Genomic DNA, 54,605 nt, shown 5'->3' on the forward strand with positions numbered 1-54,605 from the left:
GAGCGGATCGCCCGAGGGCTGGGCCTGGCGGCGCTGCACGTGACGGTCCGCGACGGGCTGGGGCTGGACCGCTTCTACAAGCGCCTCGGCTACCGCGAGATCGGCCGCCTCCCCGCCGCGCTGCGCTGCACCTGGCCCGGGAGCATCCGGACGCCGGTGGCGGTCGCGCGGTTGCCGTACACGTCGGTGACCCGGATCGTGTACGGGCCGGGGCCGGCGCCGGAATCGATCAGCCAGTAGTTGTAGTCCTGCCGCTGGGCCGCCCGCCACGATCCGTTCTGCCGGACCTCGACCGAGCGCAGCGGGTTGCCGTGGTCACCGACCAGGACGGCGAACCACCACTGCGACGAGCCCTCCTTCATGCGGAAGGTGAGCGGCCCGGGCAGCGGCGGGTTCACCACGGCCCGGTAGCTGACCTTCACCACGCCCTGCACCGGGTCGGCGATCCGGGCGAACGCTTCCGCGGACAGGTCGAGGTGGCCGGGGGCGCACTCCGGGCACTGGTCCATGACGAGCACCCGGACCGTGCCGCGCGGACCGGTGACGTCGAGGAACCCGCCGCAGGAGGCGCCGGCCGCGTACTCGCCCGGGCCGAGCGCGACGTACATCCGGTTGGCCGGGGCGGCGGGGCGGGAGCAGTTGCCGCCGGCGCCCGCGGAGTCGTAGAAGGTGGCCTTGCCGCTGCGGGTCGTCCCACCGACGGGCGGAGCGGCGCCGAGTGGACCCGTCGCCAGGACCGGGACGCCGGCGGGTGGAGGCGGGGCCGCGCAGGCGGGGGCGGCGCCGCCGCGTACCGCGAGGGCGACAGCGACCGCCGCCGCGACGGTGACCAGACCGGCGGCGGCGAGCCGGCGACGGCGCGTGGCGGCACGGCTGGCGGGCGCGTGGTCGTCGGTCGGCGGGTGGGGTACGGTGCCGTCGGTCACGCCGGTCGATGCTGCCGGACCGGCGTGCCGCCGGACAAGCGCGCTAAGCGAAAGCTAAACCGGCGCGGCGGCTAGTACGGCCGGACCGCGCCGGCGGTGGCGACGATGCCGGCCAGCTCGTCGGCGAGGTCGGGGCGTCCGCGCAGCGAGTCCTCCAGGCGGACGCGCCACACTCCGGTCTCGACCGGGATCCGTTCGTCGCCGGACCAACGGACCCGGTCGCGGGTCTCGTCGAGGGCCGCCCATGTGGCGGGGCCGAGCAGGTCGCCGAGTACACGGTAGAGCCAGCGGAACAGTTCCTCGTCGTGGATCGACGCGCCGATGACGCGGGCCGCGTCCCACGCCACCCGGGGCTGGTGGATAACCTGCATCTCGACTCCTCGGTCGACCTGGCTGCCCCACCATCATCGATCCGTGACGCTCCTCACGGCAAGGCCCGGCACGCCGGTCGTGCGGCTCGCCGACCGGTGCCGAGGCCCACCGCCTGCCGTCCGAGGGTCCCCCCGCGGCGCAGCGCGAATCAGTAGCATCGCAGCATGTCAGATCGCCATCAGCTCGCCGATTCCGACGCCCGCTCCGGGGTCTCCGATGTGGAGGCGGGCGAGCCGGTGCGGGAGAAGGCGCCGCGCCGTCGCCGGGGCCGCCGGATCGCCCTGATCGTGCTGCTCGTGATGGTGCTGCTCGCCGGCGGGGGCGCGCTGGCCGGCGGCCTGTACTACCGCTCCGTCGACAAGTCGATCGAACGGGTCGACGCCTTCGAGGGCGTACCGGAGGAGTCGCGCCCGCAGGTCGAGGTCAAGGGCGCCATGAACATCATGATCCTGGGCAGCGACTCCCGCGACCCGGAGAGCACCGGCGGTTCGCGCAGCGACACGATCATCCTGGCCCACCTGCCGAAGGACCGGTCGAGCGCCCAGCTCATCTCGATCCCGCGGGACACCTGGACGGCCGTCCCGAAGTCGAAGGAGGGTCGCGGCGGTCGCGACGCGAAGATCAATGCCGCGTACGCCTGGGGCGGTGTGCCGCTGATGGTGCAGACGGTGGAGAAGTTCAGCGGCGTACGGGTGGACAACGTGGCGATGGTGGACTTCGCCGGCTTCAAGGAGATCATCGACGCGCTGGGCGGTGTCGAGATCGACGTGGAGAAGGGGTTCACCACGAACTACTCGCTGATCGGCACGCGGACGTTCAAGAAGGGCCGCCAGACCATGGACGGCGCCGCCGCGCTCGACTACGCGCGGGAACGGCACGCCTTCCCCGACGGCGACTTCGCCCGCATCCGGCACCAGCAGCAGGTGATCAAGGCCATTCTGGACAAGGCCGCCTCGGGCGGGGTGATGACCAACCCGGCGAAGCTGAACTCGTTCGTCCGCGCCACGTCGAACTCGGTGGCCGTCGACAAATCACTGTCTCTGGTGGACCTCGCGATGGAGATGCGTGGCCTGCGCAGCGGCAATCTGACGTTCTTCACCTGCCCGGTGAAGGGGACCGGCCGGGTCGGCAGCGAGAGCGTCGTGTTCCCGGATCCGGCGCGCGCGAAGACGCTGTTCGACGCGGTCCGCCGCGACTCGGTCCCGGAGATTCTCGCCGTCAGCGGAAAGTAGGACGTCGATCTGCCATGCCGGTGGTGGCGGCGCGGCGGGGCCGCTCGTATCCTGCGATCGTCGTCGGTCTCCGCATCCGGGCCGGCGGCGTCACGGGGGAGGATCGACAATGCCACGCCTTCCGGCGTTCGAGCATCCGGCCGCGCCGTCGAACGATCCGCCGATGAACAGCGGCCTGGACACGACAACGGTCCTGCCCTACGCCGGGTCGCGGGCGTCGACGCGTACCCGATGGGTGCGCGCGTGGATGGTGACCGCGCCCATCGACGTGGCGGCGCTGCTCGCGCCGCTGCTGCTGACCCAGAACTACTGGCGCGGCACGCTGGCCAACGCGGCCCTGACGGTGGGCTTCTTCGCGGCGGGCGGACTGTACCGGCCGCGCCGGCACATCAGCATCCTGGACGAGCTGCCGAGCCTCGGCGGGCGGCTGCTGGCCTCCGGCGCGGTGGTGGCGATCATCGCGGCGCTGCGGCACGACTCGGTGCCGCACGTGAGCGGCTTCGTCCAGGGCGTCGCGTTCTCCGCCGGCCTGGTGATCGTCGGGCGCGCGCTGAACAGCCGGCTCGTCCTGCTGGCCCGTAAGCGCCGGTGGGTGGAGCGCAACACCATCGTCATCGGCGGCGGTCCGATCGGCGGGGAGCTGGCCCGGCTGCTGCGCCGCCACCCGCAGTACGGGCTGCGGTTCGTCGGCGCGGTGGACGCCCCGTCGAGGCCCCGCATGGGGGCGTTGCCGCTGATCGGCACGATCGACGACCTGGAGAAGCTCACCGACATGCTGGAGTGCGAGGTCCTGGTCATCGCCGACCCGGACTGCTCCGAGTCGGAGCTGATGGAGTCGCTGCTGCGTCCGGCCAGCTCGCGGTGTGACCTGTGGGCGGTGCCCCGGCTGTGGGGCTCGCGGTCGCAGGGCGGCTACCCCGACCACATCGGCGCCATTCCGATCGTCAAGATCGGCGACACCACGCTCACCGGCCCCCGGTGGCGGCTCAAGCGGGCCTCGGACGTGGTCTTCGCGGTGACCGCGCTGGTGGTGCTGAGCCCGCTGCTGCTGCTCTGCGCCCTCGCCACGTTCCTCGACGGCGGCCGGGGCGTGTTCTTCCGGCAGGAGCGCATCGGCCGGTTCGGCAAGCCGTTCCACGTCATCAAGTTCCGGTCGATGCGCCCGGAGGACGAACACGAGTCGCAGACGACCTGGTCCATCGCCCACGATCAGCGGGTCGGGCCGATCGGGCGGTTCATGCGGCGCACCTCGCTGGACGAGCTGCCGCAACTGTGGAACATCCTGCGCGGTGAGATGAGCGTGGTGGGGCCCCGCCCGGAGCGGCCGTACTTCGTGGAGAAGTTCTCGGTGGAGTACCCGACCTACGCGATGCGGCACCGCGTACCGGTCGGGCTCACCGGGCTGGCGCAGGTCAGCGGCCTGCGCGGGGACACGCCGATCTCGGACCGGGCGCGGTTCGACAACTACTACGTCGAGAACTGGTCGCTCTGGCTCGACATCAAGATCGTGCTGCGTACCGTCAGCGAGGTGTTCCGGGGCGGTGGAGGCTGAGCGCCTCGGCCAGGTCGGCGTACCAGTCCCCCGGCGGCGGCAGCTTCGCCGCGGCCCACCGGCCGTGCGCGAGCACGCTGTAGCGGGGACGCCGCGCCGGGCGCGGGAAACTGTCGCTCGTGGTGGGCCGGATCCGGTCCGGGTCCAGGCCGCGCAGGGCGAACACGGCGCGGGCCAGGCCGTACCAGGTGGTCTCGCCGGCGGCGGTGCCGTGGTACGTCCCGGGCGCCGCGTCGCCGGCCAGCGCCGCGTCGGCGAGCGCCACGAGCCGCTCCGCGAGACGGTACGACCAGGTGGGCTGCCCGCGCTGGTCGTCCACCACGTCGAGCCGGTCGCGTTCGGCGGCCAGCCGCAGCATCGTGGTGACGAAGTTGCGGCCGTGGGTGGCGTAGAGCCAGGCGGTACGCACCACGTACCCGGTCTCGGGCAGCAGCCGGGCCACCGCAAGCTCCCCGGCGAGCTTGCCGCGCCCGTACGCGTTGACCGGGCCGGTCGGGGCGTCCTCCGGGTACGGCTCGACCGCGTCCCCGGCGAACACGTAGTCGGTGGAGACGTGCACCAGGCGCGCGCCGGACCCGGCGCAGGCGTGGGCCAGGTGGGCGACCGCGTCGCCGTTGACAGCCGTGGCGTCCGCCTCGCGGGTCTCCGCGCCGTCCACGTCGGTCCACGCTGCGGCGTTGAGCACCACGTCGTGCCCGCTCACCGCGTCCCGGACGGCGTGGGCGTCGGTGACGTCGAGGCCGGCGCGGGTGGCGGCGGTGACCGACAGGTCCGGCCGGGTCCGCAGCACGGCGAGCAGGTCCCGCCCCAGCATGCCGCCCGCGCCGGTGACGAGCACCCGGGTCACCGGCGGCCGGCCGTCTTCAGCGGTTCCCACCAGGCCCGGTTGTCCCGGTACCAGCGCACGGTCTCGGCCAGCCCCCGGTCGAGGTCGATGGTCGGGGCGTACCCCAGCTCGTCGCTGATCTTGCTGATGTCCAGCGAGTAGCGGCGGTCGTGGCCCTTGCGGTCGGTGACCGGGACGACCCGGTCCCAGCCGGCGTCGCAGGCGGCCAGGAGCCGCTCGGTGAGCTGCCTGTTGGTCAGCTCGGTGCCGCCGCCGATGTGGTAGACCTCGCCGGTCCGCCCCTTCTCCTGGACCATCGCCACGCCCCGGCAGTGGTCGTGCACGTGCAGCCAGTCCCGCACGTTGCCGCCGTCGCCGTAGAGCGGCACGGTGCCGCCGTCGAGCAGGTTCGTCACGAACAGCGGGACGACCTTCTCCGGGTACTGGTACGGCCCGTAGTTGTTGGAGCAGCGCGTGACCACCACGTCCAGGCCGTGGGTGCGGTGGTAGGCCAGCGCCAGCAGGTCGGACCCGGCCTTCGAGGCGGAGTACGGCGAGTTCGGCGACAGCGGCCAGTCCTCCGTCCAGGAGCCGGAGTCGATCGAGCCGTACACCTCGTCGGTGGAGACGTGCACGAACCGGCCGGCGCCGTGGCGCAGCGCGGCGTCCAGCAGCGTCTGGGTGCCGAGCACGTTCGTGGTGACGAACGGCGCCGCGCCGGTGATCGAGCGGTCCACGTGCGACTCGGCGGCGAAGTGGACGATCACGTCGTGGCCGGGCACCACCTCGTCGACGAGCGCCGCGTCGCAGATGTCGCCGTGCACGAAGCGCAGGCGCGGGTCGTCGCGTACCGGGGCCAGGTTCGCCGGGTTGCCGGAGTAGGTGAGCTTGTCCAGCACGGTGAGCGCCGTGGGCGCCGTCGTGGGCACCCCGGCCGCGTCGCCGCCGGGCACGCCCAGCAGCATCCGCACGTACTCCGACCCGATGAAGCCGGCGCCGCCGGTGACGAGGATCCTCACGGGTGGAGGAGTCTACGCCGTACCCGCAGCGCAGGCGGGACGTCGACGGGCCACGGTGGTGACGGCGTCACGGGTAGTCTCCGCGAGTGCGTGGAATCCTTCTCGCCGGCGGCACCGGGTCCCGGTTGTGGCCGATCACCCGGGCCGTCTCCAAGCAGCTGATGCCGGTGTTCGACAAGCCGATGGTCTACTACCCGCTCTCCACTCTGGTGATGGCCGGCGTGCGGGAGATCCTGGTGGTGACCACTCCGGAGGACCGCGCCCAGTTCGAGCGGCTGCTCGGCGACGGCAGCCAGTGGGGGCTGCGGCTGGCGTACGCCGAACAGCCCCGTCCGGAGGGCATCGCGCAGGCGCTGGTGCTCGGCGCGGACTTCATCGGCGACGAGTCGGTGGCGCTGATCCTCGGCGACAACATCTTCCACGGCGTCGGGCTCGGCCGGCAGCTCGCCCAGCACGGCGAACCGGCGGGCGGCCGGGTCTTCGCGTACCCGGTGGCGAACCCGCAGGCGTACGGCGTGGTCGAGTTCGACGCCGACGGCCGGGTGCTCTCGATCGAGGAGAAGCCGGCCCGTCCCCGGTCCCGGTACGCGGTGCCCGGCCTCTACTTCTACGACAACCGGGCGGTCGACATCGCCCGCAAGCTGACGCCGAGCGCGCGCGGCGAGCTGGAGATCACGGCGGTCAACGAGACGTACCGGGCGTGGGGCGAGCTGACCGTGACGGTCCTCGACCGGGGCACGGCGTGGCTGGACACCGGCACGTTCACCTCGATGATGCAGGCCGCGGAGTTCGTCCGGGTGATCGAGGAGCGCCAGGGCATGAAGATCGGCTGCGTCGAGGAGGTGGTCTGGCGGTCCGGGCTGATCGACGACGAGCGGCTGCGCGTGCTCGCCCATCCGCTGACCCGCAGCGGCTACGGCGAATACCTGCTGGGCCTGCTGGCCGAGCGGAGCGGGACCGAAGGATGAAGATCCGGCCGCTGAGCATCGAGGGGGCGTGGGAGATCACGCCCCGGCAGCACGGCGACTCCCGCGGGTTGTTCATGGAGTGGTACCGGTTCGACCGGCTCGCCGAGGTGGTCGGGCGTCCGCTGCGGCTGGCCCAGGGCAACCTGTCCGTCTCCGCGCGGGGCGTGGTCCGCGGCATCCACTTCGCCGACGTCCCGCCCGGCCAGGCCAAGTACGTGACCTGCGTACGCGGGGCCGTGGTCGACCTGGTGGTGGACATCCGGGTGGGCTCGCCGACGTTCGGCCGGTGGGAGGCGGTGCGGCTGGACGACGTCGACCGGCGAGCCGTCTATCTCAGCGAGGGTCTGGGGCACGGTTTCTGCGCGCTGACCGACGACGCCACACTCAGCTATCTCTGCTCCACCACCTACAACCCGGGCGCCGAGCACACGGTGCACCCTCTCGACCCGGACCTGGCGATCGACTGGCCGGCCGAGGCGCCGGTGCTGTCGGCCCGCGACGCCGCCGCGCCGAGCCTGGCCCACGCGCGTACGGCCGGGCTCCTGCCCGACTACCGCAGTACCCGCACCTGTGCCGCACCGTTCGGGGGCGACGAGTGACAGGCGGTTCGCTGGTCGACGCCGCGCAGTCCTCGTCGGACCCCGGCACGACGCCTCCGTCCGGGCACCGGGCGGCCGGTCTGCTGCGGCGGCTCGTCGCGCCCGAGCGCCTCTATCTCGGCGCGCTGGGACTGACCGGCCTGGCGGCGGTCATGTCGGTGGCGCTGCCCGCGGCGGAGCGCGGCGAACTGTCGGCAAACATGGTGAGCGCGACGCTCGGCGCGGCCGTCGGCGGGCTGTCGCTCGACACCTTCCTCATCTCGCGTCCGGCCGGCTGGGTGCAGTCCCGGGGACGGACGTACGTGATCGCGATCCTCGGCGTCGCCGTACTCCTCTCCGGTGTCGCCGCCGCGCTGCTCACCGCGGCGGCGGGCGTCGGCGCCTATCTGGTCGGCGTCGGGTCCGCGGTGGGTCTGACCGTGTTCAACACGGTCTCGTCGCTCGCCCTGCGGCAGCGCAGCTTCCGGCTGGTCTACGCGATGCGCGCGGCGAGCGGCGCGGTCCTGGTCGCCGGGTACGCCGCCCTCTACGCCGCCGGCCGGCTCGACGGCGGCGTGTGGAGCATGGTGTGGCTCGCGGTGCAGTGGCTCAGCGCCTTCGCCGTGTGCGGCCTGGTCCTGGTCCGGCTGCGGCGGGCCGGCGCGGCCCCGGCGCCCACCTCGACCGGCGCGGACCTCCGGGCCGACCTGCTCGCGGCCGGGAGCCTGCACCTGGGCATCTTCGCGCAGATGATGACGCTGCGGTTCAACCAGGTCCTGGTGGCCCGGTTCGCCGGGGCCGGTCCGCTCGGCGTCTACGCGCTGGCGGTCGCCGCCCTGGAGTTCGCGCAGGCCGGCGCCGTGGTGCGGGCACAGCGCATCCTCGCCGACCGGGACGGTGGGAACGGCCCGGACCCGACGCGGGCGGTGGTGACGGCGGCCCTGCCGATCGCCCTGGCCGCGATCGTCGGGCTCGGCGTGCTGGGTTTCCTGGCGCCGGAGTACCGGCACGCCTGGCTCCTCGGGCTGCTGCTCCTGCCGGGCTCGCTGGCCACGGCGGCCGGAAAGAGCTGGAGCGCCCTGCTGCTGAAGCGGCGGGGTGAGAAGGCGACCACTGTGGTCGCCGTGGTCACGTCGGCGGTCGCGGTTCCGGCATACCTCGGCGTCATCCCGTGGGCCGGTGTGGTCGGGGCGGCGGTCGCCTCCTCGCTCGCCTACGCCGTGCACGCGTTCGCGTCGAGAGCGAGCCTGCGCCGGGCGCAGCCGCCGAATCCTGGGATGGTGTGAGATGGACGTCTCGATCGTGGTTCTCGCCTGGGAGGACTTCCACCGCACCCGCGACTGCGTGCTGTCCCTGCCCGCCGAGGCCGAGATCGTCGTGGTGGACAACGGCAGCTCGGCGGAGATCCGCGAGGCGCTGAGCGGGTTCTGCGCCCAGCAGGGCGTCACCTACGTCCAGTCCGGCTCGAACCTGGGGTACGCCCGCGGCATGAACCTCGGCGTACGGCACACCAGCAGGGCGAACGTCATCCTCTCCAACAACGACATCGTCGTGCACGGTGACGCGGTGGCCCGGCTGCTGACGGCTCTGGAGGACCCGGAGGTGGGCGCCGCCTTCCCCGCTGTGGTGACGCCGGAGGGCGTGCCGCAGACCGAGGGCGGCCGGTTCCTGACCATGGGGGTCGGGCTGGGCCACGCCACCGGGCTGAGCCTCGTGGTGCCGCGCCTGCGGATCGTCGCGCCCCCGGAGCAGGCGGACTGGCTGACCGGGCCGTTCGTCGCGCTGCGGCGCAGCACCTTCGACGCCATCGGCGGAGTCGACGAGACGTCGTTCTTCTACTCCGAGGACATGCGGCTGTGCTGGGCGGTACGCCGGCAGGGCAAACGGCTGGCGTACGTGGCGGACGCCGTGATCATGCACGAGGACGACGCGACCGCCAAGCGGCGCTGGTCGGCGGAGGAGATCTCCGAGCGGCGTACCCGGGAGTTCATCCGGGCCAGCCGGGACCTGGGCGGCCGCCGTGGTCGCGTGGCGGCCACCGCGTACGTCTGCGGCATCCTGCTGCGGGCGGCGGTGGGCCGCGACTCCGTGCGCCGCGCGATCGCGCGCGGGGCCGTCGCGGGGCTGCGTGCGTCGTGAAGGTGCTCTTCGTCTGCACGACCGGTGGCTCCGGGCGGCGGCAGCTGGGCGGCGCGGAACGGATGCTCGCCGAGCTGGTGCCGGCGCACGCCCGTACCGGCGTCGACGTGGTGGCCGCCACCTCGGACGACGAGGTGGGCAGGTCGCTGCGCGAGGCCGGGGTGCCGTGGGTCGGGCTGGGCGGGGCCAGCCGGATCGACCTCGGCTACGCGCGTCAGATCCGCCGTCTCGTCCGCGAGGTGAAGCCGGACGTGGTCTGCGCCCACCTGCTGTCCGCGGCGATGCACGCGCGGGCCGCGCTCAGCCTGGACCGCACCCCGCTCGTGGTCACCCTGCACAACAGCCTCTGGCAGTACCGGGACACCGCCGGGTCGTGGCAGCAGAAGGCCGCCACCCAGTCCAACATCACGCTGGACCTGGCGATGCGCCGCCTCCGGCCGCACGCGACGGTGGCGGTGTCCGAGTTCGAAGCCACCGAGCTGCGTGAGCGGGGCCGCGTCCGGAACGTCCACCTGATCCCCAACCCGCTGCCGGCCGACTGGCCCGCCCCGAAACCCGCCGACGCGCCGGCACCCGGCCGGCGTCCAGTGGTCGGCTACCTGGGCCGGCTGGAACGGGAGAAGGGCGCGGACCTGCTGGCCGAGACCGCCGCGCACCTGCCGGAGATGGACGTCCGGGTCGCCGGGGCCGGCTCGCTGCCGATCGCGGCCCGGCCGAACCTGGAACTCGTCGGCCGGGTCGTCGCGGCGGACTTCCTCCGAGGGATCGACTGCCTCCTGGTGCCGTCCCGGGTCGAGTCGTTCGGGCTCAGCGCGTTGGAGGCGCTGTCCCTGGGCGTACCGGTGGTGCACACCGGGGCCGGCGGGCTGGCCGAGGTCACCCGGCACGCCACCGACGATCTCGCCGTCCGGGCCGACCCCAGCCCCGCCGCGCTGGCCGGCGCCGTCCGCCGGGCGCTGGCCCAGGCCGGGCCCGCCGAGGAGCGGCGGGGCGTGGCCGAGTGGTACGCCCAGGAGTACGCCTTCGACCGGTGCGTGACGCGCTGGCAGAGCCTGTACCGGTCGCTGCGGTGACCGCCGTGGAACTGACTGTCGTCACGGTGCTCTACCGGTCCGCCGGCATGCTCGCCGAGACGCTGCCCACCTGGGTACGCAGCGCCGAAGGGCTGCCGGTGCGGTTCGTCTTCGCCGACAACTGGCCCGAGGACGGCTGCGCGGAGATCATCGCCGGTTGCCTCGACCAGGACCGGTACCGGTACCTTCCCGACTCGTCCAACCCGGGCTTCGCGGCCGGCTGCAACCGGGCCGTCGCGGCCACCACCACCGGCCACGTGCTGCTGCTGAATCCGGACGTCTGGCTGCCCGACGGCGCGCTGGCCCGCATCTGCGCCGCCGTCGCGGAGGACCCCGGCACCCCGGTCGCGGTCGGCCTGGCCATGCACGGCGGCGAGTACGTGGGCATCGACCTGAACCCGGTCTCGCTGTTCATCGACCGGTCCGCCACGACGGCACGGGCGCCACTGGGCCCGTCCGGCGGCGCGGCGGTCTTCCCCACCGAGCTGTACCGCAGGTTCGGCGGGTTCTACGAGCACCTGTTCGCCTGGGGTGAGGACGCCGACCTCGCCCTGCGGCTCCACGCCTCGGGGGTTCGTACCCGGGCGCTGGATCTGATGCTCCCGCACGCCGGTGGGCACAGCGTCGACGGCGACGACCGGCTCCAGGGCTTCCGGGCGTTCCTCCTGGCCCGCAACCGGCTCCTGGTCGCGGCGCGCACCCTCACCTGGCCGCTGCTGCTCGTCGCGCTGCCGGTCCTCGCGCTGGCGCACGTCGCGCTCGCCGCCCGGCGGGCCCGCCAGGGCCTGCTGCGGCCGTTCCTGCGCGGCGTGGGACACGGCCTGCGGCAGGGGCCGGCCGCCCGCCGGCAGTGGACCGGCAAGCGGTTCGGCTTCGCGACCCTGCTCAGCTATCTGACAGTTCGGAGAGCGTGATGACGGGACACCCGTGGAGTGTCGTGACTGTCACCTACAACTCGGCCGACACGCTGCGCCGCTGCTGGCGCGGCGAGAAGCCGTACGAGTGGATCGTGGTGGACAACGCGTCGTCCGACGACTCGGCGGCGGTGGCCCGGGAGCTGGGCGCGCGGGTCGTCCGGCTGCCGGAGAACGTGGGCTTCTCCCGGGCCAACAACGTCGCGCTGCACGAGGCCGCCGGCAGGTACGTCCTCTTCGCGAACCCGGACCTGGAGGTCCGCCCGGACGGGCTGGAGGCGCTCGCGCGGCACCTGGACGCGCACGGCGGACTGGTGGCGCCCCAACTGCTCTCCACCGACGGGACCCCGCAACCAAACGGGCGTGGCTTCCCGTACGCCACCGCGAAGCTCGGCAACCGGAAGCTGTGGCCGCTGTCCCGCCTGCACGAGTCGTACCGGATGGTGGCCGAGCCGGGCGAGGTCCGCTACGTCGCCTGGCTGATGGGGGCGGCGGTCGCCGGACGCACCGGGGACCTCGTCGAGCTGGGCGGATGGAACGAGCGTTTCTTCCTCTACTACGAGGACCACGAGCTGGGCCTGCGGGCGTGGCAGCGCGGTTTCCCGGTCGCCCTGCTCGGTGACGTGCGGTGGACCCACCACTGGGCGCGGGCGACGAACTCGGTGCGGTGGTCACCGGCGCACACGCTGGAGTTGCGCAGCGCCCGGATCTTCTTCGGCATGTTCCCCGAGTTCCTGGTCGGCCTGCCGCCGGCTGCCCGCCGGCACCACCGGGCGGCCGGGCTGATCGGTTCACGGGTGCCCGCGCCCCGCCCGCCGGTGGCCGGCTGAGCCGGGTCGGTCCGCGTGTCTCCCCTCCTGAAGGCCGCCGTCCGGCGTGCGCTCGTGTCGCAGCCGCTGGCGAGCGCGTACCACGGGCGGGCCAACGGTTTCGGCGCGCTGCGGCTCGTCTTCGCGCTGGCCGTGGTGCTGTCCCACACCGCCGCCCTCGGGTTCGGGCGTCCGCTGATGCACCGGGTCGACCTGGGCGCCCTGGCGGTGGCGGGCTTCTTCACGATCTCCGGCTTCCTCGTCGTCGGCTCGGCGCGACGCAACTCGGTGCCCCGCTTCCTGTGGCACCGGGCGCTGCGGATCTGGCCCGGGCTGTGGGTCTGCCTGCTGTTCACCGGCCTGGTCGTGGCGCCCCTGCTGTACCTCGACCGGCACGGCACGCTCGACGGGCTGTGGCGCAGCCCGGGCGGCGTGCTCGACTACCTGCGGCTGAACTGGTGGGGCGGGCTGCGGCAGTTCGGCATCGCCGACCTGCTGCGCGGTGACACGCCGTACTGGCACTGGCAGGGCGGGAACACGATCAACGGGTCGTTGTGGACGCTCGCCTACGAGATCTACTGCTATCTGGCGGTGGCCGTCCTGGCCGCGCTGACCGTCCTGCGCCGGCAGCTCCGCTGGGTCACGCTGCTCGCCGTGGTCGCGGTGTTCGGCGTCCTCTGCTGGAACCACCTCCAGCCCGGTGCGGCGCTCTGGACCAGCGGGGCGGTCGGTCCGCTGCCGATGCTCGGCGCGCTGCAGAAGACCTACCTGCTCTGGTTCGGGTTCATGTTCCTGGCCGGCGGGGCCGCCGAGCTGTACCGCGACCGGCTGCCGATGAACGACCTGCTCGGCGTGCTCGCGCTCGGGACGGTCGGCTGGCTCGCCGTGCGGGGCGACTTCGTCGGCCCGGGGGTGTACGCCGTCGACGGCTCGTTCTTCGCACCGGCGCTGCTCGCCTACGCGTACGCCGTCCTCTGGCTCGCCGTACGGCTGCCGCGCGTGCTGCACCGCGTCGGCCGCGACAACGACTACTCGTACGGTGTCTACATCTACTCGTTCGTGGTGCAGCAGGTGCTCGCCAAGTTCGGCCTGCCGGCTCTCGGCGTGGCCGGGTTCTTCCTGGTCAGCGCCGTGCTCAGCCTCGGGCTGGCGATGCTCTCCTGGCATCTGGTGGAGAAGCCGGCGCTGCGGGGAAAGGACTGGACGCCGCCCGCGCTGCGCGAGCCGCCGGACGGTCCGCCGGGTCAGGACGGTCCCGACGTGCCTGCGCTGCCCGGGCGCGCGGCGGGCGCCGAGCCGGATCCGGCCGCCGCGCCGGCCGCTGGCTGACGGGGGCCGGCGGCGGCTTGCGCGCCAGGTTGCCGGCGACGCGGCACCGGCAGCGGCCGCGCCGACAGGGACGGGTTGTCGGCGGCGCCCAGCGCGACCGCCAGGAGCAGCACGGCCACCGCGCCCAGCCACAGCCATACGTCGAAGAAGAAGATCTGGGCCGCGAACCCGACCAGCAGGAGGCGGGCCGGCAGCGACCGGAGGTGCCGGTAGAGCAGCACCAGGAGCGTCAGCAGGCAGGCCAGTCCGATCAGGCCGAAGTTGTACCAGAACGTCAGGTAGGTGTTGTCGAAGACCTGGGCCTGGCCGTCGCCGATGCCGACGTTCTCCAGGAACCGCACGTTTGCCTCCGGCCCGTTGCCGAAGACGACTGTGGACCAGTCGCGGGTGATGCCGTCCCAGACGACGCTCATGCGCGTGAAGCGGGCGTCGGCGCTGGCCGGGTCGGAGATCCGTGATCCCGCCACGTCGACGGAGTCCACTGCGCTCGCGGTGGGCGCGGCCGGGACCGGCGCGACGGGCTCCGGCGGCAGGGAACTCGCCGCCGGAGGCGCCGGAGCGGCCGGACTCGGCGCGGCCGGGCTCGGCGTGGCCGGGCTCGGCGTGGCAGCGGGCGACTCGGGGGCCGGCGCCGCCGAACTCGCCGCCGGAGCGGCCGGGCTCGGCGTGGGTGCGGCGGTGGTGGTGTCGGGCCGCTGGGCCGGCGGGTTGACCGCCACGAGCGTGAAGGTGACCGCGCCGACGGCGGCAGTGGCGCCCAGGCCGCGCCAGCTGACCTTCCGCCACTGGAGGAACAGCCAGACCCCGAGCGCGAGAACCGTGCCCACCCAGGCGCTGCGGGTGCCGGAGAGCACCAGGCCGACGAGGTTGGCGGTGACCGGCACGTACCAGAACCGGCCCCGGAGCGTCAGCGCGACGAGCACCATGGCCATGGCGAACGTGCCGTAGATGATGGGGTGCCCGGACAGGCCCACCGCCCGGGTCGCGTCGAACGCCGAGGTGTAGGTCCAGTCGTACGCGAACTGGTCGAAGATCGGCCAGCTCCGGGAAGCGGTCTGGTACTTGGCGAACACTGCCACGGCGACGCTGACCCAGGTGAGCGCCTCCGCGATCCGCCGGACGGTCCGCCGGTCGTGCCGTGCCTCCTCGGCGAGGTGCCAGGCCAGCACGCCGAAGCACAGCAGGGGCGCGACGCCGACCGCGATCGGCTTCACCCCGTGCCAGTGGACGAGCCCCGCGAGCACCGCGCACGCCGGGAGCAGGAGCGCCGCCGCGAGCGCCTTCGGCGGCCACCCGTCGCGTTCGGCGCGCAGCACCCGCCCCCACGCGGCGAGGAGGAACAGGACCAGCAGCAGCGCGTACGAGGGATTCGTCGGATAGCCGACGTCGATGGTCACCGGGACGGCGAACGCGATGACGAAGACCGCCCAGGTGATCCGGACCGGGTCCGTCAGCACCCAGCCGAGCAGGGCGCCGACGGCGACCCCGAGCGCGAGCTGCCACCTGCCCGTCAGCAGGAACCCGGCCGCCAGAACGACGAGGCCGAGGCCGAGGTAGCGGACCCTGCGCTCCACGCCCCTGATCCGGTCAGCCAACACGCGCACCGCACGATCGTACGGATCAGCAGTGGCCGATCGGCACCAGCCCCGGGGACGGGGACGCGGACCCGCAGTTCCGGGCCTGTCGACGCACCTGAGTGGTGGGTTAGGGTGACGGCCGGTCGGCAGGCGGGGATAGGGATCTACGTGGTGACACGGGTGGAACCAGCCGATGTGGACAGAACCGGCGCGGCGGTGGGCCGAGCGCCGGGGCCCCGCCCGATCCTGTGGGACAGCACCGCCGTCCTCGCGCTGCTGTGCCTGCTGCCGATCCTGCACGACGTCAAGACCATGCTCGGCGCGCCGTACTGGCTCGACGAGGCGTGGGTCGCGCTGTCCGTCCGGTTCCCGCTGGGCGACCTGCCGGTCACCACGTCGTCCAGCCCGCTCGGCTGGAGCTTCCTGCTGCGGCTGGTGCCGGACCCGGACGACCTGCGGCTGGTCACCCTGGCGTTCCAGGGGCTCGCGGTCGTGGCGGCGTACGGGCTCGGCAGGTCGCTGCGGTGGTCGACGCCCGGCCGGGGCGTGGTGGCCGGCGCGGCCTGCGCGGCGGCGGTCCTGCTGCTCCCCGCCCAGCAGGTGCGCCACGACCTCAAGCAGTACACCGCCGACGCCGCCGTGGCCGTGGGCGTGCTCGCCCTGGTCGCCTGGGTCGAGCAACGGTGGTCGCGGCGGCGGCTCAACGTGCTGACCGCCGCCGTCGCCGCGGGCATGCTGGTCAGCCACGTCACCGCGATCGTGGCGCCGTGCGCGTTCGGCGGGCTGCTGCTGGTCACCACGGTCCGGCGGCAGTGGCTACGCCTGGTCGAGGTGGCGGTGGCCGGGCTCAACGCCGGGCTGGTGCTCACCGGCGTCTACTTCGGCATCTCGATGCAGGGCCGCAACGTACCCATGCAGCAGTTCTGGGCCGGCAACTTCCCCGGCGTCACCGAACTGCCCGGCTACCTGGCACGGCAGGTCGACACGCTGATGCCGGTGGTCGGCGCGCCCGGGCTGGTGGTGGCCGCGCTGCTCGTGGCCGGCACGCTGACGCTCCGCCGACACGGCCGGCCCGCCGCCGCGGTCGCCGTGATGCTCCTGCCGGTGGTCGCGACGATCGTCGGCGTCGCGAAGGTCTATCCGCTGCTGGAACTGCGTACCTCGCACTTCCTGCTCGTCACCGCCGCCGCGGTGGCCGGGCTCGGGGTCGCCGGGTCGGCGAGCCGCGCGGCCGACCTGGCCTGCCGCCGGCTCCCCCGGGTGCGGCCCGCCGTCCTGGCCGCGGCCGCCTGCGCGGTAGTGCTCGGGGGGTACGCGGCCGGCAACAGCCACTGGTACCGGTTCGACGGGAACGAGCCGGGGCTCTACTACACGGCGATCGCCGTCACCGACGTGCGTTCGGCGACCGAGTACGTGGCCCGGCACCGGCTCCCGAACGACGTCGTGGTCATGAACAACGCGGCCTGGTACGGGTTCGCGTTCTACTCCCGGCACGAGCGGCTGCGACTGGTGGTGCCGCACGGCAACACGGTGGGCTGGTGGGTCGACATGCCCGACCGGCCCGACGTCGTGGTGGTGCCCGGCCACGACACCACTGCCGTGCAGGCCGGTCTCCGGCACGCAGTCGAGCTGGCGGCCGAACGCGGCGACGGGGCGCGCGTCTGGCTGATCCGCTCGCACGTCGTCGGCGACGAGGTGGACGCCTGGCGGCAGGCGCTCGCCGCCTACCGCGTCGAGCAGGTCACCGGCGGGGTCGAGCCGGTCGTGCGGATCAGCGCCGCATGACGCGGCGCGGCGGTCAGCTGCCGCGCTGCCACAGGTCGCGCAGGGCGTCCCAGTCGCCGTCCACACCGTCCTTGCAGAGCGTCTCGATGTAGAAGGCCCCCTGCATGTCGTCGGGGTCCCACCAGACGCCGCAGATCGCCCGGCCGTCCTCGCCCTCGAAGGCGTACTCGACGTAGCTGCCGGGCTTGCCGGTCACCCCGCCCTTCGTGGTGCTCGCCTCGCGCAGCCCCGGCGCCAGCGAGCCGCCGGCCAGGTTGAGCTGCTGGCGGTACGCCCGCGCGGTGTCCTTTTGCTTCTGTCCCGGGTAGAGCGTGAAGTGCAGCCACGCGCCGCCGTAGTGGCAGAACACGTGCCCCTTCTCGTCCGCCGGCAGCTTCGGTGCGCCGGGCTGGTCGTAGACGGTGCAGCCGCCGATCCGGGTCAGCCAGGGCTCGACCAGCGGGGCCAGCTCACCCTCGAACTTGGCCTTGTTGATGGCGAGCTGCGTGGCCTCGTAGGGCGGCAGCGACGGGCTGGCCGACGGCGTGGGCGTCGCGGCCTCCTTCTCGCGCCCTGCGCCGAGGAAGAACCCGGCGGTGCCGGCGACCAGGGTGAGCACCAGGGCGCCGACGATCGAGATCCAGTCGCGCCGCTTCGGCGCCGGCTGCACCGGGGCGATCCGGCGTCCGCCGGACGGGTCCAGCGGGTCGGTGGCCACCGGCGCCGAGCCGACGGCGGGTGGCGCGGAGACGGCGGACGTGGCGGGGACCCCGGAGGCCGCGGCGACGGCGGCCGGGGACATCGGCGCGCCGGAGATCGGCTGAGCCGCCATCGCCCAGGGTTGCGGAACCCACGGCAACTGGGACGGCGGGGAGACCGGGGCGGCGGCCGGTGGCGGCGGGAGCATCTCGGCCGTCGGGGTGCGCTGGTAGTCCATGCCGAGGCTGCGGAACAGCCGCTCGGCCGCACCCTCCTCTTCGGACGGGTACGCGATCCAGGGCTCGGCGGCGGCGAAGTCGGCGTTGACGTACCGGTGGCCGCCGGGGGTCTGGGCCAGCACGTTCGCCGCGTTGGCGAACGCCTCCCGCCAGCGCTGGTCAGCGGCGGCGGCGCCTTCGAGGACGGCGACGGTGACCGGGCGGTCCTGCCCGTCGAGAGCCGCCCACGCCCGGCCGACCTGGCACTCGCCCAACGTCTCGGTGAACCTGTACGGCCCCTCCGGCTGCATGCCCCACTCCTCTGTTCACCCGCCGTGCGGATAGTACAGAGAGCACGCTCATCGGACCTCCCTGCGGTCGCGCGACGCTTGCGCTCTGAAAGTTTTCATGCATAGAGTCGGCTCGTGAATGAAAGCGGTGCGGCCTCCCCTGACCGCCTGCTCGACCTCTTCCACGGCGTACGGCTCACCCCGACGCAGCGCCGCATCGCGCACTGCCTGGTGCGGCACGCGGGCGCGGCGGCGTACCTGTCCGCCGCCGAGGTGGCCGAGCTCGCAGGCGTCAGCCAGCCGTCGGTGACCCGGTTCGCCATGGCGCTCGGCCACGACGGCTACCCCGCGCTGCGCCGCCGCCTGCGCGAGCTGGGCGCGCGCGACGCCGCCGACCAGGACCGCGCCGGGAACGCCCTGCAACGGGCGGTGCACGCCGAACGGGACAACCTCGACCGGCTCGCCGCGCAGCTCGCCGACGCCGACCGGGTCGCCGAGGTGGGCCGCCTGCTCGCCGCCAGCCGCCCGCTGCCGGTGCTCGGGCTGCGGGCCGCCGCGCCGCTGGCCGCCTACTTCGCCTACTTCGCGGCGAAGGTGCACCCGGACGTACGGGTGTTCGACGACGGCGGCAGCATGCTCGTGGACCGCCTGGACCAGGCGGTGGCGGCCGGCGCGACGGCGATGCTCGCGTTCGTGCTGCCCCGCTACCCCCGGGAGACCCTGGAGGCGCTGCGCGAGGCCCGGGACGCCGGCCTGACCGTCGTGGCGATCACCGACTCGCCGGTCAGCCCGGCCACCGAGCACGCCCAGGTGGTGCTGCCCGCCGCCGTCGGCGCCGACCTCGTCTTCGACCTGCACACCGCACCGATGACCCTGGCCATGGTGGTGCTCCAGGCGATCTGCGACGCCGCACCGGCCGAGACCCAGGACCGGCTCGAGGCGTTCGAGTCGTCCGCCGCCCGCCGCCAGTTGTTCCTCGGCTGAGAGGAGTACGAGATGCACCAGCCCGTCCGCGCCGCCCGCGGCGTCACCCGCACCGCGAAGGGGTGGCCGCAGGAGGCCGCCCTGCGGATGCTGATGAACAATCTCGACCCGGAGGTGGCCGAGCGCCCCGACGACCTGGTGGTCTACGGCGGCACCGGCAAGGCGGCCCGGGACTGGCCGTCGTACCACGCGCTCGTGCGCACGCTCACCGAGCTGCGCGACGACGAGACGATGCTGGTGCAGTCCGGCCGGCCGGTCGGCGTGATGCGGACCCACGAGTGGGCGCCGCGTGTGCTGCTGGCCAACTCGAACCTGGTCGGCGACTGGGCCACCTGGCCGGAGTTCCGCCGCCTGGAGTCGCTGGGCCTGACCATGTACGGGCAGATGACCGCCGGTTCGTGGATCTACATCGGCACCCAGGGCATCCTCCAGGGCACGTACGAGACGTTCGCCGCCGTCGCCGCCAAGCGCTTCGGGGGCACGCTCGCCGGCACGCTGACGCTCACCGCCGGCTGCGGCGGGATGGGCGGGGCGCAGCCGCTCGCCGTCACCATGAACGGCGGCGCCTGCCTGATCGTGGACGTGGACCGGTCGCGGCTGGACCGCCGGGTGCACGACCGCTACCTCGACGAGGTGGCCGACTCGCTGGACGACGCCATCGAGCGGGCGCTCGCGGCCAGGCGGGACCGGCGGGCGCTCGGCGTCGGCGTGGTCGGCAACGCCGCCGCCGTCTTCCCCGAGCTGCTGCGCCGGGGCGTAGCGATCGACATCGTGACCGACCAGACCAGCGCGCACGACCCGCTGTCGTACGTGCCGGAGGGCGTGGACCCGGGCGACGCGCGGGACTACGCGGCGGCCAAGCCGGCCGAGTTCACCGACCGGGCCCGCGCGTCGATGGCGAAGCACGTGGAGGCGATGGTCGGCTTCCTGGACGCGGGCGCGGAGGTCTTCGACTACGGCAACTCGATCCGGGGCGAGGCCAAGCTCGGCGGATACGAGCGGGCGTTCGACTTCCCCGGGTTCGTGCCCGCGTACATCAGGCCGTTGTTCTGCGAGGGCAAGGGCCCGTTCCGCTGGGCCGCGCTCTCCGGCGACCCGAAGGACATCGCCGCCACCGACCGGGCGATCCTCGACCTGTTCCCGGAGAACGAGTCCCTCGCCCGGTGGATCCGGATGGCCGGCGAGCGGGTCGCGTTCCAGGGTCTGCCGGCGCGGATCTGCTGGCTCGGCTACGGCGAGCGGGACCGGGCCGGGGTGCGGTTCAACGAGATGGTCGCGTCCGGCGAGCTGAGCGCGCCGGTGGTGATCGGCCGGGACCACCTGGACTGCGGCAGCGTGGCCAGCCCCTACCGGGAGACCGAGGCGATGGCCGACGGCTCCGACGCGATCGCCGACTGGCCGCTGCTGAACGCGCTGGTGAACACCGCCAGCGGCGCGTCGTGGGTGTCGATCCACCACGGCGGCGGCGTCGGCATCGGCCGGTCCATCCACGCCGGGCAGGTCTGCGTGGCCGACGGCAGCGAGCTGGCCGGCCAGAAGATCGAGCGGGTGCTCACGAACGACCCGGCGATGGGCGTCATCCGGCACGTCGACGCCGGTTACGACGACGCCCGCGCGGTGGCCGAGCGCACCGGCGTCCGCATCCCGATGGCCGAGTAAGGAAGGGCCCCTTGTCAACGCATTCTGCATGGGAAGGGTCCCTTCCTAACCGGTTCCGGGAGCTGTGGGACGAGATCGCGCCGATCGGGCGCGACGAGGGCAGCGGCGGCTACCTGCGCTACGCGCTGACCGAGCCGGAGCTGCGGCTGCGGGAGTGGTTCCACAACCAGGCCGACGCCCGCGGGATGCCGGTTCAGCAGGACGGCAACGGCAACCTGTTCGCCTGGTGGGGCGACCCGGAGGCCGGCGACGCGGTGCTCACCGGCAGCCACTTCGACTCGGTGCCGCACGGCGGCGCGTACGACGGTCCGCTCGGCATCGTCAGCGCGTTCCTCGCCGTGGACGAGCTGCGGGCCGCGGGCATCACCCCGGAACGGCCGGTGGTGGTGGCCGCGTTCGTGGAGGAGGAGGGCGCGCGGTTCGGCGTACCCTGCCTGGGGTCGAGGCTGCTCACCGGCGAGATCGACGTCGACCGCGCGGCCGGGCTGCGCGACCAGGCCGGGACGACCTTCGCGCAGGCGCTCGGCGAGCGGCCGGCGGGCGCCGACCCGGCGCTGCTCGGCCGCTTCGCGGCCTTCGTGGAGCTGCACGTCGAGCAGGGCCGCGCGCTGGTCGACCAGGACGCGCCGGTCGCGGTGGCCTCCGCGATCTGGCCGCACGGCCGGTGGCGGTTCGACTTCACCGGCGAGGGCAACCACGCGGGTACGACAGGGATGGCCGACCGCCGTGACCCGATGCTCACCTACGCGTTCACCGTGCTGGCGGCGAACAAGGAGGCCCGGCTGCGCGACGCGCACGCCACAGTGGGCCGGGTGTCGGTCGAGCCGAACGCCACGAACGCGATCCCGTCCCGGGTCACCGGCTGGCTGGACGCGCGGGCGGCCGAGGCGGAGACGCTGTACGGTCTGGTCGAGGCGGTACGCGCCAAGGCCGCCGACCGGGCCGGCCGCGACGGCACCGCGCTGACCTGCACCCAGGAGTCGGCGACCCCGCTCGTCGCGTTCGACCGCGGGCTGGCCGACCGGCTGGTCACGCTGCTCGGCGCGCCGGTGCTGCCCACCGGCGCCGGGCACGACGCGGGGGTGCTGGCGGCGCACCTGCCCACCGCGATGCTGTTCGTGCGCAACCCGACCGGGGTGTCGCACTCCCCCGCCGAGGCGGCCACCGACGCCGACTGCGCCGCCGGGGTGACCGCCCTGGCCCGGGTCCTGGAGGAGCTGGCATGCCGCTGACCCGCTGGCTGGCCGAGTACGCCTGGCTGCCCGACCGCGCCGAGCCCACCCGGGACGTGCTGATCGAGGCGACCGACGGGCGGCTCACCGCTGTCACCCCGCTGACCGGGGACGGTCCGCCGACCGCCGGGGTGGAGGTGCTCGACGACGCGGTACGGCTGCCTGGGCTGACGGTGCCCGGCCTGGCCAACGCCCACTCGCACGCCTTCCACCGGGCGCTGCGCGGGCGCACCCACGACGGGCGCGGCGACTTCTGGTCCTGGCGCAGCCTGATGTACGCGATCGCGACCCGGCTCGACCCGGACACCTACCTGGCGCTGGCCCGCGCCGTGTACGCGGAGATGGCGCTGTCCGGGATCACCTGCGTGGGCGAGTTCCACTATCTGCACCACGGTCCCGGCGGCACCCCGTACGACGACCCGAACGCGATGTCCGCAGCGCTGGTGGAGGCCGCCGCGCACGCCGGGATCCGGCTCACGCTGCTGGACACCGCGTACCTGGCCGGGGGCGTGGACGGCGCGCCGCTGACCGGGCCGCAACGCCGGTTCGGTGACGGCGACGCGCTGCGCTGGGCGGCGCGGGTGGACGCGTTCGGGCCGGCCGACGACCACGTCCGGCTCGTCGCGGCCATCCACTCGGTGCGCGCGGTCCCGGCCGAGCAGCTCGCCACCGTAGCGGGCTGGGCCGACCGCAACGGGCTGCCGCTGCACGTGCACCTGTCCGAGCAGCCGGCCGAGAACGACGCCTGCCGGGCGGTGCACGGCTGCACCCCGACGCGGCTGCTGGCCGACCACGGCGTGCTCGGCCCGCACACCACAGCGGTGCACGCCACCCACCCGACCGCCGCCGACGTGGCGCTGCTCGGCGACAGCCGTACCCGGGTCTGCGTCTGCCCCACCACCGAGCGCGACCTGGCCGACGGGGTCGGCCCGGTGCGCCGGATGGCCGACGCGGGCAGCCCGCTGAGCCTGGGCAGCGACAGTCACGCCGTGGTGGACCTGTTCGAGGAGGCCCGCGCGCTGGAGATGGACGAGCGGCTGCGTACCCGCCGGCGGGGGCACTTCACGCCGGCCGAGCTGCTCGGCGCCGCCACCGTCGGCGGGCACGCCGCGCTGGGCTGGGGCGACGCCGGCCGGTTCGCCGTCGGGCAGCGGGCCGACCTGGTCACGGTACGGCTGGACAGCGCCCGCACCGCCGGGGTGCCGCCGGCCGGCGCGTTCTTCGCCGCCACCGCCGCCGACGTGACGAGCGTGATCGTGGACGGGAGGCCGGTGGTGGACGGCGGCCGGCACCTGACCGTGGACGTGCCCACCGAGCTGCGGGACGCGATCGCGGCGGTGACCGCGAAGGAGGACTCGTGACGCGCGGCAGCCTGGTCGTCGACCACATCGGCGAGCTGGTCACGAACGACGGCCGCGACGGCGACCCGCTGGGCATCAGGCGCGACGCCGCGCTGCTGGTCGAGGACGGCCAGGTGGCCTGGATCGGGTCGGCCCGCTATGCGCCGGCCGCCGACCGGCGGATCGACGCCGGTGGCGCGGCGGTGCTGCCCGGCTTCGTGGACAGCCACGCCCACCTGGTCTTCGCCGGGGACCGGGCCGCCGAGCTCGCCGCCCGGATGGCCGGCGAGCCCTACACCGGCGGCGGCATCCGCACCACTGTGGGCGCCACCCGCGCGGCCTCCGACGACGACCTGCGCGCCACTGTGGGCCGGCTGCGCGCGGAGATGCTGCGGCAGGGCACCACCACCGTCGAGATCAAGAGCGGGTACGGCCTCACCGTCGCCGACGAGGCCCGCTCGCTGCGCATCGCCGCCGAGTTCACCGAGGACACCACGTTCCTCGGCGCGCACGTGGTCCCCGCCGAGTACGCCGACCGCCCGGACGACTACGTGGGCATGGTCTGCGGGCCGATGCTCGCCGCCGCCGCGCCGTACGCCCGCTGGATCGACGTGTTCTGCGAGCGGGGCGCGTTCGACGCCGACCACGCGCGGGCGATCCTCGCCTGCGGGCAGGCCGCCGGTCTGGGCGTACGGCTGCACGCCAACCAGCTCGGCCCGGGGCCGGGCGTACGGCTCGGCGTGGAGCTGGGCGCGGCCAGCGTCGACCACTGCACCCACCTGACCGACGCCGACGTCGACGCGCTGGCCGGCTCGGAGACGGTCGCCACGCTGCTACCGGGCGCGGAGTTCTCCACCCGGTCGCCGTACCCGGACGCCCGGCGGCTGCTCGACGCGGGCGTGACAGTCGCGCTCGCGACCGACTGCAACCCCGGCTCGTCGTACACGTCGTCGATGCCGTTCTGCGTCGCGCTCGCCGTACGCGAGATGCGGATGACCCCGGCGGAGGCGGTGTGGGCCGCTACCGCCGGCGGGGCGGCGGCGCTGCGCCGCACCGACGTGGGGCGGCTGACCCCCGGGGCACGGGCCGACCTGATCATCCTCGACGCCCCGTCCCACCTGCACCTGGCCTACCGGCCGGGGGTGCCACTGATCCGCCAGGTTCTGCACAACGGAGTGCCGCGATGACCACAGTGACCATCCTGTCCACCGGGGTCACCCCCGCCGACGTGCTCGCGGTGGCCCGCGGCACCGCCAAGGTCGTGCTCGACCCGGCCGCCACCGAGGCGATGGCGACCTCCCGATCCATCGTGGACCGGATCGAGGCGGCCGGGCGGCCGGTGTACGGCGTCTCCACCGGGTTCGGCGCGCTCGCCAACACGTTCGTCGCACCGGAGCGCCGGGCCGAGCTGCAGCACGCGCTGATCCGCTCGCACGCCGCCGGGGTGGGCGCGCCGATGCCGCGCGAGGTGGTACGCGCCATGATGCTGCTGCGGGTCCGCTCGCTGGCGCTCGGCCGCTCCGGCGTACGCCCGCTGGTCGCCGAGGCGCTCGTGGACCTGCTCAACCACGACGTCACCCCGTGGGTGCCGGAGCACGGCTCGCTCGGCGCGTCCGGCGACCTGGCGCCGCTGGCGCACTGCGCGCTGGTGCTGCTCGGTGAGGGCTGGGTGCTCGGCCCGTCCGGGGAGCGCGTCCCGGCCGCCGACGCGCTGCACCAGGTCGGGCTGAAGCCGGTGTCGCTGGCCGCCAAGGAGGGGCTGGCGCTGATCAACGGCACCGACGGCATGCTCGGCATGCTGCTGCTGGCCGTCTCCGACGCCCTGCTCCTGTTCGCCATGGCGGACGTGACAGCGGCGCTCGCCATCGAGGCGATGCTCGGCTCGGAGCGGCCCTTCCTGCCCGAGCTGCACGCGATCCGCCCGCATCCCGGCCAGGCCGCCTCGGCGGCGAACATCCACCGGCTGCTGCAGGGCTCGGCGGTGATGGACTCGCACCGCGACGACCTGGCGCACGCGGTGCAGGACGCGTACTCCATGCGCTGTGCCCCGCAGGTCGCCGGCGCGGCCCGGGACACGCTCGACTTCGTCGAGGTGGTCGCGGGCCGGGAACTGCTGTCCGTGGTGGACAACCCGGTGGTGCTGCCGGACGGGCGGGTCGAGTCGACCGGCAACTTCCACGGCGCGCCGCTCGGCTTCGCCGCCGACTACCTGGCCATCGCCGCCGCCGAGGTGGGCGCGATCGCCGAACGCCGGGTGGACCGGCTGCTGGACGTCACCCGCTCCCGGGAGCTGCCCGCGTTCCTGTCCCCCGACGCCGGGGTGAACTCCGGGCTGATGATCGCCCAGTACACCGCCGCCGGGATCGTGGCGGAGAACCGCCGGCTCGCCGCGCCCGCCTCGGTCGACTCGCTGCCCACCAGCGGCATGCAGGAGGACCACGTCTCGATGGGCTGGGCGGCCACCAAGAAGCTGCGCACCGTGCTGGACAACCTGACCAGCCTGCTCGCGGTGGAGCTGCTGGCGGCCGTACGCGGGCTCCAGCTCCGCGCCCCGCTGACGCCGTCACCGGCCGGGCGGGCGGCCGTCGACGTGCTCGGCCGCACGATCGGCGAGCCGGGACCGGACGTGTTCCTCGCGCCGCTGATGGAGGCGGCGCGCGACGTGGTACGCGGCCCGGAGCTGCGCGCGGCGATCGAACGGGAGATCGGCCCGCTGGGCTGATCTCAGGTGGCGGGCGGGAGCACCTTCGCGACCAGCTTGGCCAGCTCCCGCAGCGCCTTGCCGCGGTGGCTGACCGCGTCCTTCTCCTCGGGCGTCAGCTCCGCGTTGGTGCGCTCCTGCCCGTCGCCCAGGAAGATCGGGTCGTAGCCGAAGCCGCCCTCGCCGCGCGGCGCGCGCAGCAGCCGGCCGGACTGGCGGCCGTCGACCAGGTGCTCCTTGCCGCCCGGCAGCACCAGCGCGACGGTGCAGACGAACGCCGCGCCCCGGTGCTCGTCCGGCACGTCGCCGACCTGGTCCAGCACGAGCTGAAGGTTGGCGTGGTCGTCGCCGTGCCGGCCGGACCAGCGGGCGCTGAACACACCCGGCATGCCGTTGAGCGCGTCCACCGCCAGCCCCGAGTCGTCGGCGATCGTCGGCAGGCCGGTACGCCGGCAGCCCTCCCGCGCCTTGATCAGCGCGTTCTCGCCGAACGTGAGGCCGGTCTCCGGCAGCTCCGGGTACTCCTCGACGTCGTCGAGGCCGAGCAGCGCGATCCGGTGCGCGCCGAGCGCGCCGTCCAGGATCCGCTGCAGCTCGACGAGCTTCTTCCGGTTCCGGGTGGCCAGCAGGACCTTGTTCATGACGAGAGCGCCTTCCGCTGCGCGTCGGCCAGTTCCAGGCAGCCCGCCACGCCCAGGTCGAGCAGCGCGTCGAGCTGATCGCGGGCGAAGACACCCGCCTCGCCGGTGCCCTGCACCTCGACGAAGTCGCCGGCGCCGGTGCACACCACGTTCATGTCGACCTCGGCGGTGACGTCCTCGGCGTAGCAGAGGTCGAGCATCGGCTCGCCGCCGATCACCCCGACGCTCACCGCCGCCACCGAACGGTGCATCACCTTCTCCACCTTGCCGGCCAGCGCCTTGCGCTCGGCCAGCCAGGTCACCGCGTCGTGCAGCGCGACGTACGCGCCGGTGATCGCCGCGGTCCGGGTGCCGCCGTCGGCCTGGAGCACGTCGCAGTCGAGCAAGATCGAGTTCTCGCCGAGCGCCTTGAGGTCCACGCAGGCGCGCAGGCTGCGGCCGATCAGACGGGAGATCTCATGGGTACGCCCGCCGACCTTGCCGCGCACGCTCTCCCGGTCCGAGCGCGTGTTGGTGGCCCGGGGCAGCATCGCGTACTCGGCTGTCACCCAGCCCAGCCCGGAACCCTTGCGCCAGCGCGGCACGCCCTCGGTGACGCTCGCCGTGCAGAGCACCCGGGTCGCGCCGAACTCGACGAGCACCGAACCCTCCGGGTGCGTGCTCCAGCCCCGGGTCAGGGTCACCGGTCGGAGTTGGTCGGGCTCCCGCCCGTCAGGTCGCGCCATGCCTGCACCCTATGCGGTGCGGTGATCGGATCGTCCGCGGGTGTCCGCCGACACGGCCCGGCCGCCGCCGGGGTCACACGTCGTAGCAGGCGCCGGGCCGCACCACGTCCAGCGGCCCGGCGTACGCCCCGGCCGCCGCCTCCACCGTCTGCGACTCGCTGCCCCAGGCCGGTACGAGATGGGTGAGCAGCAGCCGCCCCACGCCCGCCTTGGTGGCCGCCTCGCCCGCCTCCCGGCCGGTCCGGTGCAGGTCCGGCGGGTTCTCCACGCCGTCCATGTAGCTCGCCTCGCAGAGGAACACGTCGGCGTCCTGGGCCAGGCGCAGCAACGCCTCGCAGGGCGCGGTGTCGGCGGAGTAGCAGAACACCCGCCCGCCGTGCTCCAGCCGCACCCCGTACGTCTCGACCGGGTGGTTCATCCGGTCGACTGTGACGCTGAACGGGCCGATCGGGAACGTGCCCGGCTGGAGGCCGTAGAACTGGTAGACGTCCTCCACCGAGCCCTCCTCCTGCCCGTACGCGGCGGCCAGCCGGTCGGGCGCGCCGGAGGGGGCGTACATCGGCAGGGGCGGGTACGGGCCGTCCGGCGCGTACCGGCGCACCACCACGTAGGACACGGCGTCGAACATGTGGTCGCAGTGCAGGTGGGTGAGGAGGACCGCGTCGGGGGCGTGCAGCCCGACGTAGCGCTGGAGCGTGGAGAGCGAACCCACGCCGAAGTCGATCAGGAGCCGGAAGCCCTCGGCTTCCATGAGATAGGCCGAGCAGGGCGATTCGGGGCCCGGGAAGCTGCCCGCGCAGCCGAGGACGGTCAGTCTCATCCGGTGGCCTCGATCTCACCATGAGTAGTCGATGCGCCGGCGGCGACGCCGCCGATGATCTCTACCGACGCGCTCGCCACGCTGCGCAGCCTACGCGCCGCCCCGGTCGGGCAAGAATCATCTGCCGGAAGTTGTCATCAACGTGACACCCATACACGTCCGCTCCGGGCAGGCGCGGCGGTCCGGCCGGCGGGGACATCACCGGCCGGACCGGCCGCCGGACCGTCAGGCCCAGAGCTGACCCTCCAGCGACTCCTCCGCGTCGGCGAGAGTGCCGCCGTACGCGCCGGTCGACAGGTATTTCCAGCCGCCGTCGCAGACCACGAACGCCACGTCGGCGCGGCGGCCGTCGCGGACCGCCTCGTGCGCCACCGCGAGCGCGGCGTGCAGGATGGCGCCGGTGGAGAACCCGGCGAAGATGCCCTCCACCTCGACGAGCTGCCGGGTCCGCAGCACGGCGTCCCGGGTGCCCACGGAGAAACGGCGGGACAGCACACCCGCGTCGTACAGCTCGGGCACGTAGCCCTCGTCGATGTTGCGCAGACCGTAGACCAGCTCGCCGTACCGCGGCTCGGCCGCCACGATCTGGATGCCCTCGACCTTCTCCCGCAGGAAGCGGCCGGTGCCCATGAGCGTGCCGGTGGTGCCCAGCCCGGCCACGAAGTGGGTGATGCCCGGCAGGTCCTGCAGCAGCTCCGGCCCGGTCGTCTCGTAGTGCGCCCGGGCGTTCGCCTCGTTGCCGTACTGGTAGAGCATCACCCAGTCCGGGTGCTCGGCGGAGATCTGCTTCGCGGTCGCGACGGCCTGGTTCGAGCCACCGGCGGCCGGCGAGAAGATGATCTCCGCGCCGTACATCCGGAGCAGCTGCACCCGCTCGGTGGAGACGTTCTCCGGCATCACGCAGACCAGCCGGTAGCCCCGCAGCTTCGCCACCATGGCCAGCGAGATGCCGGTGTTGCCGCTGGTCGGCTCCAGGATCGTGTCACCGGGACGGAGCCGGCCGGCCTCCTCGGCCGCGCGCACCATGTACAGCGCCGCGCGGTCCTTGATGCTGCCGGTCGGGTTCCGGTCCTCCAGCTTGGCCCAGAGCCGCACCGGCGGCGCCCCGGCGGGAACCGTCGGCGAGAGGCGGGGCAACCCGACCAGCGGGGTGCCACCGCACGCGTCGAGCAGGCTGTCGTACCGCGCCATCGCGGGCCCCCTCAGCGGGCGGCGCGCGTGGAGACCGCGTGCGAGGCGATCGCCGCGGCGGCCGCGAAGCCGAACGCGCCACCGGCCACGGCCGGCAGGATGGTCACGCTGTCGCCGTCGTTGAGCTTGGCGTCGAGCGCGCCGAGGAAGCGGACGTCCTCGTCGTTGACGTAGACGTTGACGAACCGGTGCAGCACGCCCGCGTCGGTGACCAGGCGGGCCTTCAGGCCGCCGTGCCGCGAATCCAGGTCGGCGATCAGGTCGGCGAGCGTGTCGCCGCTGCCCTCGACGACCTTCGCGCCGCCGGTGTAGCTGCGCAGGATGGTGGGGATGCGAACCTCGATGGCCATGATGTCTCGTGCTCCTCGTTCGGGATGGTGCCAGGTGACGGGAAAAGGAAGGTGCCGGCGCTGAAGATCAGCGGTCGGAACACTCGTAGTCGACCGTCGCCGGGCTCTGCCCGAACATGTAGGACTGGACGGCGTTCGGGTCCACGGCGGCATCCACGATCTTCACCGGTTCCTCGGTGATCACGCCGTCGACGATCCGGAAGGAGCGGATCTCCTCGGTGTCGGGCTCGCGGGTCGAGACGAGCAGGTAGTGCGCGCCCGGCTCGCCGGCGAAGGAGACGTCCGTGCGGGACGGGTAGGCCTCGGTCGCGGTGTGCGAGTGGTAGATCACCACCGGCTCCTCGTCGCGCTCGTCCATCTCCCGCCACACCCGCAACTGCTCCATCGAGTCGAACTCGTAGAAGGTCATGGAGCGGGCCGCGTTGTCCATCGGGATGTGCCGGGTCGGGGTGTCGCTGCCGACGGGGCCGGCGACCACGCCGCACGCCTCGTCCGGGTGGTCCCGACGCGCGTGGGCGACGATCGCGTCGATGATCGACCGGTCGATGCTCAGCACGCCACCAGCCTAGCCCCTGGCCGGGCCGGGCGGCGAGGTGGCAACCGTCACCACTCAGTCGATGAGCGCGTTGAGCAGGGACTCCTGCAGATAACCGAGGTAGGCGTAGACCGACAGTTGGAACACCCGGGACGAACCGGGGTCCTCGGCGACCGCGTCGTCGAGCTCCTCACCCAGGTCGGTGCCGTCCTTGATCTCCAGGCGTACGCCCATCGCCAGCCGGGCGTCGTTGAGCGCGCGCAGCCACGCCTCGGCCGCCTCCGCGTCGAGTCGCACCTCGCCGCCGGAGTCGCCGTCGGGCAGGGCGGCGAGGATCGCGCCCGCCTGGTCGATCTTCCCGGTCTTCAGATCGCCCTCGGTGTAGCGGCGGAACTCGGCGGTGCCGGCGTCGTCGTCCGGGTAGACGTCGGGGAAGAGCCGGCCGACCACCGGGTCACCGTGGTCGAAGCCGTCGGTCAGCAGCCCGACCACCTCGGCGGCGACCTTGCGCAGCACCCGGACCTCGTCGACGGCGAACGTCGCCACGTAGTGGTCGCCCCGGCGGCGGAACATGCTCATGACCTCTCCACCGTCGCCCAGAGACCGTACGCGTGCAGCTGCGCCGCGTCGTGCTCCATCCGTTCCCGGGCGCCGGTGGACACCACGGCCTTGCCCTTGTGGTGCACGTCCAGCATGAGCCGCTCCGCCTTCTCCCGGCTGTATCCGAAGAGCTTCTGGAACACCCAGGTCACATACGTCATCAGGTTGACCGGATCGTCCCAGACGATGGTCACCCACGGCCGGTCGGAGACCGGCACCTCTTCGGTGTCCGGCGTCTCGACCGGCGCAACCTGTGGAGCCGCCATGCCCCCCATCGTGCCACCGGATCCGGGGAACCGATGAACCGGAACGCCGCGGCGGCCGTCGTCACCCACCCGGGCCGCGTACGCGAGCCCGGGTCGCGGTGTGCCCGCGCCGTGGTCAGGCAAGCAGGATGCCGTGGTCGACAGCATCGGCGAGCACCCCGGTCAGCGAGAGACGGATCACCTCGAAGCGGCGGGACACCTCGCGGGACAGTTCGAGTTCGACCTCGCGCAGCGCGCGCTGGGCCCAGGACCGGGCGGCGTTCGGGTCGTTGTTGTCGGTCGCCCGCCAGTGCTGCCAGCAGCCGCCGTTGAGGGCGACGCCCACGGGCGGGAGCATCTCGTCCCGCTGCCCGCCGGGCAGCCCGGCCAGGGCGTCGAGAGCGCCTTCGCCGGTCAGCGCGGCGACCCCGGCCGTGCTGGTGACCAGGAGGACCCGGTCCAGCTCCCGGCCGTCCGGATGGTCGGCCAGGCTACAGCGCACCGCGTGCGCGATCCGCCCGCGTACGCCCTCTGCCAGCGGCGCGCCGAAGACCCGGGCGGCGGCGGCGTCGACGAGACCGCGGACGGCCTCGTCGCACTGCGCGGTGGCGAGCAGCGACAGCGCCTCCAGTTCGCGGTCGAGCATCTGCGGCAGGCCGGCGCAGCCGACCCCGAAGACGATCTCCTGCACCACCCGCAGGTGGATGTTCGCCAACTCCAGGGCGAGGTGCTGACGGATCCGGCGGGCGCAGGCTCGTGACCCCCTGTCGATCCGGTCGGCCAGCTCGCCGGGCTCGACGCCGGCCAGCACCGGCACCCGGCCGTGCGCGCCGGCCGGCACCGGCGGGCTTGCGCTGCCGCGGCGCAGTCCCTCGTCGGCGGCCCAGCCGACCAGGGCACGCCGCAGGTGCGGCAGCTCGGCCCGGCGGGCCGGGAACCACCGGGCCGGGGTGAGCGCCGGCACCGCAGCCAGCAGCGCCGCGCGGTGCGCCTCGATGGAGACCGACACCGGGTCGAGCCGGCGGGCGGACGGACCGGTGGCCTCCGCCGCCGGGCCGTCGGCCGACGCGGTCCAGCCGGTCGTGCCGGGGGTGACGGCGAAGAACACCTCGACCCGGGCACGCGCCATCTCGGCGAGCAGGTGCAGCTCGGCCGCGCTGAACGCCTGGTCGGCGGAGATCACGAAGAGCAGCGCGCCGGCCCGGCCGACGGCGTCGCGCAGCACCCGGCCGCCGGCCACGCCGAGCGTGCCGGTGTCCGGCGTGTCGACCACGGCGAAGTGCCGCAGCAGCGGGTCGGGCAGGCTCAGCTCGACCCGGCGTGGCGGCCGGGCCAGCGCCGGGCCGGTCGCCATCGGGTCGGCGCCGTAGGCGTGCGGCTGGCGGTAGCCCGGGACGTACGCGGCGCGGGTCGCCTTCTCGGCGTGCTGGACCAGCAGGTTGCTTCCCGCGGGCACGGCGAGCGTCGCGGAATCGATCCCGAGCAGGCCGGCGATCACCTCGCGCCGGCCGGCGCCGGCCGGGCCGGCGACGACCACGGCCATCGGATCGTCCGGTCCGGGCGTGGCCGCCCCGAGCCGGGTCGGCAGCGGGGCGCACCCGGGTGGGCCGGCCTGACGGCGCGGGTCGGGCACGTCGACCGAGGGGAGTGGACCCGGCGTCATCAGGTGGCCTCCCGGTCAGGCGACCGGGGTGCCGGTCGCGGCTTTTCCCTGGTTGCAGGGGCTGTCGGAAGAGTACGGCTGTCGGCCATCCGACAACGAACACCTCCGATACTCATGGGTAACGGCCAGATTACTCAACTTCACTGCGTAACGGCCCGCACGCGGACGGAACACGGTCGATATGCTGCTCCGATGAGTAGGTGGGAGTTCGTCGGCCGTAGGGATGAACTCAACCGTCTGTTGTCGACGATCGGCCGACCCGGAGGGCGCGGGTTGCTCTTCAGCGGCGACGCCGGGGTCGGCAAGAGCCGGCTGCTGCGCGAGGGCGTCTCCGAGCTCTCCCCCGAGCGGTACGCGATCTGGTCCATCGCGGCCAGCGCCACCACCGCCGCGCTCCCCTTCGGCGGGCTCGTCCAGGTGCTGCCCGCCACCCAGCCGCAGGGGCTCTCCCCCGCCGGAATCCTGCGCTGGGCCGTCGACGTGCTGCAGGAACAGGCCGCCGGCCGGCCCATCGTCCTCGCCATCGACGACGCGCACCTGCTCGACCCGCCCTCGGCCGCGCTGGTGCACCTGGTCGCCCGCTCCGAGAACGCCACAGTCATCGGGACGCTGCGCAACGGCGAGCAGATCCCGCTGCCGATCCGCGCGCTCTGGACCGACGACCTGGTCGAACTGGTCGAACTGGGCCCGCTCGGCCGCAGCGAGACCACCGGTCTGCTCGCCGCCATCCTGGGTGGACCGGTCGACGCCGGCTCCTCCGACCGGCTCTTCCAGCTCTGCGCCGGCAACCCGCTGCTGCTGCGCGAGCTGGTCCTGGCCGCCGACGACGAGCTGCGCCGCACGTACGGGATCTGGACCTGGACCGGGCGGTTGGAGCTGGCGCCCAGCCTCACCGACCTGATCGACACCCGGATCGGGCAGCTCACCCCCGGCGTCCGGGCGGTGGTCGAGCTGGTCGCCTTCGGCGAGCCGCTGGGCCTGCAACTGCTGGAACGGGCGGTCGACCCGGCGGACGTGGAGACGGCCGAGGAGCGCGGGCTCATCACTCTGATCCACGACGACCGGCGGCTCAACGTCCGTCTGGCGCACCCGCTCTACGGCGAGGTGATGCGCCGGCACTGCCCGGTCAGCCGCACCCGCCGGCTCCAGGCCACCCTCGCCGGGCTGCTGGAGCAGGTCGGCACGCGCCGCCGCGACGACCTGCTGCGGGTCGCGGTGTGGCGGCTCGACTCGGGCACGGCGCAGGACGTCGCCCTGCTGCTCGACGCGGCGGTCCAGGCGTTCGGCCGGTACGACGTGCCGCTGGCCACCCGGCTGGCCCGCGCCGCGCTGGAGGCCGGCGGCGGCACCGACGCGGCCGAACTGCTGGCCACCATCCTGATGTTCGGCGACCGGCCGGACGAGGCGATCAGCGTGCTCGACCAGGTCGCCGGGGAGATCCACGACGACCGCCGGCGCAGCCGGTGGCTGACGGTCCGGGGCATGGTCAGCTACTGGGGACTCAACCGGGAGTCCACGGTGGAGGAGATCGCCGCGCGCGGCGAGGAGCTGCGCGACCCCGCCGACCGAACTCGCGTACGCGCGTTCGAGGCCATCATGCGACTGCACCGGCTCGACGTCGACGTCGCGGTACGGCTGGCCCAGGAGGTGCTCGACCGCCCGGCCGCCCCGATGGCCGCCCGGGAGCTGGCCCGCTGCACGCTGGCCCACCTCCAGGCCGCGCAGGGGCAGTATCAGCGCAGCGCCACCGCGATCGCCCGGGTCCAGGCCGAGGCGGCTTGCTGGCGGGCCGACATGCCCTACCTCCAGCTCGCCATGGAGCTGGCCCGGGGCACCCGGCTGACGCTCTCCGGCGACCTGCCCGGCATCGACGCGTTAGTCGCCGACGAGTTCGCCGACCTGGCCGGGGCCGGTGACTTCCGGCTCGGCACCGGCTACCTGGCCATCCTCCAGGCGTACGCGGCGCGGCTGCGCGGGCGCGGCGACGAGGCGCTGCGGACCAGCCTGGAGGCGTGCGCGGTGCTCGCCACCAGCCGCGTGTACGCCGGGCTGGCGCACGCCGAGCGCGCCCAGGCCGCCGCGCTGCGCGGGGACGTGACGCACGCGGCCGACGCGATGGCCGAGGCGGACCGGACGCACGCCCCCGGCATGGCCGTGCTCTATCCCTGGCTGGAGCAGGCCCGGGGCGCGGTCCAGGCCGCGACGGGTGACCTGCCGGCGGCCACCAAGCACCTGTGCGCGCTCGCCGACCGGCTGCGCGAGGACGGCCTGGCCGGGCACGAGCTGCTCGTCCTGCTCGACCTGGTCCGGTTCGACCAGGCCGCCGCGCCGGTCGGCCCGACCTGCACCGACGGCGGCCGCCGCACCGTGGCGCAACGCCTGGCCGAGCTCTCCGAGCGGGTCGACGGCGTGCTGCCGCCGCTCGTCGCCCGGTTCGGCCGGGCCGCCGCCGACGGCGCCCCGGACGCCCTGCTGGCCGTCGCCGACGGCTTCGCCGACCGCGAGCTGACCGTGTACGCCGCCGAGGCGACCGCCATGGCGCTGCACCGGACGCGGAACGCCCGCGCCGGCGCCACCGGGCCGGTCCGGGAACGCCTCGCCGACCTGCTGCGCCGCTGCGACGAGATCTCCACCCCGGCGCTGCGGCGGCTCCGCCCGACGCTCAGCGACCGGGAGTGGGAGGTCGCCCGCCTGGCCGCCGACGGGGTGACCAGCCGGGCCATCGCGGAGCGGCTGTTCCTGTCCACGCGAACGGTGGAGAACCACCTCCAGCGCGTCTACAGCAAGCTCGGCGTCGCCGGGCGCGGCGAGTTGCGGGCCGCGCTGTGGTCGATGCCGGGGCACGACGGCACGGAGCCGGACTGAACTCTAGGCTGGAGCGGTGAGCACCCTTCGCCCCGCGCTGCTGACCGACCACTACGAGCTGACCATGGTCAGCGCCGCGCTGCGTGACGGCACGGCCGACCGGAGCTGCGTCTTCGAGGTGTTCAGCCGGCGGCTGCCGGCCGGGCGCCGGTACGGGGTGGTCGCCGGCACCGGCCGGTTGATCGAGATGATCCGCGACTTCCGGTTCGACCCGGCCGAGATCGACTTCCTGCGCCGTACCGGTGTGGTGGACGACCGGGCCGCGCAGTGGCTGGCCGACTACCGCTTCACCGGCGACATCGACGGCTACGCCGAGGGCGAGCTGTTCTTCCCCGGCTCCCCGATCCTCACCGTGTCCGGCACGTTCGCCGAGTGCGTGGTGCTGGAGACGCTCGTGCTGTCGGTGCTCAACCACGACTGCGCGGTCGCCGCCGCCGCGGCCCGGATGGTCACCGCCGCACGGGGGCGGGCGCTGATCGAGATGGGCTCCCGCCGCGCGCACGAGGAGGCTGCCGTCGCCGCGGCGCGGGCCGCGTACCTGGCCGGGTTCCGGTTCACCTCCAACCTGGCCGCCGGGCAGCGCTACGGCATCCCCACCGCGGGCACCGCCGCGCACGCCTTCACGCTGCTGCACGACGACGAGCGGGCCGCGTTCGCGTCCCAGGTCGCCACGCTGGGCAAGGACACCACGCTGCTGGTCGACACGTACGACATCGCCCAGGGCATCCGCAACGCGATCGCGGTGGCCGGGCCGGAGCTGCGGGCGGTCCGGATCGACTCCGGCGACCTCGCGGTGATCGCCCAGCAGTCCCGCGAGCTGCTCGACTCGCTCGGCGCCACCGAGACGAAGATCATCGTCTCCGGTGACCTCGACGAGTACGCGATCGCCGCGCTCGCCGCCGAACCGGTGGACATGTACGGCGCCGGCACCGCCGTGGTGACCGGCTCCGGCGCGCCCACCGCCGGACTGGTCTACAAGCTGGTCGAGGTGGAGGGACGGCCGGTGGTCAAACGCTCCGAGCACAAGGCCACCATCGGCGGCCGGAAGGTCGCGGTCCGCCGGCACAAGCCGACCGGGACCGCCACCGAGGAGGTCATCGTGCCGCAGGGCGTGCCGGACCGGCAGCCCAACGACCGGCTGCTCCAGCGCTCGTACGTGGTGTCGGGCGAGCCGGAGACACTGCCCACGCTGGAGGAGTCGCGGGACCACCTGCGCCAGTGCCTGATCTCCATCCCGTGGGAGGGGCTCAAGCTCTCCGCCGGCGACCCGGCCGTCCCCGTCACCGTCGTACCCGCGAGCTGAGGAGGAACCCGATGGCGAACGCCCTGATCATCGTGGACGTGCAGAACGACTTCTGCGAGGGCGGCTCCCTCGCGGTCGGCGGCGGGGCGGGAGTGGCCGCCGGGATCTCCCGGCTGCTCGCCGCCGAGCCGGACCGGTGGGACCACGTGGTCGCGACGAAGGACTACCACATCGACCCGGGCGCGCACTTCGGCGACCCGCCGGACTACGTCGACTCCTGGCCCCGGCACTGCGTGGTCGGCACCTCCGGCTCCGAGTTCCACCCCGAGCTGGCGACCGACCGGGTGGAGGCGATCTTCCACAAGGGCGAGCACGCGGCCGCGTACTCCGGTTTCGAAGGCCATGCGCCCGACGGCGAGTGCCTGGCCGACTGGCTGCGCCGGCACGACGTGGACCAGGTCGACGTGGTCGGCATCGCCACCGACCACTGCGTGCGCGCGACCGCGCTGGACGCCGCCCGGGAGGGCTTCCGGACCACTGTGCTGCTCGACCTGACCGCCGCCGTCGCGCCGGACACGCTCGACGTGGCGCTGCGGGCCCTCGACGGCGCCGGGGTGACAATGGTGGGCGAGCCTGTGATCGCCACCGCTTGACCCGGTAATCGCTTGCGGGTGTCGTACCCCGGCCCCAGGATGGCGCCGGAGGTACGGACCGTCGTGAACCTGAAGCCTTACCGGGAGGCGCTCGCCCTACCCGGTGTCCGATCGTTGCTGCTGGTGTCGGTGCTGGCCCGCGTGCCGCTCACCGCCACCGGGGTGACGCTCACCTTCTACGTGGTGCTCGACCTGGGCCGCGGCTACGGCGCCGCCGGCCTGGTCGGCGCCGCGTCGACCATCGGCGCGGCGGTCGGCGCCCCGCTGCTCGGGCGGCTCATCGACCGCCGGGGACTGCGGCCGGTGCTGGTGCTCACCACTGTCGCCGAGGCGTTGTTCTGGTCCGCCGCGCCCACACTGCCGTACCCGGTGCTGCTGCCGGCCGCGTTCCTCGCCGGGCTGCTCGCGCTGCCGATCTTCTCGATGATCCGCCAGTCGATCGCCGCGCTCGTGCCGGCCGAGAAGCGCCGCCCCGCGTACGCGCTGGACTCGATGGCGATGGAGTTGTCGTTCATGGTCGGCCCGGCGCTCGCCGTCGCCCTGGCCACCGCCGTCACGCCGCGCCTCACGCTGTGGGCGGTCGGTGCCGGGATCGTCGGCTCCGGCATCTGCTTCTGGCTGCTCAACCCGCCGGTGCGGGCCGCCGACGAGCAGACCGGGCCGCAGCGCCCGGTGCACCGCCGCGAGTGGCTCACCCCGCGCCTGCTCGCCGTGCTGGCGGTCAGCCTCGCCGCCACCCTCGTGCTCGGCGGCACCGACGTCGCAGTGGTCGCCGTGCTCCGCTCCGGCGGCGAGGTCGGCTGGACCGGCGTGGTGCTCGCCGCCTGGGCGGTCGCCTCGCTGGTGGGTGGCTTCGCGTACGGCGCGGTACGCCGCTCGTTCTCCCCGCTGGCGCTGGTGGCGGTGCTGAGCCTCGCCACCATCCCGGTCGGGCTGGGCGGATCGCACTGGTGGCTGCTCTGTCTCGCGCTGATCCCGGCCGGTGCGCTCTGCGCGCCCACCCTCGCGTCCACCTCCGACGCGGTCAGCCGGCTGGCCCCGCCCTCCGTACGCGGTGTGGCGATGGGGCTGCACGGCTCCGCCGTGACGGTGGGCATCGCGCTCGGCGCGCCGCTGGCCGGCGCGGTGATCGACGCCTCCGCGCCCGCGTGGGGCTTCGCGGTCACCGGCGCGATCGGGGCGCTGGTGGCGCTGGTGGTGCTCCCGATCGAGCTGCGCCACCGCCGCAACCCGATCCCGGACCCCGACCTGGCCCTAGCCTCCCGCTAATCCCCTCGGCCGGCGGGATCAGGAGTTCGTGTCTCCCGCGAGGCGGAGGGCGAAGCCAGAACGGGGAAGTGGCTGGATCCACGCGCCCTGGACACCGCCACTTCCCCGAACTGGTGCCGCGGGGCAGGCGGGCGGGGACGGGAAAGGGCGGAAAAGGGCGGGCGCCGCACCCCCGTTGGGGAGTGCGGCGCCCGGCTCGACGTGACGGCGCGAAACTCAGCGCTGGTCGAGGTTGCCTGCGGTGTCCTCCTGGTAGCTGGCACCACCGTTGACCTCGCTGGTCAGCGGCTTGGCACCGCCCTCGGGCGGGCCGGCCAGGCTCTGCCCGGCGGCCAGCTCGGGGAACTTCGCGTCGAAGGCCGGCCGCTCGGAGCGGATGCGCGGCATGCGGTCGAAGTTGCGCAGCGGCGGCGGGGAGCTGGTGGCCCACTCGAGCGAGTTGCCGTAGCCCCACGGGTCGTCGACCTCGACGACCGGGCCGGTCTTGTACGACTTCCAGCAGTTCCAGATGAACGGCAGCGTCGAGATACCGGTGATGAACGCGCCGATCGTGGAGATCGTGTTCAGCGTGGTGAAGCCGTCGATGGCCTGGTAGTCGGCGTACCGGCGCGGCATGCCCTCGTTGCCCAGCCAGTGCTGCACCAGGAACGTGGTGTGGAAGCCGATCATGGTCAGCCAGAAGTGGATCTTACCGAGGCGCTCGTCCAGCATCCGGCCGAACATCTTCGGGAACCAGAAGTAGATGCCGGCGAAGACGGCGAACACGATGGTGCCGAAGAGCACGTAGTGGAAGTGCGCCACCACGAAGTACGAGTCGTGCAGGTGGAAGTCGAGCGGCGGGCTGGCCAGCAGCACACCGGTGAGACCACCGAAGAGGAAGGTCACCAGGAAGCCGATCGAGAACAGCATCGGCGTCTCGAAGGTGATCTGGCCCCGCCACATGGTGCCGATCCAGTTGAAGAACTTCATGCCGGTGGGCACCGCGATCAGGTAGCTCAGGAAGCTGAAGAACGGCAGCAGCACCTGGCCGGTGGCGAACATGTGGTGCGCCCAGACGCTCATCGACAGCGCGGCGATGGCGATGGTGGCGGCCACCAGGCCCTTGTAGCCGAAGATCGGCTTCCGGGAGAACACCGGGATGATCTCGCTGATGATGCCGAAGAACGGCAGCGCGATGATGTACACCTCGGGGTGACCGAAGAACCAGAACAGGTGCTGCCACAGCATCGGCCCGCCGGTCGCCGGGTCGTACACGTGGGCGCCCATCAGGCGGTCCGCGGCGAGCGCGAACAGCGCGGCGGCCAGCAGCGGGAAGACCAGGATCGCCAGCAGGCTGGTGACCAGCATGTTCCAGGTGAAGATCGGCATCCGGAACATGGTCATGCCGGGCGCGCGCAGGGTCAGGATCGTGGTGATCAGGTTGACCGCGCCGAGGATCGTGCCCAGACCGGAGATGGCCAGGCCGACGACCCACATGTTCGCGCCGACGCCCGGGGCGTGGTCGGCGGTGCTCAGCGGCGTGTACGCGGTCCAGCCGAAGTCGGCCGCGCCGCCGGGGGCGATGAAGCCCGCGGTGGCGAGCGTGCCGCCGAACAGGTAGAGCCAGTACGCGAAGGCGTTGAGCCGCGGGAACGACACGTCCGGCGCGCCGATCTGCAGCGGCACCACGTAGTTCGCGAAGGCGAACACGATCGGCGTCGCGAAGAACAGCAGCATGATCGTGCCGTGCATCGTGAAGAGCTGGTTGTACTGCTCGGGCGACAGGAACTGCAGGCCCGGCCGCGCCAGTTCGGCACGCATGATCAGGGCCATCAGGCCACCGATCATGAAGAACACGAACGCGGTGACCATGTACATGATCCCGATCTGCTTCGCGTCCGTGGTGCGCAACAGCCGCGCGAGGGCCGACCCCTTGACCGGCTCCCGGACCGGCCAGGGCCGGGTCACGACCGGCTTGGGTGCGACGGTGGTCACGAGTGGCCTCCGGTTCTGGTTGTCCCGCTCGGCGCGCTGGTCATCGGCGCAGCCGTCATCCGCAAGGAGGATAGTCCCCGGTAGGTGGCCCCGCCGCGTGGGGTGGGCGGCTACGATCTCCGGCCGCCTAGAGCGGGCCGGTCAGGAGCCGGTAGTGCTCCCGGAAGATCCGTCCGCCGCGTCCGCGCAGCAACGGGTCGCGCAGCGCCGGCGGCACGTCGCGGGTGCGGTTGCGGTCCCGGGTCCGGTCCCGCACCCAGCGGGTACGCGGGCGGCGGCGACTCTCGTACGCCAGCAGCGCGGCGTCGACGCTGCCGGCGGCGCGCAGCGACTCGGCGAGCACGACGGCGTCCTCCAGCGCCATGGCCGCGCCCTGGGAGAGCGTCGGCGCGGTGGCGTGAGCGGCGTCACCGACGAGCAGCACCCGGCCGTGGAACCACCGCCCCAGCTCGACCTCCTCGGTGCGCTCGACGCACACCGTCTCCAGCGCGTCCAGCACCTCCGGGACGGGGCCGCCGTACGAGCCGAACAGCTCGCGCAGCCGGGCGAGCGGGTCGGCGGGCAGGTCGGTGCCGGCCTCGTCGGCGTAGCAGTAGAGCCGCCCGGCGCCGAGCGGCACCACCAGGAACCCGGCCCGCTGGCCGAGCAGGGCGGTCCAGTCGGCGATCCGCGGGCCGCCGCGCACGAGGGCCCGGTAGACCACGTGACCGGCGGGGCGGGGCGGCCCGCCGAGCGCGGCGAGCGTGCGTACCGCCGAGCGTGGGCCGTCCGCGCCGACGACCAGGTCGTACTCCGCGCTGGTGCCGTCGGTGAAGCCGACCGCCACGCCTCCGGGCAGCGGGTCGACGGTACTGACCTCGGCGCCGTGGCGGACCGCGCCGCCGGCGCCGGTGAGCAGCACCCCGAGCAGCTCGGCCCGGGGCAGCGCCCGGCATTCCCCCACTCCGGTCCAGAGCGCGTCGAGGTCGACCTCGCACAGCGGCGCACCGGCGGCGTCGAGGAAGCGCTGCCGGTGGATCACCTGGCCGAGCGGGCGCAGCGGGCCGTCGAGGTCGAGCCGGCGCATCGCCCGGGCCGCGTTGCCCGGCAGGTAGAGGCCGGTGTCTGTCGACTCCGCGGGTGGCAGCCGCTCGGTGACGTCGGGCCGGAATCCCGCCAGGCGAAGCGCCCGGGCGACGGCGAGTCCGGCGATGCCCGCGCCGACGACGAGGACGCGCAGGGGTGAACCACCCATGGTGGGTTACGCCTCCGGAGGGGAACGGCACGCGTTGGAGGCAAGACATTACTCGCCGCAACCAGGCGGCGGAAGTGCCCGCTCGCCCCGGTGCGGGCCGCCGGTCGGCGGCACACCCCGTCCCACCGGCAGGAATCCCGCCTCCATCTGGGGGAAGGGGTCGGCCGCGGCACTCGGTCGCACCACCGGCCGCACGCGGAGCGTTAACGAGCCCGGCGCATTTGCGCAATGATTTGAGACATGTAAATGTATTCCCTGCACCGTGGGAGCGCTCCCGTCCGTAGCACCGACCGAACCGGCGCCGTCCCCGCGCCGAGCCAAGGAGCATCATGAAGCGTCCACTCAGGGCTCTCGCCGCAGCCGGCCTGCTGGCCGCCGGCACCATCGTCGCCGTAGCGCTCGGCGGCACCGCCTCCGCCGACACGCAGATCTGCGAGCAGTACGGCTCGACCACCATCGGCGGCAAGTACGTGGTGCAGAACAACCGCTGGGGCACCAGCGCCCAGCAGTGCATCAACGTCACCTCCACCGGCTTCTCGATCACCCGGGCGGACGGCTCCGCGCCGACAAACGGGGCGCCGGTCGCCTACCCGTCGATCTTCGTGGGCTGCCACTACACCAACTGCTCGCCCGGCACGAACCTGCCGGTGCAGGTGAAGAACATCAGCAGCGCACCGTCCAGCATCAGCTACAACTACGTCAGCGGCGCGATCTTCAACGCCTCGTACGACATCTGGCTCGACCCGTCGCCGAAGCGGGACGGGGTGAACCAGATGGAGATCATGATCTGGCTCAACCGGCAGGGCTCGATCCAGCCCATCGGCTCCCCGGTCGGCACCGCCAACATCGCGGGCCGGACCTGGGAGGTGTGGCGCGGCAGCAACGGCTCGAACAACGTCATCTCGTACCTGTCGCCGTCGGCCATCCCCAGCTTCAGCTTCGACGCGCTGGCGTTCATCAACGACACCCGCAACCGGGGCGCGATCACGAACGACTGGTACCTGACCAGCATCCAGGCCGGCTTCGAGCCGTGGCAGGGCGGCGTCGGGCTGGCGGTCAACTCGTTCTCGCAGAACGTCAACACCGGCGGCTCCAACCCGCCGCCGACCACGTCGGCGCCGACCACGCCCCCGCCCTCGGGCGGCGCGTCCTGCACCGTCACCTACAAGGCGGCGAACGTGTGGAACAACGGCTTCACCGCCGAGGTGACGGTCAAGAACACCGGCTCCGGCACGATCAACGGCTGGACCCTCAACTACAACCTGCCCTCCGGGCAGACCGTCACCAACGCGTGGAACGCCACCGTCAGCCAGAGCGGCTCCGCGGTGACCGCCCGCGACGCCGGCTACAACGGCACGCTGTCGCCCGGCACGTCGACCACCTTCGGCTACCAGGCGACGCTCAACGGCAGCTACTCGGCACCGAGCAGCTTCACGCTCAACGGCTCCACCTGCGCCCGGGGCTGACCACCGCACACGGGAGGGGGCGCGGTCCGTCGCGGACCGCGCCCCCTCCCCCCGGGTACGCCTCAGCCGGCGAGCGCGTCGATGTCGCGCATCTCCTCGGCGGTGAGCGAGAACCCGAACACGTCGACGTTGGCCCGGATCCGCTCCGGCGTGACCGACTTCGGGATGACCACGATCTCGTGGTCGATGTGCCAGCGCAGCACCACCTGGGCCGGCGACACGTCGTGCGCCTGGGCGATGCGGACCAGCACCGGGTCGGACAGGTCGCTGGTCTTGAACGGGCTGTACCCCTCCAGCGCCACCCCCCGGTCCCGGTGGGCGGCGTGCGTGTGCCGCTCGTACAGCGACGGGCTCCAGCGGATCTGGTTGACCGCCGGCGTCTCCTCGGTGGCCTGGATCAGCTCGTCGATCTGCCCGATCGAGTAGTTGCTCACCCCGACCGTGCGCGCCATGTTCTCGTCCCGCGCGGCGAGCATCTCCCGCCACACCGGGATGCTGTCGCCGGGCGCGGACGGCGGCCAGTGCACCAGCCACAGGTCCACGTAGTCGGTGTCCAGGGCGGCCAGGCTCGCCTCGATGGTCTCCCGCTCCCGGCCCACCCGGTCCGGCGGCAGCTTGGTGGTGATGAAGACGTCCTCGCGGCGCAGCCCGCTCTCCTTGACCGCCCGCCCGACCTCCTTCTCGTTGCCGTACATGGTGGCCGTGTCGATGTGCCGGTAGCCGGCGTCCAGCGCGGCGAGCACGGCCTGGAAACCGGCCTCGCCGGTGGCCTGCCACGTCCCGAAGCCGAGCAGCGGGATCCGGACGTCACCGGCGAGCGGAAGGGTGGGCTGGTCGCTGTCCATGTCCCCCGTTCTACCCCGGTTCGCCGCACACACACCGGCATCCCGGCGCGCACGGCGCGTCTGGGGGAGGATGCGGGGATGGCGGACCGGCTGGACGAGTACCGGCGCAAACGGGACGCCGCGCGTACCCCGGAACCGGTGCCCGAGCGGGCGCCCGGCCGGAAGCGGTCCGCGCGGCGCGCGCCCCGCTTCGTCATCCAGCAGCACCACGCCCGGAGCCTGCACTGGGACCTGCGGCTGGAGCACGACGGCGTGCTCGCCTCCTGGGCGGTGCCGCGCGGCCTGCCCCGCGACCCGGGCCGCAACCACCTCGCCGTGCACACCGAGGACCACCCGATGGAGTACCTGACGTTCCACGGGGAGATTCCCGCCGGGGAGTACGGCGGCGGCCGGATGACAGTGCACGACACCGGCACCTACCGGGCCGAGAAGTGGCGCGACGACGAGGTGATCGTGGTGCTCGACGGCGAGCGCACGAAGGGGCGGTACGTGCTGTTCGCCACCGGCGGGCGGGGCCGGGACTGGATGATCAGGCGCACCGACCCGGCGCCGGAGGGCTGGACGCCGATGCCCGACCTGGTCCGCCCGATGCGGCCCGCCGAGGGTGGGCGGCTGCCACGCGACGCCGACGCCTGGGGGTACGAGCTGCGCTGGGCGGGCGTGCGCGCGATGGCGTACGTCTCGGGCGGCCGGCTGCGGCTGCTCGACGGCGACGACGACGAGGTCACCGGGTCGTACCCCTGGCTGCGGGCGATGGCCGAGGCGCTGGCCCCGGCCGAGGCGGTGCTGGACGGCGTGCTGGTCCGGATCGACCCGGCCGGGCGGGTCCGGCCGCCGACCCGGCGCGACGGGCAGTTCCTCGCCGTCGACCTGCTCTGGCTGGAGGGCGTGCCGAGCCTGGACGTGCCGTACGCGCAACGCCGTGACCTGCTCGACGGTCTGGCGCTCGCCGGTCCGCACTGGCAGACTCCGCCGTGGTTCCCGGGAGTCGGTGCGGACGCCCTGCGGGCCGCCCGTGAGCAGGGGCTCCCGGGAGTGGTGGCGAAACGCCTCGACTCCCCATACGAGCCGGGCCGGCGCAGCCGGCACTGGCTGAGCATCGACGCGAGCTGAGGACCACCGTGCACCTGACGCACCTGGAGTGCCCGCGCTGCGGCCGTGACCATCCGGCCGACGTGTTGCAGAACCTGTGCGGCTGCGGCTCACCGCTGCTGGCCCGCTACGACCTCGCCGAGGTGGCCGCCACCGTGGCCCCGGAGCAGTTCGGGCTGCGCCCGGCCGACCTGTGGCGCTACCGGGAGCTGCTGCCGGTGGCCGATCCCCGGTGCGTCACCACGCTCGGCGAGGGCTGGACGCCGATGTGGCGCGCGCCCGCGTACGGCCACGAGATCGGCATCGCGGATCTGCTCGTCAAGGACGAGGGGCTGACCCCGACCGGGTCGTTCAAGGCGCGGGGCGCGTCGGTGGGCGTGAGCCGGGCCCGGGAACTGGGCGTGGAGCGGATCGCCATGCCCACGAACGGCAACGCCGGGGCGGCCTGGGCCACGTACGCGGCGCGGGCCGGGATGACCGCGACGATCGCCATGCCGCTTGCCGCGCCGACGATCTGCCGGGAGGAGTGCCTCGCCGCCGGCGCGGATCTGCGGCTGATCGACGGCCTGATCAACGACGCCGGGCGGAACATCGCCGAGCTGATCGCCGGGTCGGGCGGGCGGATCTTCGACGCGGGCACGCTGCGCGAGCCGTACCGCCTCGAAGGCAAGAAGACCATGGGGTACGAGATCGTCGAGCAGCTCGGCTGGCAGGTGCCCGACGTGATCGTCTACCCGACCGGCGGCGGCGTCGGGCTGATCGGCATCCACAAGGCGCTGCACGAGCTGCGCGAGCTGGGCTGGGTCGAGGACCGGCTGCCCCGGCTGGTAGCGGTGCAGTCCACCGGGTGCGCGCCGATCGTGCGGGCGTTCGCGGCCGGCGAGGACCGCGTCACCCCGTGGGAGGACGCGCGCACCGTCGCGTTCGGCATCACCGTGCCCGCCCCGCTCGGCGACGAGCTGATCCTGTCCGCGCTGCGGGAGAGCGCCGGCACCGCGATCGCCGTGGACGACGCGGAGATCCTCACCGACCTGCGCGACTTCGCCGCCCGCGAGGGGCTGCTGCTCTGCCCGGAGGGCGCGGCCTGCCTGACCGCCGCCCGGCACCTGCGGGCCGGTGGCTGGATCCGTCCCGGCGAGCGCGTGGTGGTGCTGAACACCGGCGCCGGCCTGAAATACCCCGGCCTGGTGCAAGGAGGGGCCCCTTCTTAACGTCTCCGGTATAGCAGGGGCCCCCGCTTAACACGTGCGCACCGGGCGTCAGGACGTCGGCGGCTCGTCCTCGCCGGCCTCCTCGGCGGCGTCCGCCTCCTCCTTCGTCTTGTGCACCGCGCCGTCGGCGTGCTCCGGCGGGCCGTAGACGGTGTAGAGCACCAGCGGGTTCGGCCCGGTGTTGACGAAGTTGTGCTTCGTGCCGGCCGGGACGACCACGAGGTCGCCGGAGACGACCTCCTTCTTCTCGCCGGCCACCCGGGCCTCGCCGGTGCCGCTGACGAACGTGAGGATCTGGTCGATGCCCTCGTGGACCTCCTCGCCGATCTCGCCGCCCGGCGGAATGGTCATGATGACCAGCTGGGTGTGCTCCCCGGTCCAGAGCACGCGGCGGAAGTCGGGACTCTTCTCGGCGACTGTCGCGATAGTGAAATGCTCCATGGCCCGCTCATACCCCGATCACGCGCCCGCCACGCCGGGAGTCGCAGATGGTGGAATTCCCCACGCCGATCCGGTTTGGATCCCCGGAGAAGGGGCATGTGCTGCCGACAAGACCGGTGCGGGACGGGCCGGTCGAGCCAAGTCCCCGCTGGCGTACCGCCTGTACGGCTGCGGCGGTGGGAGACGGCCGGAGCGCGGCGACGTTACGACCGGAGGTCGTGCGGCGCCGTGCGCTCGTCTGCGCGTCCGGTCAGGCCAGCACGGCCAGGTGGAACGGACGGTCCACGTGCCCGCTCGTGCCGTGCGTCTCGACGAACACGGCGTTCGCGATACCCGAGCGCGGCGCCACGGTGATGACACCCTGCGGGACCAGCCCGTTCGCCGTCGCGGGGCCCACCGATCCGACGTACGCCGCTCCGGCCACGTCCTGGTCGAACGCGACCTGGTACATCCCGGCGGCGAGCCGGGTGGCCGAGGTGGCGCCGAGCCCGCGGACGAGTTTTCCGTCGGCGTCGACCACGGCGAACAGCATCCGTGCGGTGGCCGGCAGCCCGACCGGCGAACACGAGTTGATCTCGGTGTCGGCGCGTGCGGCCTCCCGCATGCTCGGGATCGGCTGGCCGGTGGTTTCCCTCCTACCTCTGCGGCTGGGCATGGTGATCCTCTCTCCCGCCGGTACGCCGGCCGGAGGCGTTCGTGCGCGTTCGGGCGATCGTCGGCGGTCACCCTCGATGATTCCGACGCTATGTCGGCGCACCGCCCGGCAACCAGCCGGAGAAGTGTCCCATCATTGACAGCCAACGGCTCTGACCTGCGAAAACGTTCACAACGTGACGCAGAGTGATCGGCTGGCTACATTTAAGTATGGTGCAGTCGCCCCGAGGCCCGGTCTACCGCCCGGTGCTGGCCGCGCGGCGCGGTGAGCTGGAGGCGCTGTCCCATCTCGACGGAGCCTCCACCCCGCTGCTCGCACCGGTTCTCGACGTCGCGGCGGACGCGCCGTCCATCAAGGACTCGCTGGCTCGACTGCCGGACGGGCTGCTGCCCGCCGTCGACGTGTCGGCGCTTCCGGACACCCCGGAACACGATCCGGTCCGGTGGGGCGTACCGCTGGCGCCGGTCATCGGCCTGACGGACAGCGACCGGCGGCTGGCCGCGCACGGCGCGGCGGCACGGGCCTGGGCGCACCACGCGGTCGTCCGGTTGCGCACCGGCCCGGACCGAAGCGGGCCGGACGCCGCGACGGCCGCCGCGGAGCGGGTGTGGCGGCTGACCGGCCTGATGCCGGAGCAGTGCGACCTGCTGCTCGACGCGGAGGACGTGTGCTGCACCGCGGACGTCCGGCTGGCCGAGCCACGGGTGCGGCGCGCGGCGGAATGGGCCCGGCGGCACGCCTGGCGCTCGGTGACGGTTGCGGCCGGCGGGATGCCGCCGGCCCTGACCCGGCTTCCGGTGGACGAGCCGGTCCGGCTGGACCGGTACGACTGGTCGCTCTGGCAGCGCCTGGCCGACCTGGACCTCGGGTACGGCGACTACGGCGTGAGCTGCGCGGTACGCGGCGCGGACGAGCCGGTCGACCGGGTTCCCACGCTGCGCTGGGCAACCGACGACGCGTGGTGGGTCTACCGCTGGTCGCGGCGCGGCGGGCGGGGCGACGAGCGCTTCGCCGACCTGTGCCGCACGGTGACCGCCGCCGCGCACTGGCCGGCAGCCGGGGCCGGCTTCTCCTGGGGCGACCACGAGATCGTCCGGCGGGCCCGGCGCGGCGCGGGCGCAGGCTCCCCGGCCAACTGGATCGCGTGGAGCACCTCGCACCACCTGGCGCAGGTGCTGGCCGCACTGGTCCGACCGGAACGGGACCAGCGCGGCCGGGCGTGGTGGGCCGACCCGGACGTCCCGGAACGGGGACGTACCGGCCGCTCGCCGCGCGGCGGGGAGTCCCGCCGCGCCGGCTGACTCACTCCTTCTCGGTGAACCCGAACTGCACCACGCCCTCGTCGTCGACGACCGCGTCCACCGAGGTGTCGTTCAGCAGTTCGGCGGCGTCGGAGTCGAGGAAGATGCGCGCCCCCTCGGTGTCCACCACCTGGTCGCCCCGCACCGGCTCCGGCACCAGTTCGATGGAGAGCGAACCGGCCTCGGTGTCGGCGGCGATGCGCAGCCCACCGGCGTCGGCCACGTCCTGCTGGGCGGCGAGGTCACGGATCACCAGGACGGCGTTGTCGGTCATGGTCAGCATCGCTGAACTCCTCATGGCTGGATGTCGGGATTCGCGCGGGCGACAAGGCCCACGTACAGGTCTTTTCCCTCCCTCGGCCCGGCGAATCCCTAGGCTGGGGGCAGAGACGGCGCGGTGCGCGCCACGTCTCCTGGCGATAACCTTTCACACCGGAGTCTTTCCCGCAGGAAATCTCCATGGCAGCATCGGCACATGCATCGTCGCCTATTCCCCCGGGCGCTCGCGGTGCTGGTGCTGGTCGCCACCGCGGCCACCGCCGGCGCCACCACCGCCACTGCCGAAGCGCCCACCCCCGCGCAGACCCGGCTGCACGCCACCATCGACGCCGTCCTCGCCGACAGCCGGCTCGACGGCGCGCAGGCGGGCGTGGTCGTCGTCGACACCACCACCGGCCGCACGCTGTACGACCGCAACGGGACGCGACGGCTCATCCCGGCCTCCAACACCAAGCTGTTCACCTCCGCGGCGGCGATGGAACTGCTCGGACCGGGCCACCGGTTCACCACCGACGTGAGCGCCGACGGGCCGCGCCACGCCGGCATGCTCTCCGGCGACCTCTACCTGCGCGGCGGAGGCGACCCCACCATCCTCGCCGCCGACTACGACCGGCTCGCCGCGCAGGTCGCCGCGACCGGCGTACGGGTCGTCGCGGGCAACCTGGTCGCCGACGACACCCGGTACGACCGCGACCGGCTCGGCCCGGACTGGACCTGGGACGACGAGCCCTACTACTACGCCGCCCAGGTGTCCGCGCTCACCGTGGCCCCGGACACCGACTACGACGCCGGCACGGTGATCGTCCACGCCGCGCCGGGAACGCGGGCGGGCGCCCGACCGAAGATCACCATGACTCCGGACAACGGCTGGCTGCGCATCGAGAACCGGGCCGAGACGGTGACCGAGGGCGAGACCACCATCTCGTTCGAACGCGAGCACGCCGGCAACACAGTGGTGGTCACCGGCCAGATCGCGCTCGGCCAGGCCACCGAGAGCGACTGGGTGACGGTCTGGGAACCGACCGGGTACGCGGCCGACGTGTTCCGGTCCGCGCTGCGCCGTCACGGCGTACGGGTGCTCGGGCGGACCGTGCTCGGCGCCGCCACCCCGGACACGGCCAAGCCGCTGGCCCGGCACGACTCGATGCCGCTGACCGACCTCATGGTGCCGTTCCTCAAGCTCTCCAACAACGGCCACGCCGAAGTGCTCACCAAGGAACTCGGCCGGCAGCTCTCCGGCTCCGGCACCTGGGCCGCCGGGCTCTCCGCGATCAGCAGGTACGTGGGCGACACCGGGGTGGACACCGGCACGCTGCGCCAACGTGACGGCTCCGGCCTGTCCCGGCGCAACCTCGTCCCGCCGGGACAGTTCGTCACGCTGCTCTCGGCGGTCCGCGCCGAACCGTGGTTCGACACCTGGTACGCCGCGCTGCCGGTGGCCGGCAACCCGAACCGGCTCGTCGGCGGGACGCTGCGCAGCCGGATGAGCGGCACCGCCGCCGCGAACAACGTGCATGCCAAGACCGGCAGCCTGACCGGCGCGTCAGCGCTCTCCGGCTACGTCACGAGTGCGGACGGCCGGCTGCTGGCGTTCTCGATCGTGCTGAACAACTACCTGACCTCGTCGGTGAAAGGGCTGGAGGATCAGATCGCGATCGCCCTGGCCGCGTACACCGAGAGGGAGACGGCCACCGCCCGGCGTACCGTGCCGGCCGCGCCGGAGTCACCGCGCGTACCGGAGGGACGGGAGTGCTCCTGGGTCAAACCGGCGCTCTGCTGACCGGCGCCGTACCGCCCGGGTGCTAGGCGCCGGGGCGGCGCGGCTGCGGGCCGGCGGCGGGGTCACCCCGCTCGACGAGCGCGTCGATCTCGGCCGGTGGGAGCCCGCGCAGGGTGAGCACCCGGCGACCCCACCGGTGCAGCCGGCACGGGTGGGGGCTGGCGTCGTTGCGGCAGATGGTTCCGCCCGACCACGTCCGCGGCGCGTGCACCACCACCGCGCGCACCGCGAACTGGACGTCCTCGACCGTCACGTACGGCGGCATCGGGATCTCGCGCAGCACGTCACCGTCGGCGCGGGGGCGGGCGGGGACGACGGGAGCAGGGCCGGTCATCGGTCGTGCCTCCACAGGGGATGGTCGGACGGGAACAACGGAAACCTACGACGCCGTGCCGGGTACGCGACGGACAAACTGTCCCCGCTCAGCGCAGCGCCACCGCCTGGAGGCTGACGTTGCCGCAGTCGCCGAGCGACTCCTCCACCGTCCAGTTCAGCAGCAGCCGCGCGCCACGCTGGGCGCGGAACTTGATCGTGAACTCGGTGGTGAGCGCGGTGTGCGGGTCTTCCATCCGGAGCGTGGTCACCGGTCCGCCGGTGGAGACACGCACGTCGAGACGGCCACGGGCCATCCAGAGCCCGGCGTACAGACGCACCGTGCGCTGCTGCCCGTCGGCGGCCACCGCCAGGTTGAACCCGCTGCCCCGGTGGCAGGCGTACACGCCGGACATGGTGCCGCTCGCCGACGCGACCGGGTTGCCGTCGCGCCAGGCGTACGCCTCGGGGTTGTTGCTGAAGCTCTGCCGCCGCCCCCGGCCGCCCTCGTCGCGGATCTCGCCGGAGCCGCCCCGCTTGCGGACCGTCCGGTCGGCGCCGGTGAGCCCCCAGTGGACCCAGTCGGTGGTGCCCACGGCGGTGAGGTCGACGGTGGCGGGCACCTCGGCGCGGGTCACGGTGACTGTCGGCGGGAGCGCACTCGTCGGCGACGGCGACGGCGTGGACGGCGTCGGGCTCGGCGACGGTGGCCGCTGCCGGGGACGCAGTCCCGGATTGGCCACCGTGTCGTCGGCCTCGTTCGGCAGCCCGACCCGGCCGGGCGGCGCGGCCGGCAGCCGGGCGTGCTCCTCGCGTGGCGCGTCGTGCCGCTCGACGCCGAGGTAGAGCGCCAGTGCCGCCAGGCAGAGGAACGCGGCCAGCCCTTCCAGCATCAGCCGACGCCGACGGCGCAGCCGCCGCAGCGCGGAGCGGGTACGCGGAAGGCCGTGCCGATGCGAGCCGGGGCCGGTACGCGGACGGTCCTCCTGGCCCACCACACCCTCCACTTCGGTCACGACACCGCCGGATACGACTGGTGCGCGACGGGCTTCACGGTGTCACCGGACGGCTCTTTGCGCCATATGTCGAGTGACGGGCGTTTCCAGTTCGTTACCTGGCGGCCGCTCGCCGGACCGGCCGCTCAGCTTACCGTGACCGCCTGCAGCGCCACCCCGTCGTTCTGCGCGCCGGTGACCGTCAGGGCCTGCCATTTGATCAGCAGCCGCTCCCCCGGGGCCGCCCGGAAGCGGATGACGTACTGGTAGAAGCGGTCGCCCGCGGCGAGGGCGACCTCACGGACGACGGGATCGCCGCCGCTGGACAGCGTCAGGTCGAGCCGCGCGCCGGCCGAGAACGTGCCGACGAACAGCCGGACCGTGCGCAGGTCCCCGCTCCCGGACACCCCGAGCGTGAAGCTCTTCCCGGCGCCGCGCTGGAAGACACCCGCCCGGGTGCCCTCCTGGCGCGCTGTCGGCGTACCGTCGGTCCACTGGAGATCACAGGCGCCCGCGTTGTGCTCCAGCCGCTCGCCACCCGGATCCCGGATCTCGCCGGTGCCGCCCGCCTTGCGATGGAAGCTGTCCGCGCCGGTACCGCCCCAGTGCCGCCAGTCCCGCGTACCGAGCGCGGTGAGCGACAACGCCCCCGGCAGCGGCGCCAGGCCGACGTCGAGCAGCGGCCCGCCGGGTGACACCGGGTCGGCCGGCGCCTGATCGGGCGCCTGGTCGCCGGGCGCCTGATCGCTCGGCGCCGCCACGGGCGACGTCTCCCGGTTCGACGGTGGCGCGGGTGACCGGCCCCCGTACGCCAGCGCCGCCACCAGCCCGGTCACGGCCACCGCCGCCAGCACGGCGCGCCGGCGCCGACGCCGGGCCCGGGCCACGGCGACCCGGGTGGCCGGGGCGTCGGCCGGGGGCCGGGTCGGGCCGAGTGTCAGCCTGGTTCGCGCCGCGTCGCGCAGCCGGACGCCGATCCCGCCCGCCAGATCGCCGATCCGGCCGGCCAGGTCGCCGATCCCGCTGGTCAGGTGGCCGATCCCGCTGGTCATATCGGCGAGGCGCGCCGGGATGCTCTCCCGGGCGGAGTGCCGGCCCGGTCTCGCTTCTGTTTCGGCCACCTGCGGCGGGCCGGGTTCGGCCGGATCGGGAGCGGGCCGGACCGGCGACGGAGCGGACAGGTGCAGTCCGATCGGCGGCGGCCCGACCAGCGGAACCCGGCCGCCGGGCGGGTTCGGACGCGACTCGGGGACGGCCGATGCAGCCGCCCCGGAGACGAGTGGCCTCGGGCCGAGCGAACCCGGAGCGGGCGTGCCGGAGCCGGGCGGACCCGGAGCAGGCGCACCCGGGCTGAGCGGACCCGAAGCGAGCGAGCCCGAAGCGAGCGAGCCCGGGGCAAGCGCGCCCGGGGCGGGCGTGTCGGCCGGGAGCGGGCCGGCGGCCGGAAGGTCGAGAGCCGGCGGTCCGCCGGCGTGCGGAGGCGGCCACACAGCGGTACCGGGCGGATCCAGGTCGACCGGCAGCACCGGATCGTCCGCGCCGGGAGGTGAGCGTTCGGCGTCCGGGGGCGTCACCGGCCGGGACACGCCGGGGTCGGTGTCCCCGGGCAGGCGGCGTGGACCGGTGGGCCGCGTCGGCGCGTCTGCCGATTCGTCCGGCGTGGGCAGCCAACCCCCGACCCGGATTCCGGTCCGCGCGATGTCGTCCTCAGCCACCGACCCTCCTCGGCCACCGGCGGCGAGCGGCCCGGCCCCGTGGCTCGCCGTAGGGAGGATGACACAGAACGCGATCTTGCAGAAGGCATCCGCCTCGCAATTCCCACGCGCCCCACGCCGCCAACCCGCCCACGGACCAGATCTTGGAAGATTCAGGTCCCCATAGGAGCCATTTCCTTCCAAGATCTCCCCCGACCCGGCGCGCCCACCCTCGTCAACCTGTTGATCATGAGGTTGGCGGGGACATTTCGGGCGCGGAATGCCGTCAACTTCATGATCGACGGGACCGGGGCGGGGGGCGCGG

The 54,605-nt window shown here is 73.6% G+C and carries 49 protein-coding genes and 2 pseudogenes; 27 read left to right on the forward strand and 24 right to left on the reverse strand.

Translation table 11 applies throughout. The features are described from left to right. Positions 1-240 (forward strand): annotated as a pseudogene (locus tag BAW75_RS32970) (hypothetical protein); the annotation flags it as partial. Here the strand turns inward: BAW75_RS32970 and BAW75_RS33220 are convergent. Together BAW75_RS33220 and BAW75_RS19450 are read right to left on the reverse strand one after the other, a co-directional pair. Further along, a pseudogene (locus tag BAW75_RS33220) lies at positions 180-926 on the reverse strand (expansin EXLX1 family cellulose-binding protein); the annotation flags it as partial. The pseudogenes BAW75_RS32970 and BAW75_RS33220 overlap by 61 nt on opposite strands. A 71-nt stretch (positions 927-997) precedes the next feature. Then, on the reverse strand, positions 998-1,297 hold the full coding sequence (locus tag BAW75_RS19450) for a hypothetical protein (RefSeq protein WP_104114454.1): 300 nt from the start codon (positions 1,295-1,297) through the stop codon (positions 998-1,000). Between the two features lie 165 nt (positions 1,298-1,462). Here BAW75_RS19450 and BAW75_RS19455 point away from each other — a divergent pair, with 165 nt between their 5' ends. Then, positions 1,463-2,530, forward strand: coding sequence for an LCP family protein (locus BAW75_RS19455; RefSeq protein ID WP_043326162.1), 1,068 nt, complete (start codon positions 1,463-1,465; stop codon positions 2,528-2,530). Between the two features lie 109 nt (positions 2,531-2,639). Beyond that, on the forward strand, positions 2,640-4,082 hold the full coding sequence (locus BAW75_RS19460; RefSeq protein ID WP_043326163.1) for a sugar transferase: 1,443 nt from the start codon (positions 2,640-2,642) through the stop codon (positions 4,080-4,082). On the opposite strand, the gene rfbD is transcribed toward BAW75_RS19460, so the two are convergent. Next, complete coding sequence (rfbD, locus tag BAW75_RS19465) at positions 4,051-4,929, reverse strand: dTDP-4-dehydrorhamnose reductase (protein WP_030501823.1); 879 nt, start codon at positions 4,927-4,929, stop codon at positions 4,051-4,053. The genes BAW75_RS19460 and rfbD overlap by 32 nt on opposite strands. Next, positions 4,926-5,927, reverse strand: coding sequence for a dTDP-glucose 4,6-dehydratase (gene rfbB, locus BAW75_RS19470; RefSeq protein WP_104114455.1), 1,002 nt, complete (start codon positions 5,925-5,927; stop codon positions 4,926-4,928). Before rfbB ends, rfbD begins: the two co-directional genes overlap by 4 nt. Positions 5,928-6,013: 86 nt before the next feature. Between rfbB and rfbA the strand changes: the two genes are divergently transcribed. Genes rfbA through BAW75_RS19510 form a run of 8 tightly spaced genes read left to right on the forward strand, consistent with a single transcriptional unit; the run spans position 6,014 to position 13,737 of the window. Continuing rightward, positions 6,014-6,895 (forward strand): glucose-1-phosphate thymidylyltransferase RfbA, encoded by an 882-nt coding sequence (rfbA, locus tag BAW75_RS19475; protein WP_043326169.1) that lies wholly within the window; start codon positions 6,014-6,016, stop codon positions 6,893-6,895. Continuing rightward, positions 6,892-7,494: a dTDP-4-dehydrorhamnose 3,5-epimerase family protein gene (locus tag BAW75_RS19480; RefSeq protein WP_064446934.1), complete on the forward strand. Its 603-nt coding sequence runs from the start codon at positions 6,892-6,894 to the stop codon at positions 7,492-7,494. The genes rfbA and BAW75_RS19480 overlap by 4 nt, the downstream gene beginning before the upstream one ends. Continuing rightward, a complete protein-coding gene (locus BAW75_RS19485) occupies positions 7,491-8,759 on the forward strand; it encodes a hypothetical protein (RefSeq protein WP_244206177.1) in 1,269 nt (422 codons plus the stop codon). The genes BAW75_RS19480 and BAW75_RS19485 overlap by 4 nt, the downstream gene beginning before the upstream one ends. A gap of 1 nt (position 8,760) precedes the next feature. Further along, complete coding sequence (locus tag BAW75_RS19490; protein WP_064446933.1) at positions 8,761-9,612, forward strand: glycosyltransferase; 852 nt, start codon at positions 8,761-8,763, stop codon at positions 9,610-9,612. Continuing rightward, positions 9,609-10,685, forward strand: a complete 1,077-nt coding sequence (locus tag BAW75_RS19495; protein WP_104114456.1) for a glycosyltransferase family 4 protein — start codon at positions 9,609-9,611, stop codon at positions 10,683-10,685. Before BAW75_RS19490 ends, BAW75_RS19495 begins: the two co-directional genes overlap by 4 nt. A 5-nt stretch (positions 10,686-10,690) precedes the next feature. Then, on the forward strand, positions 10,691-11,599 hold the full coding sequence (locus BAW75_RS19500; RefSeq protein ID WP_244206178.1) for a glycosyltransferase family 2 protein: 909 nt from the start codon (positions 10,691-10,693) through the stop codon (positions 11,597-11,599). Positions 11,600-11,622: 23 nt separating this feature from the next. Further along, positions 11,623-12,429 carry a glycosyltransferase family 2 protein gene (locus BAW75_RS19505; protein WP_231915517.1) on the forward strand — a complete coding sequence of 269 codons (807 nt, stop codon included), beginning with the start codon at positions 11,623-11,625 and terminating at the stop codon, positions 12,427-12,429. Between the two features lie 15 nt (positions 12,430-12,444). Continuing rightward, complete coding sequence (locus BAW75_RS19510) at positions 12,445-13,737, forward strand: acyltransferase family protein (protein ID WP_104114458.1); 1,293 nt, start codon at positions 12,445-12,447, stop codon at positions 13,735-13,737. Here BAW75_RS19510 and BAW75_RS32365 read toward each other — a convergent pair. Then, positions 13,653-15,341 carry an O-antigen ligase family protein gene (locus BAW75_RS32365; RefSeq protein WP_167435589.1) on the reverse strand — a complete coding sequence of 563 codons (1,689 nt, stop codon included), beginning with the start codon at positions 15,339-15,341 and terminating at the stop codon, positions 13,653-13,655. The genes BAW75_RS19510 and BAW75_RS32365 overlap by 85 nt on opposite strands. 153 nt (positions 15,342-15,494) lie before the next feature. Between BAW75_RS32365 and BAW75_RS19520 the strand changes: the two genes are divergently transcribed. After that, positions 15,495-17,099 carry a hypothetical protein gene (locus BAW75_RS19520; RefSeq protein WP_146074861.1) on the forward strand — a complete coding sequence of 535 codons (1,605 nt, stop codon included), beginning with the start codon at positions 15,495-15,497 and terminating at the stop codon, positions 17,097-17,099. Positions 17,100-17,112: 13 nt separating this feature from the next. Here BAW75_RS19520 and BAW75_RS19525 read toward each other — a convergent pair whose 3' ends face one another. Further along, positions 17,113-18,306 (reverse strand): hypothetical protein, encoded by a 1,194-nt coding sequence (locus BAW75_RS19525; protein ID WP_104114460.1) that lies wholly within the window; start codon positions 18,304-18,306, stop codon positions 17,113-17,115. Between the two features lie 114 nt (positions 18,307-18,420). Here BAW75_RS19525 and BAW75_RS19530 point away from each other — a divergent pair, with 114 nt between their 5' ends. The 6 genes from BAW75_RS19530 to hutH are packed head-to-tail and all read left to right on the forward strand — an operon-like array spanning position 18,421 to position 26,222. Continuing rightward, positions 18,421-19,269, forward strand: a complete 849-nt coding sequence (locus tag BAW75_RS19530; RefSeq protein WP_104114461.1) for a MurR/RpiR family transcriptional regulator — start codon at positions 18,421-18,423, stop codon at positions 19,267-19,269. Between the two features lie 12 nt (positions 19,270-19,281). Beyond that, positions 19,282-20,928 (forward strand): urocanate hydratase, encoded by a 1,647-nt coding sequence (gene hutU, locus BAW75_RS19535; protein WP_104114462.1) that lies wholly within the window; start codon positions 19,282-19,284, stop codon positions 20,926-20,928. An 11-nt stretch (positions 20,929-20,939) separates the two neighbouring features. Continuing rightward, positions 20,940-22,160, forward strand: coding sequence for an allantoate amidohydrolase (locus tag BAW75_RS19540; protein ID WP_104114463.1), 1,221 nt, complete (start codon positions 20,940-20,942; stop codon positions 22,158-22,160). Next, positions 22,157-23,521: a formimidoylglutamate deiminase gene (locus tag BAW75_RS19545; RefSeq protein WP_167435590.1), complete on the forward strand. Its 1,365-nt coding sequence runs from the start codon at positions 22,157-22,159 to the stop codon at positions 23,519-23,521. The genes BAW75_RS19540 and BAW75_RS19545 overlap by 4 nt, the downstream gene beginning before the upstream one ends. Continuing rightward, the gene (hutI, locus tag BAW75_RS19550) at positions 23,518-24,687 is read left to right on the forward strand and encodes an imidazolonepropionase (RefSeq protein WP_104114465.1); all 1,170 of its coding nucleotides are present in this window, start codon (positions 23,518-23,520) and stop codon (positions 24,685-24,687) included. The genes BAW75_RS19545 and hutI overlap by 4 nt, the downstream gene beginning before the upstream one ends. Then, the gene (hutH, locus tag BAW75_RS19555) at positions 24,684-26,222 is read left to right on the forward strand and encodes a histidine ammonia-lyase (protein WP_104114466.1); all 1,539 of its coding nucleotides are present in this window, start codon (positions 24,684-24,686) and stop codon (positions 26,220-26,222) included. The genes hutI and hutH overlap by 4 nt, the downstream gene beginning before the upstream one ends. 2 nt (positions 26,223-26,224) lie before the next feature. Here hutH and rdgB read toward each other — a convergent pair whose 3' ends face one another. The 9 genes from rdgB to BAW75_RS19600 form a co-directional block, all read right to left on the reverse strand. After that, positions 26,225-26,842: an RdgB/HAM1 family non-canonical purine NTP pyrophosphatase gene (rdgB, locus tag BAW75_RS19560; protein WP_043326198.1), complete on the reverse strand. Its 618-nt coding sequence runs from the start codon at positions 26,840-26,842 to the stop codon at positions 26,225-26,227. Beyond that, positions 26,839-27,567 carry a ribonuclease PH gene (gene rph, locus BAW75_RS19565; protein WP_104114467.1) on the reverse strand — a complete coding sequence of 243 codons (729 nt, stop codon included), beginning with the start codon at positions 27,565-27,567 and terminating at the stop codon, positions 26,839-26,841. Before rph ends, rdgB begins: the two co-directional genes overlap by 4 nt. A gap of 73 nt (positions 27,568-27,640) precedes the next feature. After that, positions 27,641-28,387: an MBL fold metallo-hydrolase gene (locus BAW75_RS19570; protein ID WP_104114468.1), complete on the reverse strand. Its 747-nt coding sequence runs from the start codon at positions 28,385-28,387 to the stop codon at positions 27,641-27,643. A gap of 225 nt (positions 28,388-28,612) precedes the next feature. After that, a complete protein-coding gene (locus tag BAW75_RS19575; RefSeq protein ID WP_104114469.1) occupies positions 28,613-29,578 on the reverse strand; it encodes a PLP-dependent cysteine synthase family protein in 966 nt (321 codons plus the stop codon). A gap of 11 nt (positions 29,579-29,589) precedes the next feature. Beyond that, positions 29,590-29,928, reverse strand: a complete 339-nt coding sequence (locus BAW75_RS19580; protein WP_030501846.1) for a MoaD family protein — start codon at positions 29,926-29,928, stop codon at positions 29,590-29,592. Positions 29,929-29,995: 67 nt separating this feature from the next. After that, positions 29,996-30,484: a M67 family metallopeptidase gene (locus BAW75_RS19585; protein WP_104114470.1), complete on the reverse strand. Its 489-nt coding sequence runs from the start codon at positions 30,482-30,484 to the stop codon at positions 29,996-29,998. 54 nt (positions 30,485-30,538) lie between these two features. Next, positions 30,539-31,042, reverse strand: a complete 504-nt coding sequence (locus tag BAW75_RS19590) for a DUF2017 domain-containing protein (protein WP_030501848.1) — start codon at positions 31,040-31,042, stop codon at positions 30,539-30,541. Then, positions 31,039-31,329: an ATP-dependent Clp protease adapter ClpS gene (gene clpS / locus BAW75_RS19595; protein WP_030501849.1), complete on the reverse strand. Its 291-nt coding sequence runs from the start codon at positions 31,327-31,329 to the stop codon at positions 31,039-31,041. Before clpS ends, BAW75_RS19590 begins: the two co-directional genes overlap by 4 nt. A 115-nt stretch (positions 31,330-31,444) precedes the next feature. After that, on the reverse strand, positions 31,445-32,971 hold the full coding sequence (locus BAW75_RS19600) for a P-loop NTPase family protein (RefSeq protein WP_104114471.1): 1,527 nt from the start codon (positions 32,969-32,971) through the stop codon (positions 31,445-31,447). Between the two features lie 192 nt (positions 32,972-33,163). Here BAW75_RS19600 and BAW75_RS19605 point away from each other — a divergent pair, with 192 nt between their 5' ends. Genes BAW75_RS19605 through BAW75_RS19620 form a run of 4 tightly spaced genes read left to right on the forward strand, consistent with a single transcriptional unit; the run spans position 33,164 to position 39,001 of the window. After that, positions 33,164-35,836 (forward strand): LuxR C-terminal-related transcriptional regulator, encoded by a 2,673-nt coding sequence (locus BAW75_RS19605; protein ID WP_104114472.1) that lies wholly within the window; start codon positions 33,164-33,166, stop codon positions 35,834-35,836. Between the two features lie 16 nt (positions 35,837-35,852). Continuing rightward, the gene (locus BAW75_RS19610; RefSeq protein ID WP_043326210.1) at positions 35,853-37,139 is read left to right on the forward strand and encodes a nicotinate phosphoribosyltransferase; all 1,287 of its coding nucleotides are present in this window, start codon (positions 35,853-35,855) and stop codon (positions 37,137-37,139) included. An 11-nt stretch (positions 37,140-37,150) separates the two neighbouring features. Continuing rightward, positions 37,151-37,732, forward strand: coding sequence for an isochorismatase family protein (locus BAW75_RS19615; RefSeq protein WP_104114473.1), 582 nt, complete (start codon positions 37,151-37,153; stop codon positions 37,730-37,732). 39 nt (positions 37,733-37,771) lie between these two features. After that, positions 37,772-39,001 carry an MFS transporter gene (locus tag BAW75_RS19620; protein ID WP_104114474.1) on the forward strand — a complete coding sequence of 410 codons (1,230 nt, stop codon included), beginning with the start codon at positions 37,772-37,774 and terminating at the stop codon, positions 38,999-39,001. Between the two features lie 216 nt (positions 39,002-39,217). On the opposite strand, the gene ctaD is transcribed toward BAW75_RS19620, so the two are convergent. Both ctaD and BAW75_RS19630 read right to left on the reverse strand, forming a co-directional pair. Further along, positions 39,218-40,975 carry an aa3-type cytochrome oxidase subunit I gene (gene ctaD / locus BAW75_RS19625; RefSeq protein WP_043326216.1) on the reverse strand — a complete coding sequence of 586 codons (1,758 nt, stop codon included), beginning with the start codon at positions 40,973-40,975 and terminating at the stop codon, positions 39,218-39,220. 127 nt (positions 40,976-41,102) lie between these two features. After that, positions 41,103-42,209, reverse strand: coding sequence for an FAD-dependent monooxygenase (locus tag BAW75_RS19630; protein WP_104114475.1), 1,107 nt, complete (start codon positions 42,207-42,209; stop codon positions 41,103-41,105). Between the two features lie 329 nt (positions 42,210-42,538). Here BAW75_RS19630 and BAW75_RS19635 point away from each other — a divergent pair, with 329 nt between their 5' ends. Continuing rightward, complete coding sequence (locus BAW75_RS19635; RefSeq protein ID WP_064446917.1) at positions 42,539-43,675, forward strand: glycoside hydrolase family 12 protein; 1,137 nt, start codon at positions 42,539-42,541, stop codon at positions 43,673-43,675. A 62-nt stretch (positions 43,676-43,737) separates the two neighbouring features. Here the strand turns inward: BAW75_RS19635 and BAW75_RS19640 are convergent, their stop codons facing one another. Beyond that, positions 43,738-44,520: an aldo/keto reductase gene (locus tag BAW75_RS19640; protein ID WP_043326222.1), complete on the reverse strand. Its 783-nt coding sequence runs from the start codon at positions 44,518-44,520 to the stop codon at positions 43,738-43,740. A 78-nt stretch (positions 44,521-44,598) separates the two neighbouring features. On the opposite strand from BAW75_RS19640, the gene BAW75_RS19645 reads away from it, so the two are divergent. Together BAW75_RS19645 and BAW75_RS19650 are read left to right on the forward strand one after the other, a co-directional pair. Next, positions 44,599-45,633, forward strand: coding sequence for a DNA polymerase ligase N-terminal domain-containing protein (locus tag BAW75_RS19645; protein WP_104114476.1), 1,035 nt, complete (start codon positions 44,599-44,601; stop codon positions 45,631-45,633). Between the two features lie 8 nt (positions 45,634-45,641). Continuing rightward, the gene (locus BAW75_RS19650; RefSeq protein WP_104114477.1) at positions 45,642-46,823 is read left to right on the forward strand and encodes a threonine synthase; all 1,182 of its coding nucleotides are present in this window, start codon (positions 45,642-45,644) and stop codon (positions 46,821-46,823) included. A gap of 48 nt (positions 46,824-46,871) precedes the next feature. Here BAW75_RS19650 and BAW75_RS19655 read toward each other — a convergent pair whose 3' ends face one another. Together BAW75_RS19655 and BAW75_RS19660 are read right to left on the reverse strand one after the other, a co-directional pair. Beyond that, positions 46,872-47,264: a cupin domain-containing protein gene (locus tag BAW75_RS19655; RefSeq protein ID WP_013284343.1), complete on the reverse strand. Its 393-nt coding sequence runs from the start codon at positions 47,262-47,264 to the stop codon at positions 46,872-46,874. Between the two features lie 250 nt (positions 47,265-47,514). Further along, positions 47,515-47,868, reverse strand: coding sequence for a hypothetical protein (locus tag BAW75_RS19660; protein ID WP_233514570.1), 354 nt, complete (start codon positions 47,866-47,868; stop codon positions 47,515-47,517). A 260-nt stretch (positions 47,869-48,128) separates the two neighbouring features. Between BAW75_RS19660 and BAW75_RS19665 the strand changes: the two genes are divergently transcribed. Further along, positions 48,129-49,220, forward strand: coding sequence for a beta family protein (locus BAW75_RS19665; RefSeq protein ID WP_208635275.1), 1,092 nt, complete (start codon positions 48,129-48,131; stop codon positions 49,218-49,220). Position 49,221: 1 nt separating this feature from the next. Here the strand turns inward: BAW75_RS19665 and BAW75_RS19670 are convergent, their stop codons facing one another. Next, positions 49,222-49,503: an iron-sulfur cluster biosynthesis family protein gene (locus BAW75_RS19670; RefSeq protein ID WP_030501863.1), complete on the reverse strand. Its 282-nt coding sequence runs from the start codon at positions 49,501-49,503 to the stop codon at positions 49,222-49,224. A 192-nt stretch (positions 49,504-49,695) separates the two neighbouring features. Between BAW75_RS19670 and dacB the strand changes: the two genes are divergently transcribed. Next, positions 49,696-51,279 carry a D-alanyl-D-alanine carboxypeptidase/D-alanyl-D-alanine endopeptidase gene (gene dacB, locus BAW75_RS19675; RefSeq protein WP_104114478.1) on the forward strand — a complete coding sequence of 528 codons (1,584 nt, stop codon included), beginning with the start codon at positions 49,696-49,698 and terminating at the stop codon, positions 51,277-51,279. A gap of 22 nt (positions 51,280-51,301) precedes the next feature. Here the strand turns inward: dacB and BAW75_RS19680 are convergent, their stop codons facing one another. From BAW75_RS19680 to BAW75_RS19690, 3 genes are all read right to left on the reverse strand, one after another. Beyond that, positions 51,302-51,613 (reverse strand): hypothetical protein, encoded by a 312-nt coding sequence (locus BAW75_RS19680; RefSeq protein WP_043326231.1) that lies wholly within the window; start codon positions 51,611-51,613, stop codon positions 51,302-51,304. An 88-nt stretch (positions 51,614-51,701) separates the two neighbouring features. After that, complete coding sequence (locus tag BAW75_RS19685; RefSeq protein ID WP_231915516.1) at positions 51,702-52,607, reverse strand: hypothetical protein; 906 nt, start codon at positions 52,605-52,607, stop codon at positions 51,702-51,704. A 125-nt stretch (positions 52,608-52,732) separates the two neighbouring features. After that, positions 52,733-54,301, reverse strand: a complete 1,569-nt coding sequence (locus BAW75_RS19690; RefSeq protein ID WP_104114479.1) for a hypothetical protein — start codon at positions 54,299-54,301, stop codon at positions 52,733-52,735. Positions 54,302-54,605: the final 304 nt, after the last annotated feature.

The sequence above is a fragment of the Micromonospora chalcea genome (assembly GCF_002926165.1).
Lineage (GTDB): Bacteria > Actinomycetota > Actinomycetes > Mycobacteriales > Micromonosporaceae > Micromonospora > Micromonospora chalcea.

What these genes read in the sequence shown, in the direction of transcription:
- BAW75_RS19670 (WP_030501863.1), bottom strand. Translation starts at nt 49,503, where the DNA reads ATGCTGACCATGACCGACAACGCCGTCCTGGTGATCCGTGACCTCGCC.
- BAW75_RS19490 (WP_064446933.1), top strand. Translation starts at nt 8,761, where the DNA reads ATGGACGTCTCGATCGTGGTTCTCGCCTGGGAGGACTTCCACCGCACC.
- BAW75_RS19590 (WP_030501848.1), bottom strand. Translation starts at nt 31,042, where the DNA reads ATGAGCATGTTCCGCCGCCGGGGCGACCACTACGTGGCGACGTTCGCC.
- BAW75_RS19605 (WP_104114472.1), top strand. Translation starts at nt 33,164, where the DNA reads ATGAGTAGGTGGGAGTTCGTCGGCCGTAGGGATGAACTCAACCGTCTG.
- BAW75_RS19450 (WP_104114454.1), bottom strand. Translation starts at nt 1,297, where the DNA reads ATGCAGGTTATCCACCAGCCCCGGGTGGCGTGGGACGCGGCCCGCGTC.
- rph (WP_104114467.1), bottom strand. Translation starts at nt 27,567, where the DNA reads ATGGCGCGACCTGACGGGCGGGAGCCCGACCAACTCCGACCGGTGACC.
- BAW75_RS19480 (WP_064446934.1), top strand. Translation starts at nt 6,892, where the DNA reads ATGAAGATCCGGCCGCTGAGCATCGAGGGGGCGTGGGAGATCACGCCC.
- BAW75_RS19640 (WP_043326222.1), bottom strand. Translation starts at nt 44,520, where the DNA reads ATGGACAGCGACCAGCCCACCCTTCCGCTCGCCGGTGACGTCCGGATC.
- BAW75_RS19635 (WP_064446917.1), top strand. Translation starts at nt 42,539, where the DNA reads ATGAAGCGTCCACTCAGGGCTCTCGCCGCAGCCGGCCTGCTGGCCGCC.
- BAW75_RS19615 (WP_104114473.1), top strand. Translation starts at nt 37,151, where the DNA reads ATGGCGAACGCCCTGATCATCGTGGACGTGCAGAACGACTTCTGCGAG.
- BAW75_RS19580 (WP_030501846.1), bottom strand. Translation starts at nt 29,928, where the DNA reads ATGGCCATCGAGGTTCGCATCCCCACCATCCTGCGCAGCTACACCGGC.
- BAW75_RS19455 (WP_043326162.1), top strand. Translation starts at nt 1,463, where the DNA reads ATGTCAGATCGCCATCAGCTCGCCGATTCCGACGCCCGCTCCGGGGTC.
- BAW75_RS19620 (WP_104114474.1), top strand. Translation starts at nt 37,772, where the DNA reads ATGGCGCCGGAGGTACGGACCGTCGTGAACCTGAAGCCTTACCGGGAG.
- BAW75_RS19660 (WP_233514570.1), bottom strand. Translation starts at nt 47,868, where the DNA reads ATGCGGGAGGCCGCACGCGCCGACACCGAGATCAACTCGTGTTCGCCG.
- BAW75_RS19665 (WP_208635275.1), top strand. Translation starts at nt 48,129, where the DNA reads ATGGTGCAGTCGCCCCGAGGCCCGGTCTACCGCCCGGTGCTGGCCGCG.
- BAW75_RS19600 (WP_104114471.1), bottom strand. Translation starts at nt 32,971, where the DNA reads ATGACGCCGGGTCCACTCCCCTCGGTCGACGTGCCCGACCCGCGCCGT.
- BAW75_RS19680 (WP_043326231.1), bottom strand. Translation starts at nt 51,613, where the DNA reads ATGACCGGCCCTGCTCCCGTCGTCCCCGCCCGCCCCCGCGCCGACGGT.
- BAW75_RS19645 (WP_104114476.1), top strand. Translation starts at nt 44,599, where the DNA reads ATGGCGGACCGGCTGGACGAGTACCGGCGCAAACGGGACGCCGCGCGT.
- BAW75_RS19525 (WP_104114460.1), bottom strand. Translation starts at nt 18,306, where the DNA reads ATGCAGCCGGAGGGGCCGTACAGGTTCACCGAGACGTTGGGCGAGTGC.
- BAW75_RS19655 (WP_013284343.1), bottom strand. Translation starts at nt 47,264, where the DNA reads ATGGAGCATTTCACTATCGCGACAGTCGCCGAGAAGAGTCCCGACTTC.
- hutU (WP_104114462.1), top strand. Translation starts at nt 19,282, where the DNA reads ATGCACCAGCCCGTCCGCGCCGCCCGCGGCGTCACCCGCACCGCGAAG.
- dacB (WP_104114478.1), top strand. Translation starts at nt 49,696, where the DNA reads ATGCATCGTCGCCTATTCCCCCGGGCGCTCGCGGTGCTGGTGCTGGTC.
- BAW75_RS19460 (WP_043326163.1), top strand. Translation starts at nt 2,640, where the DNA reads ATGCCACGCCTTCCGGCGTTCGAGCATCCGGCCGCGCCGTCGAACGAT.
- BAW75_RS19570 (WP_104114468.1), bottom strand. Translation starts at nt 28,387, where the DNA reads ATGAGACTGACCGTCCTCGGCTGCGCGGGCAGCTTCCCGGGCCCCGAA.
- BAW75_RS19630 (WP_104114475.1), bottom strand. Translation starts at nt 42,209, where the DNA reads ATGGGTGGTTCACCCCTGCGCGTCCTCGTCGTCGGCGCGGGCATCGCC.
- BAW75_RS19575 (WP_104114469.1), bottom strand. Translation starts at nt 29,578, where the DNA reads ATGGCGCGGTACGACAGCCTGCTCGACGCGTGCGGTGGCACCCCGCTG.
- rdgB (WP_043326198.1), bottom strand. Translation starts at nt 26,842, where the DNA reads ATGAACAAGGTCCTGCTGGCCACCCGGAACCGGAAGAAGCTCGTCGAG.
- hutH (WP_104114466.1), top strand. Translation starts at nt 24,684, where the DNA reads ATGACCACAGTGACCATCCTGTCCACCGGGGTCACCCCCGCCGACGTG.
- clpS (WP_030501849.1), bottom strand. Translation starts at nt 31,329, where the DNA reads ATGGCGGCTCCACAGGTTGCGCCGGTCGAGACGCCGGACACCGAAGAG.